Source organism: Paenibacillus cymbidii (assembly GCF_004764705.1).
Classification (GTDB): Bacteria; Bacillota; Bacilli; order Paenibacillales; family NBRC-103111; genus Paenibacillus_AN; species Paenibacillus_AN cymbidii.
The window spans coordinates 230,686-288,356 of record NZ_SHLX01000007.1; the positions used below are offsets into that span (position 1 = coordinate 230,686).

The window sequence follows — 57,671 nt, forward strand, 5'->3', positions numbered from 1 at the left end:
CGATCGCCAGGTTGCCCGAACTCGACTCCACCACGACCGAACCTTCCCTCAGCTTGCCTTCGTGCTGTGCCGCTCGCAGCATGTCGATGGCCGGCCGATCTTTGACGCTGCCTCCCGGATTGAGCATCTCCAGCTTGGCGTACACCGCGAACGGCGCATCCCGAAACAGTCTCGCCAGCTTGACGGCAGGCGTTTTGCCGATCGCTCCCATAATATCGTCGCAGGCGCTCATAATCGCCCTCCTTGCCGGGTCACTGGCCGGTCACGTACAGCTTCTTGCGCTTGACGGCTGCCGTTCCCGCCAGCCCGCGATAGTGCGCTTCGTTGTCCGCATCGACTTGCCGCACGTCGATCGACGCCAGCAAACCGGCGCGGATCATATCGCCGATGGCCGGAATCGCGTCACAGGCGCCGTCTTGAATCCGGACGATCGTTTCCTCGTCGATCGTCGTTTCGCTGAGCAAATAAACGCGCATGCGATTATGCTCCACGGCGACCCGCACTTCCGTACCGGGCGGCGCAAACGTATGCACGACATGTTCGATGTCGTAGACGCTGATTTTTTCGCCGTGCTTCAGCTCCGGTCCGATCCGTTTCACCAACGCCGCGAACGTCATTCGTTCACGCCCGTCGATCGTCATCGCGCGCAAATCGCGCACCACATCGTACGTCACGAACCGCAGCGCCGGAAATTGCCGCCGGACGAAAGAAGTCAACACCAGCACGGATTCCCCTTCCGGCAATTCCATGCCGGGCAGTCCCGCTTCTGCCGGCGTTGCCCCTTCCGCGAACAAACCGTCAAGCAGCACATAACGATCGGTTGCCGCATCGCGGTACGCAATCGTGCCGATTTCGATGCTGCCGTACGTGTCGATGACGGCATCGGCGCCGATCCCGAGCCTCGCTGCCGCTTGCTTCCGCCAGGCGGGCGGCGCCGCTTCGCCAACCAGCATGACGCACATGACGCCCCAATCGAACGAATCTCCGGCCGCGGCCAGCATGCTGTCGAGCAGCGATGGCATCGTGTACAACACATCCGGCCGGAAGTCCGCAATCGCCGCCAAATGCCGCTCCACCGGTTCGTGGAACGGGATGCTTGCCGTCAATAAGCCAAGTTGTTCGAACACGGCAATTGCCGTTGCCGCCGCATGGCCGGTGCCCATGTCGCTGAGCGCCCTCCTTGCCGGATACGGCTGGAGCAGCCGGGTGAACAGCTCCGTTTTGGCCGCCAAATACGCCGCTTCGTCCGCATCGTCATACACAATCGCTTTGCGCATGCCGCCGCTTGTGCCGGATGTCCGGTATACGTAAAGCCCCCCGCCGGCCATCGTCGCCGACCGCTCATAATAAGGCATCAGCTTGTCGTGGGTAAGCAGCGGCAGTTGGCTCCAATCAGCGCCGCTTGTTGTCAGTTCCCGGTACCAGGGGTGAAGCGCCAGCACTTCCTCCAGTTTCGCGCTTACGGATTCGTCCGTTGGCGCGGCGATGCCCGTTGCTTCCATTCCTTTCCCTCCTTGCGCCGTTCCAATACTAGCATCTTATGCAAAATAGTTGCTTGCGTCGCTGTTCTTGCCCACTCCCCGCAGGATGTGCGTTCATACGCTAGATTAGAAGAAAGGGATGATACGATGGGGCAAAAGGCTGGGCGCTACGCGCGGTTGGCGCATGATAAATGGACCAAAACGAACATTCTGAACCGCAATCGCACCGTCAAACCGCACATACCTGCTACGATGCGGTACAGCGGCGCCGCACTTCAGCGCATGCTTGCCCTTTACGGCATGGTGTACGTCAAACCGAACCGCGGTTCGCACGGCCGCGGCGTCATTCGCGTCGAAAAACATAAAAACCGGGCAGGCGTCGTCGCCTACTCGGTTCATATCGGATCGTCGCGCCGCACAGGCTTCGGCCTGGCAGCGCTGTTGGCCGCGCTCAGACCCCACGTTTCCAGAGAAACGTATTTGATCCAGCGGGGCATTAATTTGTTGCGGCATCGGGGCCGCAAGTTCGACATTCGTCTTGTGACGCAGCTTGACCGCAATCGCAGGTGGCGGGTTACTGGCGCGCTAGCGCGCGTCGCCCATCCCGGCAAAGCGGTGACGAACGGCTCGCAGGGGGCGACCATCCGCACTTGCGACGCGGCGCTGGCCGGCTCGCTCGGCTTCAGGGATCGCGTTCGCCTGATCTCCGGGCTGCGCCGGCTCGGCCTGAGATCGGCGCGTACGCTCCGGCGCGCCTTCCCGCATCTAAACGAGCTCGGCTTCGACATTGCCGTCGACGGATGGCGCCGCAGCTGGATTCTCGAAGTCAACACAAGACCGGAAGCCATCCCGTTCCGCAAGCTGGCGGACCGCACGATGTACCGCCGCATCCTGGCTTTTCGCAGGCTGAACGGCAATTTCACGACGCGATGAGGTAGGCCGGGAAGCCGAACCTCGAGGACCTCTTGGAAAAATAGCCCATAAAAAATGGCTTATTCATCCATTTTGCTCCCCTCCATTAAAAATAGCCAGTAAAAACACTGGCTATTCTGACCAAATTGCCCCAAAATGGCACATTTCAATGAAATAGCCAGCGATTTCACTGGCTATTTTGCCGTGGCCGGTCATTTTCAGCGAAATAGCCCCTGAAACATGGCTTATTTGGCGGACGCAGCACCGTCTCTGCTTGCGCTCATAGCCAGAACGACAGGAACGCGCCGGAAAACGAGCGCTCGAAATCATCCAACCGGACGAAATGCCGTTCCCAATTGTACGCGGCATAAGACGACGGATGGTGGACGATAAAACCTTGCAGCTCCCCGTCCGCCATCACATAACCGAGCGCCACAATGAGGTGCCCTCCGGGCGCAAGGAGAGCGCCGTCCGGCTTCCGTTTCCCGCCGTTAAAGCCCGCTGTAACCGAAACGATGCACGGCCTGTTCTGCTCCAGTTCGGCTAGCACGTCGCGAGCGCCGCTGCGCCGGATCGACTTCCCCCGGACCCGGTAGCCGGCGGCCAACTCGACCAACCCTTGATGGATCCACCCTTTATCGCAATGGGCGCCGCTTGCCGCGCCCCGGTAGACCAACTCGCCATAAGCTTCGCTTGGCGGCTCGCCGCAATGACGCCGGAAGCCGTCGATCACCATCTTCAGCGAAGCGATTCCGCAGCCGCGCACCTGCCAGTGTTCCGCGTCCTCCTTGCTGCGGAAGCCCTGCAGGTGTTCGTCGGCAAAATCGACCATCTGCGTATAAAACGGGATCGGATAAGAAACGAGGAACGTTTGCGCAGATTCGTTCGGTTGCATCGCTTGCATTCGGTTGCGGTTCCTTTCCCCGTTACGGCTGCTCCCGCAGCAGCGGCAGCGCCATCAGCGTTTCGTCGGAATAGTTTCCTTCGTATTTCAAAGCGCGTACTTCGACGCCATAGCTCCGAAAGCCAAGCGCTTCATACAGCCGATGAGCGCGATCGTTGGCGGACACGACCGCCAGATGGAGTTGCTCCACGCCGTCAAGCCGTTTCGCCCGTTCGATCAACGCAAGCAGCATCGCCTTGCCAACGCCCCGGCTTCTCGCTTCCGGCGCGACGAACATCCCGTAGACGTTTCCTTTATGAGCGGTTTTGACGCCGCTTTCCCGCACAAACGTCACGATGCCGACCAGAGCGCCTTGGCGGTCGAATGCGCCCAGCGTAAATTTGCCTTCCGCAGCCAGAACCCGGTCAGCTACGAATTCCAGCGAAAAAGTTGCTTCCCGCTCGTACGTCGATCCGAACGCCTCGGGATTCAGCTGCAATGCGCGCAAGCGCAGCTGCCGATACGCTTCAACGTCGTTTTCATTCAATACGCGAATGTTCACCGTATCCCCTCCCCCGTACCATTTCGCCAAATGGATACGAGTTCCTTCCTTCATTCCACCGCGAATCGGTCTCCCCGGCTCGTTGCACATCTGATGTGCCAGGAGCGGAGCGATTTCGATGCCTTCCAGTTCGTGAAGCACAATGCTTTTCCCGTCAATCCTCATCGTGGCCGTCCCAGACAGCACGAAAAAAGACACTTTGCTTCATGCGCGCCATTCCCCCGTCCGCCAACTAACCTCCTGCAAAATAGGCCCTATTTTCTTGCCTATTTCGCCAAAAACGGGCCGTCCATACGAAATAACCAACGAAATCACTGGCTATTTCGCTTGAAATGCCTATTGGAAGGCGATCACGGGCAAATAACCAGTGAAATCACTGGCTATTTCCTTCGAGCCGGGCGATAAGGGGCAAATAGGCCATTTTTCATGGGCTATTTTGGTTGCCGAGCAATAAATCGGGCCATTCAGAGCGTAGCTCGCCAGGATCTGCTTCCTGCAGCAGCGCGCGAGAGCGCTCGTTCACGAAGCAGCGAAGCGGAAGGGCTGCATCCGAAAACAACAAGCGATCGAAGGAGAATCCCTCCGAGTCCGCTCCCCCTTTAATGCCACCCGTACGTATTGTGCGCGCGAAGCTCGCGGTCGGACAGCTGCGGCACGTTCAGGTTGACGAGCTCGCCGCCCAACACATGCGGATTGCCTTCCGCCGCCAAATGCACGATCAACTGCCGACGCAGCGTGGCCAGCAGCGCCCGATCCCGCAAAGGTGCCAATTCGCCGCGATCGTTAACGGCATCAAATAACAACTCCTTGCCGTCCTCGGCACTGTACATATATTTGTACCCACCCGTGTGCAGCATATGCGAGTGGCCGATTTGGCCATGCCGCTCGCGCCGCACCGCCTGCGCCTCGCCGCGCACGAGCGGCAGCAGGCTCCGCCCCGTAATGTCCGGCGGAACGTGAGAGCCGGCGATGCCGCAGAACGTCGCGAACAAATCGTCGAGCCCGACCAGCGCATCGCACGTCCCCCCGGCCGCAAACGTTTCGCCTTTCGGCGGGAGGACGATCAGCGGAATGTTCGCCGACGGCTCGAGAAAGGTCGATTTGCCGGTATCGTCCATGTCCCCGAGCATTTCCCCGTGGTTGCTGGCGTACACGATCCTTGTGTCGTCCAGCGCGCCGACGCTGCGCAGCTTGCCGAGCAGCCGCCCGAGCTGGTGATCGAGATGCGTCACCATGCCGTAATACACGCCGCGCGCCTTGCGCAACGCCTTCGGCTTCATCCTCACCGAGTTCCACATTTCCCGGTGCTTGCGCAAGTCGTACGGACACGCGTCCGTATAAATCCAGTACGGCACAACCGGCGCCGGCACGTCTTCGTCGTCGTACATCGAATAGTACGGCTCGTGCACCGTATTCGGCAGATGCGGATCGATCAGCGACAGCCAGAGAAAAAACGGCTGCGTGCGGTCGCGATAGTCGAGGAACCGGATCGCATGATCGACGAGCCAGTGCGTCATCGTCCATTCCGCCAGCATTTGGTTCCAATCCGGGAACGGTTCGTTCATGCCGATACCGGACCCGCTCTTCAATTGCAGCCGCGCCTAGTCGTTGTACTGGTTTTCGCCGACAACGCCTTCGAAACCGCCGCGAAAGCTCGGCTCGGTATGCCAATGCGTTTTGCCCATAATCTGCGTCTGGTAGCCCGCCTGCGTCAGCAAGCTGCCGAGGAACAGCTCGCGCCTCCGCTCGATCCGGTAATCGATCGCATAGTCCGGCTTGCCGTACACGTGCGCCTGAATGCCGGTGACCAGCGTCGTTCGCGCCGGTATGCACACGGGACAGTCCGCGTAAGCGCGGTCAAAACGGATGCCCATCTGCGCCAGCTTGTCCAGATGCGGCGTACGCACGCACGGATGGCCGGCGCAGCCGAGCGTATCGGCGCGATGCTGGTCGGATGTAACGAACAGCACATTCGGTTTTCCCCGTACTCCCTGCCTCCCTTGCATCCCCGCTCGCCTCCCTTACCCTTTGACCGAACCGAGCACGATGCCTTTCATGAAATACCGCTGCAGGAACGGATACACGAGCATGATCGGCAGCGTGCCGAGAAAAATTTGCGCCGCCCGTACGGTCCGGTCGCTGACGAAAATCCAGACATACACCGTGCGGAATCGGAACTCCCTCGTCTCCTTGGATAGCGGGAAAGCGATCAGCACGACCAGCAGCAGCGACAGCGGCACCGCCATCAGCTCGCGCTGCAGCGTAACGCCGATCGACCGCCAAAACTCCGGCTTCTCCGACACGAACGAATACGTCTTGACCGTAAACTCGACCGGCCATAACGCCACCCGGCCCGCTTGCGCCGCCGCGCTTGAGCTGAACGAAATCGCCAGCACTTGCAGCAGCGGCATGAAGCAAAGAAAGGTCGCCACGGACAACAGCGTATAATTGGCAAGAACGAATATCGTCCACCCCACGTTTAATGGCCTGTTCATGCGACTTCTCCTTCCGGGCGGACAACGTCAGAAAATGCGATAATGGGCAAACCGGTACGCAAGTGCATACGAAACCGACATCAGCACGAGCGAAACGATCGATTTGAAAAAGCCGACAGCCGTCGACACGCCGAACTGGTAATCGATCAAACCGAGCCGGTACACCATCGTATCGAGGATATCGCCCGTTTCGTACACGGACGGGCTGTACAGGTTGAACACCTGATCGAAGCCGGCGTTCAGCACGTTGCCGAGGCTCAGCGTCGCCATCAGCACGATGATCGGCAGAATGCCGGGCAGCGTAATGTAGATCGTTTGCTTCCACCGGCCGGCGCCGTCCATGATCGCCGCTTCGTACAGCGACGGGCTGATCCCGGTGAACGCCGCCAAATAAATGATCGTGCCCCAGCCGAATTCCTTCCAGCTGTGCGTCGCGACGAGCACATACGGAAACCAGTCCGCATTGCCGACAAAAAAGATCGATTCGACGCCGAACCAGCCGAGCGCCTGGTTGACCAGCCCGCTGGACGGGGACAACACGTCAAGGAAGATGCCGGACAATATAACCCACGACAGGAAATGGGGCAAATAAACGATCGTTTGCACCGTACGCTTGAACGCCGCCCGGCCCACTTCGTTAAGCGGCAAGGCGAACACGATCGGCACAACCAGCCCGACGACGATTTTCATCAGCGTGACGAAGACGGTATTCCACAGCACCTGCTGGAAGCCGGGAAGTTTGAACGCATACGTAAAATTGTCGAAGCCGACCCACGGCGAGACGAACAGCCCTTTGGTCAAATCGAGCTTCTGAAACGCGATCGCCATCCCCGCCATCGGACCGTAGCTGAACAGCAGCACGATCGCCAGGCCCGGCACGTTCATCAGATGCGAGCCATATCGATTTCCAGCAGGTTGGCGTAATATTGCACCCGCGAATCGATGGAGCGCTGCAGTTCCTCCTCCACGCTGCGTTTGCCGCTCTTGATAAAATGCAGGCTGATGTAGGTCAGCGGCGTAATGACAAGCAGAAACGCCAGCACCAGCTTGTAAAAAACCGAAAATTTCCAGTTGAACCACCGCGGCATGCGTTTCCCCCTCCCCTTTCGGGAACCGGTCATGTAGCTTCAATCTACCTCACCCGTTGCGGAAATCCAAGCTCCCTTCGGAAAACGACATAACGATGATCGCATTCGGCGGCAAAATAGTTAACAGAAGATAAGCTGGGTTAACAAAACGATAGTGCTGCCCGCCCGCCATTTCGTTAAGCTAGGGAATGGATTCGCAGCACGGTGCACAGCGCCGATCGGGAGGAACTCATTCATGTTATCGCAAGCGTTCGAGCGGGCCGTCGCCGCCGGGGATTTGTTGCCGCGGGAACGGTTTCGGCCGTTCCCGGACGCGGCCGACCGCGAGGGCTGGTCGGCCGTCGACCCGGAGGCGGCGCGCATGTGGCTCGCCGAAGCGGAAGCCTATGCCGGCTTCGCCTGGCCCGCCTTGACGATGCAGCTGTATGCCACGTATGCCAAACAAGGCGTCATCATGGATTATTTGCACGCCTATTGGGAAAGGCGGAGCGCGCTCGGCACGCTGCTGTTCGCGGAATGCATCGAGCGGCAAGGGCGCTATCTGGAGCAAATCGTCAACGGGATCGGGGTTATTTGCGAAGAAACGACGTGGGTCGTCCCGCACCACAACGGCCGGATGAAACGCAGCGGCGCCAGCGTGCCGGACGAAGGCGATCACGAAGTCGAGCTGTTCAGTTCCGAAACAGCCGCGCTGCTTGCGGTGACGGCTTATCTGCTGCGCGAGCCGCTGCTCGCCGTCGGCGGGGAACGGGTGCTCGCGCGCATCGGCACGGAAGTACGCCGGCGCCTGCTGGAGCCGTTTATGGAATTCGACGATTATTGGTGGATGGGCTTCGCGGACGACAAGCCGCTGAACAATTGGAACCCGTGGTGCAACGGCAACGTGCTGCTCGCCTTCCTGCTGCTGGAGACGGACGAGCCTCGCCGGGTGGCGGGCATCCGCAAGGCGCTGCGCAGCCTGGACGAATATATTCGCCGGTTCCCGGCGGACGGCTGCTGCGACGAAGGGCCGATGTACTGGGGCGGCGCGGGCGGCGCTTTGATGCGGGCGCTGGAGCTGATGCAGCGGGCGACGAACGGCCGGTTGAACGTGTTCGCCGAGCCGCTCATCGGCGAGATCGGCCGCTATTATTACCGGGTTCACATCCACGACAGCCACTTCGTTTCGTTTGCGGACGGAGACGCCAAGCTGACGGTCATGAGCATGGCCTACTTGTACGGCAAGCGGATCGGCGACGAGGCGCTGATGAAGCTGGGGGCGACGGCGCCGTTTTGCCGGCCGGACCGCTACCAGTGGTTCATCCCGTCGACGCTGCTTCTCGACTGGTTCGCGCGGGAGGAAATCAATCGGCTCGGCGCATCGGCGCCGTACGTACGCGATGCCTGGATGGCGGACCGCCACGTCATGACGGCGCGCGAGCGCGAAGGCAGCGCACGCGGTTTGTATCTCGCCGCCAAAGGCGGTACGAATGCGGAGTCGCACAACCATAACGACATCGGCAATTTTATCGTTTACGCCGACGGGCTGCCGGTGCTGATCGATCTTGGCACCGAAAACTACACGGCCAAGACGTTCGGCCCGCAGCGGTACGAGCTGTGGTATGTGCAATCGGCCTACCACAATGTGCCGACCGTAGGCGGCGCGATGCAGATGGCTGGCGAGCAGTTCCGCGCGGAGGAAGTCGCCTGCGCGCTTGACGCCGCCCATGCGGAGCTGCGGCTGGAGATGGCGGCGGCTTATCCGGCCGAAGCGGGCATCGTGTCGTGGCGGCGCAAGCTGCGGCTCGAACGCGGCAAAGGCAACGACGAAGGCGACTCCGGCGACGGGAGCGGCGCGTCGATCGTCGTCGACGACACGTTTGCGCTGGAGCGGCCGGCGGTGGTGGACTACACGCTGATGACTCCCTGGCAGCCGCTGTCGGACGGCATCGGCAGCTTCGTCCTTGCGCCGGAAGTCGGCCGGCCGGTGCGTTTAGGCTTCAACGCGGATGCGCTGGCGCTGAGTTGGGAAGCGATTCCGCTGGCCGACGCCCGGCTGCGGCGCAACTGGGGCGATACGGTGTATCGCGTCATCTTGCGGGAGAAGACGGCGGTGCTGCAGGGCCGCCGGGTGCTGTTGATCGAGATGGCGTAAGCGAAGGCGGCCAACCCAAATAGCTCATGAAAAATGGCTTATTTGCCCGATTTCGCCCGCCTTGTCGGAAATATCCAGTGAAAACACTGGCTATCTCAACCCTGAAGCCTCAAAATCGACCTTTTTAAAGAAATAGCCAGTGATTTCACTGGCTATTTCTTATGGACCGCCCGTTTTTAGCGAAATAGGCAATAAAATATGGCCAATTGCTCAGGGGGCTTGATCGGAGCGGCACAAAAGCGAATTTGTTCGTTGGCGGATGGGGGAATGGCGCGCATGAAGCAAAGTGTCTGGACCATGACAGTCGGGCCTCCCTCATAAGGCCAGCCCCCCTCGCACCGGCCCGCCCCACTGGCGGCTTGGCAGTTCTCATTATCTGTGGCTTCAGCGAATATTGACCAGAGCTTCCGCCTGTTACCCGAAACGTCGGCCGCCAACGGTCACATCCGCGGCAATTCGTCCCGGTCTTGCTACCGTCAGTTGATAAGTGCTTCATTCGCGCGGAGAAACCTTCGGCGCCCAAGTCGGTCTCCCCAAGCGGAAGCAGCTCGGTATGCAATCTCGCCAACGCCACCACCCGTTCCTCCAACTGGTCCAAAAGTCGCGCGCCCCCATAACGGTTCGAAGTGGTCGGAGACGATCACGTCAGGCTGCAGCTTCCGGTAATAGGCGGCGCTTTTCTTGATTTTATACTTTCTGTCCCGACAAGTGAACACAAACGGTCCCGGCTTCTACAGCCAGGACCGTTTCGGCTATCGGCACCGTTCGACACCGCTCATTCCACCTTTGCGCCGTACGCGCGCAGGAAAACGACCGCCTGGGAGGCATCCATCCGGGTGCCCTTGACGTCAAACGACTTGAAGTCAACGCCGTCGAGAATTGCGCCGCGCAGATCGGCCCCTTGCAGCTCGGATTTGGCCAGAACGGCGCGTGTGAAGTCGCAGTCCCGCAGATCGGACTTGCCCAGGTTGCTTTCATACAGATCCGCTTCGACAAAACGGATGTGCCGCAAATCCTGCTTCACCAACCGCGCATGCCGGAGGTTCGTGTATGACCAGTCGCCTTTGAGCAGCGTGATGCCGTCCAGCTTCGCCCGGGAGAAATCCGAGCCCGTCATCTTGCAGTCGACGAAACGGGCGACGAACAGGTTGGCCTCGGCGAACCGGCAGTTTTCAAACGCCGATTCCGTGTGTACCGATGCGTTCAGCGTAGCGCCGCGGAAATCGCATTTAACGAACCGGCAGCCTGTGGTGCCGATCTCTTCCAGGGAGGCGTAGGCGAACCTGCATTGTTCAAACTGGCAGCGAATAAATTCGCTTTCCCGGAGGTCCCGCCCGCTGAAATCGACCGCGTCAAAATGTTGTTCGATATGCCGCTCCATCCGTATGCCTCCGATCGATTATTTGACGACAACGCCGAGCAAGCCGACGAACGAGGCCGCTTGCTGCGCGGATACGATGCAGCCTTTCACATTTTCGATGTCGACCTTAATACCCGCAAACTCGCAATCGCTCAGGTCGATTCCTGCCAGCTTCGTTCCCGCCATATTCGCCTGGTCGATACGGCAGGCGGAGAAGGTCGTTTTGCCAAGGCCGGCATGAAAATAGTCGGCGCCGACCAGCGAGCTGCGCTCGAACGTTGCTTGCCGAAAATCGGCAAACCGGAACGAAGCGTAATCGCCGACACAATCGATGAACCGAACGTTGCGGAATTTGCTCCCGGTGAAGTCCGTCCCGATCAGCTTGCAGTTGCGGAACACCGTGCGGTGAAGGAACGATTCGGTCAGCACCGTATTGGACAGATCGCAGCTATCAAAAAAGACATCCGTCAGCTCCATGCCGGTGAACGAACATGACGTGAACGTTACATGCCGAAAAATAAATTGCTCGAACGATACTTTGTGCGCTTCCTGCTCTTCGATCGTAATGCCGCTGACGCTGCCGAGCTGAAAGTCATCCTTCGCGCGGAACCGGACTCCTTCCAGCGCCACATTCGGCAGCTCGGCCGGCCATTGCGGCGGTTCTAGTTTCGTTTCCTTCTTGGCGGCTTTCATGCCTCCTCCTTCGTTTCGCGCGCGATCCGCGAATTGGCGATGGTTGCCTCCATTTATTATAGCGGCCCGGCGGCAAATTCCTATCGGATCGGCTCAGGACGCGGCGGCTTACCCGATATCGAGCCTCGGGGCACTGGCAACGCACTGCGGATTCGCAATCGCCTGCCGGATTTTGCGCACCATCGACCAGGCGGTTTCGTAGTTGATGTCGAGTTGATCGGCGATTCGTGCCGTTCGAACTTCCGTTTCCTGGACGAGCAAATAAATCGCCGCAAACCATGTGGTGATGTCGGTGTGCGTCTTTTCGAATATCGTGCCGACGGTAAGCGTCGTCTGCCGGCCGCAGCGCTTGCATTCGTACAGCGGGTAAGTGCGCGTGGTAATGACATAATAAGCCGTATGGCGGCACTTGGCGCAGCGGAACCCTTCCGGCCATTTCAACCGGAACAGATACTCCAGGCAAGACCTTTCGGTCAAAAAATGCTGCTGATACTGGGTCCATGTTATCAAAGGTTGATTCGTCAAAACCGTCACCGCCAGAACATATGTTTGTTCCAGTGTACCACGGATCGTTTCGCGATGCCAAGGCGGGCCGCAAATGCGCCAGTGCTGTTTTTTATACCCCATGCCTGAAAATCGATGAAATCGCCATGCCCTCGTTGTGGTAAAATAGGAGCGCTGCCTGCATCCATCCGACCACCGAGGTGAACGACATGAGGCAATTTCCGCCTGCGAACGGGCGCATCTTCAGAAGAATTATCGTCTCGGCCACGTTGCTCGTCGTGTCGGTTATTTTGACGCTGTCGTTCGTGCTTTACGTCAATTTCGAAAAAATCGGCGTTCGCCTCGTCTCGGACGCCAAGCTGTCGACATTGTCGCAGATCAGCTACAGCGCCGACTACATGAACGACACCGTCAAAAGCTTTGCCGCCTCCATCTACCTGGACCCGGCCAACCTCCCGCTGATGTACGGCACAAGCGAAAATTTCGACAGCGTCGTCGCGCAGATGAAAACGATCACGACAATCGCGGGCGGCTCGCCGTACATCAACTCCGTATACGTTTACAACGGCACGCTGGAACGGTTTTATTCGACCCGCGGCACGATGATGAGCGACGAGCGCGATTTTACCGACCGCGGCCTCGTGAACGTCATCCATAGCGGCGCGCTGACCGCGGACAAACATTTCCGCCCGTTTCTGCGCAAGCTGCCGATGAACGCCTATACGCCCGACAGCAACTATACGTTCAACGCGTTTACCTATTTTTTGTACGATTTTTTTGACGATAACCAGAAAATCAAGGGCGCCATCATCATCAACGTCAAAGTCGACTATTTAGCGCAAATGGTCAGCGCGCTTTCGGCCAAAACGTCGGTCGCGCCGAATGAAACGTACATCATGAACGAAGAAGGCAAGCTGTTCACCCAAACGAACGCCTCCTACGACTGGAGCGACCCGACCGAAGAAACGTTTCTGCGGCAAGCGATCGCGGCGCAAACGAATGCCGGCTACTACGTTTCGGACAGGGACGGCGACAAGGTGCTCGTCACTTACGCCGTATCGGACGAAACGAACTGGCGGTTCGTCAACGTCACGCCGTACCGCGACGTCATCAGCGACATCGAACGGATGAAGCGGCAAACGGTGTGGGTGTGCGCGATTATTTTGGCCGCGGGCTTCCTGCTCGCTTCCATTATGGCCAGCTACCTGTACGCGCCGATCCGCGTCTTTACCCGCCGCATCGCCAAGCTGGCCGGCGTGAACGAACATGAGACGGGACCGGACGAACTGCGCTTTCTGACCGGCGTCTTCGAAGGCAGCGTGGAGAAGGCGCAAGCCGGCGAGGCGCTCAAGCGCGAGAACCAGGCGATTCAGCGCCAGGAAGCGCTGCGGGCGCTGCTGACCGACGCGACGGTGACGGCCGAACAGATGGCCCGCGTGTTCGCCAAGTACGACATCCCGCTGTCGCCGGAGCTGCCGCATATTTTGTTCCTCGTGCAGATCGACGATGCGGCCGCGTTCAGCCGGCGTTTCAGCACTTCCGACCAGCAGCTGCTGCGCTTCGCGATCGGCAACGTGGCGTGCGAGGCGGCGATGAAAGTGCTGCTGCAGCAGGCGGTTGTCATGAACGAGCAGGAAATCGTCGTCGTCGTGCAGCCGTCAGGGCCGGCGGACAAGCAGTTCGGCAAACTGACGGAGGCGCTGCGGCAAGTCCAGTGTTGGTCGGCGAACCATCTGCAGCTGAGCTTGTCCGCGGCGATGAGTTACGTCTCCGGCAGCCTGACCGAGCTGGCGCAATCGTACCAGGAGGCGCTCAACGTATCGCGCTACCGGCTGCTGTACGGCCACGGTTCGATCCTGTCTCCCGAAGCGCTGAGCACAGTCGAACACGACGGCTTCGTGCCGCCGCAGTCGCTTGAGCAGCAGCTCGACGACCAGTTGACGCTGGGCAAAAGCGAGGAAGCGATCGACACGTACCGGCGAATTATCGCCTATGTGTCCGGCTACTCTTACGACGTCATCACCACATACACGCTGCATCTCGCCTATGTGGTGTACCGCAAAGCGAATGAACTCGGCCTGGCCGATTCGCACGGCACAACGCTCGATTACGCGCGGTTTACACAGCTGATTTTTGCCGCGGAAACGCTCGAGCAGATGAACGGCCCGTTCATCGAGCTGATTACGCGCATCGGCGAAAGCGCGAGCCAAACCAAATACGTGCGCAAACACGCGCTCGCCGAAAAAGTGGCCGGCATCGTGATGGCCAACTATGCCGACAAAACGTTGTGCCAGGAAAGCATCGCCGGTACGATTAACATTTCCAAAGATTATTTGGGCAAACTGTTCCGGGAAGCGTACGGCAAGTCGATTGCCGAACATATTTCGGAAACCCGGCTGAACAAGGCAGCCGCCATGCTGGCCAGCGAAGACGGCAGCTTGACCGACCTGCTCGAACGGATCGGCTGGGAGAACAAAAACTATTTCTACACCCAGTTCAAAGCCAAGTTCGGCGTTACCACCAGCGAATACCGGGCGATGCACAAAGGCTCCCCGCCCTCCAAAAACCAGTAAAACCGTTTGGAAACCGGCGAAAACCCGGATCTTAAACAACGTTGCTCCCATTTAAACTTGTCGGGGGCAGCTTTTTTTTGCCATGATAAAGGAGCCCCGCCGGACCGGACCGGCACGATTGACACAGCCGGAACCGGATCAGGTTGGGCCGGGCGAAACAGCGAAAGGTGGAACGTCAGATGAAATCAGTACCCCGCGGCGGACAGACGCCAGCGCGAACCGGTCCGACCTTGTTCACCGGAGCGGTTGCCGCGTTTGCCGGCATCGTCCGCGAATCGCGCAAAAACAAATGGCTGCTGTTCATGGCAGCGCCCGGCTTGCTCGCGCTTCTCGTCATCTCGTATTTGCCCATGTTCGGCCTGGTCATCGCGTTCAAAAAGTTTCGCAGCGATAAAGGCATCTGGGGCAGCGATTGGGTCGGCTTCGACAATTTCAAATTTTTGTTCGCCAACAACGATGCCTGGCACATCACGTTCAACACGTTGTACCTCAACGCGTTGTTCATCGCGACCGGCACGATTGCGGCGCTGGTCGTCGCCATTCTGATGAACGAAGTGCGCAGCAAGCTGGCGGTCAAAATTTATCAATCGACGCTGTTCTTCCCTTACTTCCTCTCCTGGGTCATCGTCGGCTACTTTGTGTTCGCGCTGCTCAATTACGACAATGGCTTCATCAACAGCACCTTAAACGCATTCGGCGCCGAATCGGTGCAATGGTTCGGTTTGCCGAAGGACTGGCCGGCCATTCTGGTGCTCGTTTCGCTCTGGAAAACAACCGGCTATACGAGCCTGATCTACTTTGCCGGCATTATCGGCATCAATCCCGAATATTACGAAGCCGCCCGCATCGACGGCGCAAGCAAGTGGCAGCAAATGACGCGCATCACGCTTCCGCTCGTCAGCCATCTGATCGTCATCATGGTGCTGCTGGCGATCGGCCGCATTTTTTATGCCGACTTCGGCCTGTTCTACAACGTCACGCAAAACAATCCGATCCTGTACAGCACGACCGATGTAATCGATACTTACGTCTTCCGCGCCCTGCGCAAGCTGGGGGACATCGGCATGGCGTCGGCGGCGGGCTTTTACCAATCGGTTGTCGGCTTCTTCCTGATCGTAGTCTGCAACTGGCTGGTGCGCAAGTTCGACAAAGACCGGGCGTTGTTCTAAATGAAAGGAAGTGCCGCTGTTGACCACCATGCCGGATAAAATCGCCCGCGCCTTCATCCATCTGCTGTTTATTGTGCTGTCGTTATTGTGTCTGATTCCGATCATACTCGTCATTTCGGCTTCCTTGACCGAAGAAACGAACATCGCCATTCACGGTTATACGCTGTGGCCGTCGAAGTTTTCGTCCTTCGCCTACGAATATTTGCTGCACGACCCGACGCAGATCGTCCGCGCTTACGGCGTCACGATTTTCGTCACCGTCGTCGGCACGGCGCTCAGCCTGCTGATCTCGTCGCTCCTTGCCTACGTGCTGTCGCGCAAGGATTTCAAATTCCGCGGCGCCTTTTCGTTCTACGTGTTTTTTACAATGCTGTTTAACGGCGGCCTTGTGCCGACCTATCTCGTCATGACCAAGATGCTGCATCTGGGCAACAGCGTCTGGGCGCTGATCGTTCCGTATTTGGTGATGCCGTTTTTCGTGCTGCTGCTGCGCACCTATTTTACCGAAATTCCCGATTCCCTGATTGAATGCGCCAAGATCGAAGGCGCCGGGGAAATTCGCATCTTCCGCTCGGTCATCTTGCCGCTGTCGCTTCCGGCGCTGGCCACAGTGGGGCTGTTCATCATCCTGATGTACTGGAACGACTGGTTCCTCGCCCTGCTGTACGTATCCGGCAAATCGAGCCTGTACCCGCTGCAATATTTGTTGTACGCCGTCATGGAGAACCTCAACATGATCAAGGCGATGCCGATGGCGGCCAACGTCGTCATGCCCGGCGAAACGGCGCGAATGGCCATGGCCGTGCTGGCGACCGGACCGATCATGTTTGCGTTCCTGTTCGTGCAGCGCTTCTTCGTCAAAGGCTTGACGCTTGGTTCCATCAAAGGGTAAGACCGCTTACTTCCGGTGACAATTCGGTACCGCGGACCGATTGCACATATACAGAGCAGGAACACGATGATCGATCAAACGGGGAGGAAATGCAAGTGAACAAACGGATCGCTTCAACGCGCGTCGCAATCGCTTCAGTCGTGGCGCTTTCGCTTCTGTTGTCGGCTTGTTCCAAAAATGAATCCAAAGGCAATTCCGCTTCATCTTCGCCATCACCGTCGGCTTCGGCCGCGGGCAGCGCCAAACCGAGCGACAGCGGCAAAAAGACCGACTTGCCGCCGGTCGAACTCAGCTGGTATTTGCCGATCAGCCCGCAGAAGGACACCGCGCTGGTCGAAGCGGAAATCAACAAGTATTTGAAGGACAAAATCAACGCCACCATCAAGCTCAACTTTATCGATTTTGGCGCTTACGAATCCAAAATGAACACGATGACCGCCACCGGCGAAGTATTCGACATGGCGTGGACCGCCAACTGGGGCTTTGACTTTACCCGCGCCGTCGCCAAAGGCTCTTTTGCCGAAATGGACGAATTGCTGCCGAAATATGCCCCCGAGCTGAACAAGAAGCTGGAAAAGTATTGGAACGCAATCAAAATCGACAACAAAATTTACGGCATCCCGTTCAACCTGACGACCGTGCCGCAAGCGCAAGGCGTGGTGCTGTTCAAGGATCTTGTCGACAAGTACAAGTTCGATACGTCCAAGGTGAAAAGCTTGCGCGATCTGGAGCCGTTCTATGACGCGGTGCTCAAAAACGAAAAAGACGTAACTGCGATCGGCACCGACAACACGCACGGCGGTTCATTCGTCAATCTATTCAGCCCGACGTGGCTGCAGGAAGGCGCGTTCAATACGGTCGGCATCATTCGTCTGGACGATCCGAATCTGAAAATTGTCAACCAGTACGATCAACCGGAAGTGAAAGAAGCGCTCAAAGTCGCCCGCGACTGGTACCAGAAGGGCTACTTCAAAAAAGACGTGCTAGCGATCAAAGATCCGGAGCAGGATTTTATCGCCGGCAAATACGCCTCCAACTTCGCCGGCGTTGCGCCCGGCTGGGATGCCGGCATGGGCTCCCGCTGGAAGCATCCGCTCGTTCAGGTGTATTGGGAGAACCGCGAACAGAAGCCGCTGGCGACGTCGACCGGCCTGCTCTCCTCGATGACGGCGATCAGCAAAACATCGAAAAACAAAGAACGCGCAATGATGTTCCTCAATCTCGTCAACACCGATCCGGTGCTTTACAACCTGCTTGGCTTCGGCATCGAAGGCAAGCATTACAAAATCATCAAAAAGGTCGGCGACCGTCCCGACCAGGTGCTTGTCGGCGACCCGGACGGCGTCGATCCGAAGGCGAACGGTTACTCGCACCAGTTGGAATGGATGTTCGGCGATCCGTGGAACGCGTACCAACGCAGCGAAGCAAGCCTCGGCGTGTCGAAGCTGCAGCAGGATTGGCTGGCCAAGGCGCAAGTTTCGCCGATCTTCGGCTGGAACTTCAACGGCGAGAAAGTCGCCGACAAACTGGCTACCGTAGCGACCGTCGTGTCGCAATACTGGATTCCGCTCAGCATCGGCGCCGTCGATCCGGACGTCGAGCTGCCAAAATTCCTCGAGAAGCTGAAAAATGCCGGCGCTGACGCCATCATCGCCGAGAAGCAGAAACAGCTTGATGCGTGGAAGGCGACGCAGAAGAAGTAAAGCTTGGTGCGGCGTAGCATCATAATATTACTTGAAATGGCGGTGCGGGGACTTTCCCTGCACCGCCATTTTTCAACCGTGCGCCGCGGCTTCTTTGGTTTCGCATCAGGATTGCGATGTGGTACAATAGCCCGTGAACAATGACTATCGCCGAGGTGATTCGGATGCTCATGCGCGGGAAGCCTAACAAAAGCAATGTATTCAAGCGCTTCCTTGTCTCTTTTTTGTTCACGCTGATCATCCCGATCGTACTGTCGAGCTTTACCTACTACGAAGCGGTTCAAATCGTCGAAACGCAGTCCCGCGAAGCCAAGCTGTACGTGTTGGAACAGGCCCGGGATACGCTTGACAAGCAATGGGCCGATATGGACGAGGCGGCGATCAAGCTGTCCTTCGACTCCCGTCTGATGGGTCTTTATCACTTGCAGGCGCCGCTCGGCAACTCCCCCGCCCTCTTCGATATCTGGAATTACTATAAAGACTTTCGTTCTTCGGCTGTTATGGGAAGCGCATTCACGAATACGTTTTTCGTTGTGTTGAAGAATAGCGACCTTGTATTCTCCAAAGAACAGACGACCGACTCTTCGAAAACGTTTTATCAAGACTCCTTTCAGTACGACGGCATGTCGTACGAGGAGTGGCACGCGCTTCTGTTCGACCGGCCGCACTTCCGCGATGTGCTATCGTCCCGGAACGCCCGTCTGAACGGAGATGAGAAGTCCGTCATCACGTACATGACCTCGCTGCCGCTTGGCACGAACCAGGAAATACAAGCCGTAGTAGTGTTCGCGATTGAAGGCAACGATATGATGAAGCTCGTCGGAATCGGCGAGGCGGAGGAAGCCGACGGTCATACGTTTGCTATCCTGGATAATACGGGGGAAGTCGTCGCCGGAAACAAGGACGTGCCCATTCCGGCACAAATCCGAGGCGCGGCCGATCGGCATGGCCATCTGCATGCGTCAATTGACGGAAAAGATCATCTCTTCGTCTACACCCGATCGGCATACAACAACTGGACTTATGTCGCCTCCTTGCCGATCGAACAAGTGATGGGCAAGGTGTATTACATCCGCACGATCGCTTGGTCCGTCGCCGCCGCGACGCTCGTCGTCGGCATTATCATTTCGTTGTGGATGGCCTATCGCCACTCCAAGCCGTGGAAAGACATTGTCACGGTGCTGAAAGCGTTCTGGAGCAGCGACCAGCCCGGAAGCAAACCGGAGCAGCCCGACAAGCCGAATGAGGTCGATTATTTGCAGACGAGCATCACCCGGTTGATCGATAACAACCAGTCGCTGCGGCAAATGCTGCAGCGACAGGCGGATACGCTCAAGAACGTGTTCATTGAGCGCCTGTTCAAGGGCGAGTTCGAGGACCGCGCACAGATGCATGCGATGTTGGCATACGCAGGTCTCGATATGCAAGGGTCCGGCTTTGTCATTGCCATACTTCGCATCTACAAGCATAACGAAGCGCTCGATACCGAGAGCCTGGAAGAATTGAACATCCTCCGGACGTTGATGGAAGGAATCATTCGCGAACACCTCCGGGAGAGCGGATATATTCACACGATGCACGAGAATGAACTGGCGATCCTGATTCGATCGAACACAACGGACAAGACGGCGTTTGTCGCTGTCCTGGACGACCTCTTCCTCAGGATTAACCGGGACGTCAAAAAGCGGTACGTGATCGTACCGATGATCGGCATCGGCGGCATCTACGATGACCTGCTCGAGGTGCACTACTCGTTCCAGGAGGCGAAGCTGGCCGTCAGCAGCGGCATAACGGCGGGCGGCGACGAGCTGGCTCCCGTGTGGCATGCCCGGATGGTCAAGGAGCAGACGAGCTATTATTACCCGACGGAAGTGGAAATCCGCCTCATGAATGTGATCAAGGCGGGAAATGCCGCGGAGCTGGCGCATATTTTGCGGCATCTGCATGACGAGAACTTCGTGACCCGGACGTTGTCCGCCGTTTCGAAGCAGTACCTTCTCGGCGAACTGCAAGCGACGGAGCGCAAGCTGACGGATGATATCGGCCGCAACGGCATCATGGAAGCGAACGATTCGAGACCCGCCCCGGACTTGCCCGGTGTCGATCCCATTCTGCAGGATATTTTCGTTCAATTCCAATCCCTTTGCCGCTCGAGCGAAAGGAACAAGAAGAGCCGGAATACGCAGCTCATGGACAAGATCGTGGCCCATATCAACGAACATTTTCAAGACGCGAATCTCAGCTTGTACGCTATCGCTTCCCACTTTAATTTGTCGGAATCGTATTTGTCGCAGTTTTTCAAGGAGCAATCCGGGGAAACGTTCAGCTCATACTTGGAGCAACTCCGCATCTCGCTTGCATGCCGGCTGATTGCGCAAGGCTCGTTATCCATCGACAATATCGCGGTGCAGGCCGGCTACAACAGCACGCCTTCATTCCGGCGCGCGTTCAAAAGGACGATGGGGGTGTCTCCATCGTCCTACAAGGAACTGTAAGGCTGCCTATTGATTCGCCTTGTTGTAGGCGTCCGTCCGCAGCTTCACCACTTCCGGCAGCCCGGCTTTATTGGCGGCGTCCATGAACTTCTTCCAATCCGCATCGTTTGCCGGATCGAGCGCCCCGGTGATGAATTTCAGCCAGTACTCGTCGCGCACGCCGTTGAGCGTCGTTTCGAGTCCGACCAGTTTCTTCCGGTCGGCGTCGCTGAATTGGAAGATCGGCTCGATCGGCCCATAATAGCCCGGTTTGCCCGGAATAATCGTGCTCATCTCCAGCTTCGCTTTGTTGAAGGTTTGGTCGAATGACTTGAATGGCGTAATGAAGCCGCCGAGCCCGATCACCCCGATATTGATGCCGTAATTCGACAGCTTGTCTCCTTGCGCCTGAACCGGCGTGCTCATCGTCGGCAGGAATGTCGGGACGCCGTCCTTCATCTCGTACGTAACCCCTTGCTTGCCATACGTGTACCAGAGCTGTCCTTCATCCGAGACGGCCCAGTTCAAATAATCCAGCAAACGGTCGACCTTCTCCTGGCTGGTCCCTTTTTTGATTGCCGGTCCCCAGAACGAATAATACGCTTCCTTCTTGTAAATCGTTTTCTTCGGGTCGCTGGACGGATGTTCGTAATTGTCGACCCACGCCCATTTGACTTCCGGAGCGGAAGCCTTCTGCAGGCCGTCCATATACGAAGGATCGTTGATCGTCTGGGCGATGAGGTGATTGCCTTGGGCGATCAGTTTGTTCGTCTGGTCGGCTGTGGCCGTGGCGAAATCTTTGATCAACAAACCGTTTTTGTACATTTTGTTAAGAAAAACGAGAATGTCGCGACTTTGATCGGTAGCAAGCGGATAGGCATAGAACTGTTTGGTGACCGGATCTGCGTACGAATTCCAGTTCAGCAGCAAGTCAGGGAAGCCGAACATTTGGAAAAACGTGCTGATCGCCCATAACGGAGTCGACGTGTTGCCTGGCGATACGAACGGAACCAATCCGGTTTTGTCCTTGAGCGTCTTGAGCGTGTCGATCATTTCATCCGGCGTTTTCGGGAATTTCAGCCCGTATTTGTCGAACAAATCCTTGCGATATTGCCATGCCGTCTGAACCGGAATCGACCGCTTGTTTGGCAAGAAGTACAGCTTGCCGTCGGAGAAGCGCGTCGACTTGAATACCGTATTCCATTCCTCTTCGCTCCAGATTTTCAAATAGTTCGGCAGCTTTTGCTTGATTTCGTCCAATTCGAAAGGGCGCAGGTAGCCGGCCGACATCCACTCGACCGATTTCCACTGATCGCGGGAATAAGGGATGAACTCGGGGCCGTCTCCGGTGGAGAACAGCAAAGTCGTTTTGGTCGGCCAGTCGTTGCGGCTGTAATCCTCCGCTTTGAACACCAGATTGAATTTCTCTTTCAGCATTTTGGCTTCCAAATCATCTTTCACGCTCGTGGCGTCCAGTATCGCTCTGGACACCGTAATCGTCAATTCCTTGTCGTATTTGGAAGCTGGCTTCGCGCTTGCGCTTGCGGCAGGTGCCGCAGATGGCGAAGTCGACGGCTTGTCGCTGCTTTTGGTGCAGCCGAATACGAGAGTAAGCGGCAAGACGGTCGTCATGGCAAGCGTTATTCGTTTGTTCCACATGCTGAATCCCCCTTGGTTTGTATGCTTTCACCCTTTTAACGAACCGATCATGACGCCCTTGACAAAATATTTCTGAATGAACGGATACAACATCATCATCGGGCCGATCGACACGAACAACGTGGCGTATTTAATCGATGTGACGTCCGTGGTGGCCATTTCGCTGGCCGACGCCTCGCCGGCCTTGATCGACTGCATGAGCAGTTCCGAGCGGATAATGATCTGGCGCAGGACCATCTGCAGCGGGTATTTGTTCGTATCCTTCAAGTACAGCAGCGAGGAAAACCAGGCGTTCCAATAGTTCACCGCGTAAAAGAGACCGATCGTGACCAGCGCCGCCATCGACAATGGCAATGTAATGCGCAGAAAAATGACAAGGTCGTTGGCTCCGTCCAGGTAAGCGGATTCATTCAGTTCTTCGGGAATCGCCTGGAAGTAGGAGCGCATGATGATCAAATAATAAGTGGACACCGCCGTCGGCAAAACGATGGCCCAAAGCGAATTGTACAACCCCAGATTTTTGATGAGCAGGAAGTTGGCGATTATCCCGCCGTTGAAATACATCGTGATGAGCACGAACACCATGTAGAAGCGCCGCAACGTCAATCGTTTCCGCGAGAGAGCGTAAGCGAGCGAAGTCGTGAGCAGCATGCTGATCGCCGTGCCAAGCGTCGTATAAACAACCGAGTTCAGGAAGGAGCGCGGAACCGTGCCGGCATTCCAGATCAGACGGTATGCCTTCAGTGTAACATCAACCGGCACAATCGACACCTTGCCGAGGTTGTAGGCGGTCGGACTGCTGAGCGATGCGGACAATACATAAAGCACCGGGTAGATTGTTGCGATCAGCACCAGAACCATCGCCACATGCACGACAATATCCAGCAGCTTCGACGATAGCGATCGATCGAGGATCATGGATTCACCTCCTTGACTTGGCGTTGAATTCCCCTAGAACAGGCTGTTGTCGGTCGTCTTCCTGACGATCCAGTTGGCGCTGAGCAACAGCCCGATATTGATCAGCGAGTTAAAAAATCCGACCGCCGTCGCGAAACTGTATTCGCCGAACTCAAGACCGCGCCGATACACGAAAGTGCTGATGACATCCGATACCTCGTACGTGATGGGAGACTGCATGAGCAGCACCTTGTCTGCACCGAGCGACATCATTTTGCCGATCTGGAGCAGCAGCATAATCATGATGGTAGGCTGAATCGCGGGCAAAGTGATGTGCCAGATCATCTTCACGCGATTGGCTCCGTCGAGCGAGGCGGACTCGTACATATCCGGGTTAACGTTCGTCAGAGCGGCCAAATAAATAATGGCGCCCCAGCCAAGCTGCGTCCAAATGTCGGATGCGACGTAGAGCGGCCGAAACCAAGCCGACTGCCCCATAAAGTTGATGGGCTCCATATGAAACCATTTCACCAGCAGCATATTAATCGGACCGTCTTGTGGCGAGAGGAACATGAACAACATCCCGACGATCGCCGGCAGCGAGATGAAATGCGGCAAATAGCTTACCGTCTGCACGAATCGTTTGTAGAACCGGCTTCGTACCTCGTTCAGGAGGATGGCAAACAAGATCTGCAGCGGAAAAACAAACAATAGCTCCAGAACGCTTAGCAGCAACGTATTGCGAATCACTCGCCAAAAGTACATGTGCTGAAAAAATGCAGCGAACTGATCGAAACCGACCCAGGGGCTGCTCCATACCCCCTTCATCGGCTGAAAATCTTGAAACGCGATCAGGACACCGTACATCGGAACATAATTGAAAATCAGGTAGAACAGAACCCCCGGCAACGCCAATAAATGGAGATACTTGGAGCGCGCCCATCCTTTTTTGACCGCTGCAGTCCAGCCGTTCCGTCCTTTCGCCGGATCATTGACAAGGGGCGCTGCATGGTTCAATGGCTTCCTCTCCTTTCTTGATTCGTTTCTGTCGCGCCTTCGCCAAAGCCTCCATGCCGCTGCGGCAATGATGGCAGCGTTTTCGTCGCGCTTCCCCCCCCATCTTACAAAGCCCCCTCCAGGCGCACAAGATACACCTCTTCCGAGGGGAATACGATTCTTTAGAATACCGGTCGTTTCGTCGCCAATCTAAAAAAACGTATGGTAACCGATGCAAATGAATCTCGCCAATTCATCGTAAAGCTCGGAAACTGCGGCTGCACGCAAAAAGAGGCAATGCCCCGAATTAGGAGCATTGCCTCTGTTTCGCTACCTTATTCACTTCGCTGTCACAGCGCTATTCCGCCATCAGCGCCTCTTCCAGTTCGCCAAGATCCGCCGCCGGCGAGTGGCAGGCGTAGTTTTCGCACACATACGCAGTGGCCCTGCCGCCGAGCGCCGGCTTGCCTTCGGCCAGCGGCAGCAGCTTGCGCACCGCTTGCCCGGCGTCGCCCGGCGGATGCAGGATCGTGACCGCATGTGGCGCGAACCGGCCGTAACAGGCGCGAATCATCTCGCGCGTCTCCTCTTTGGCCGAATCGCCGGCGATCACGATTTCCCTGCCCGGGCTCTGCGCAAAATCGAGCGCGGCCAGCATCAGCGCATGGCCGGCCGGGTACCGCTGCAGCGCGCCTGCGAACGCGCGCAGCTGCTCGTCGGCGCGCTGCGACAGCGCCGCGTCGTACGTCAGCTTCGCCAGCTTGAGTAGGTTGAGCGCTGCTGCGGAATTGCCCGACGGCATCGCCCCGTCGTAACTTTCCTTCGGCCGTGTGAACAGCTGCTCGGCGTCGCAGCCGTAGAAGAACAGGCCGCCTTTTTCGTCGTCCCAGAACAGCCGCAGCATGTCGGCGTTCAGCCGGATCGCTTCCTCCATGTAGCGCAGCTCGAACGTGGCCTCGTACAGCTCGATCAGCCCCCAGACGAGGAACGCGTAGTCGTCGACATACCCGAGGTATGCCGCATCGCCGTCGCGATAACGCGCCAGCAGCCTTCCGTCCTCACGGCGCAGCTTCGCGAGAATAAAGTCGGCCGCCCGCGCCGCCGCCGCGGCATAGGCCGGCTGATCCAGCGCCTTCGCCGCTTTGGCCAGCGCCGCAATCATCAGCCCGTTCCACGACGTAAGAACCTTGTCGTCCTTGTGCGGATGCACGCGCTGTTCGCGATGCCGGAGCAGCTTCTCCCTCGCTGCCTCCACTCGCCGTTCCAGTTGCTCCAAGGGCATCCGCTTGCGCGCGGCAAACTGCTCGGGCGACGCGCCGATCAGATTCGGGATGCTGGCGCCTTCAAAATTGCCTTCCGGCGTAATATCGAACAGCTCGTTGACGAGTTCGCCGTCCTCTTCGCCAAGCACGTGCCGAACCTCTTCCGGCGTCCAGACGTAAAACTTGCCTTCCACGCCTTCCGAGTCGGCGTCCTCCGCCGAATAAAAACCGCCTTCCGGGTGCGTCATGTCGCGTTGCACATAAGCGAAAATCTGCTCCGCCACCTCCGCGTACCCTTCCTTGCCGGTCACTTGGTACGCTTCGATGTAAGCCATCGCCAGCAGCGCATTGTCGTACAGCATCTTCTCGAAGTGCGGCACCAGCCAGCGCTCGTCCGTGGAATAGCGGGCGAAGCCGTAGCCGATATGGTCGTATAGACCGCCGCGGTACATCGCGTCGAGCGTTTGTTCGACCATGGCAAGCGCCTTGGCGTTGGCCGTGCGGCGGTGATACCGCAGCAGCAGCGACAAATTGTGCGGCGTCGGGAACTTCGGCTTCGCGCCGAACCCGCCACTCTCGGCATCGAACGTGCGCTCGTATTGCTCAAACGCGCGTTCCAGCGCGTTGTCGTCGAGCTCGCCTTCCATGTTGGACAACATGCGCGCCTGCGTTTCCGCGACGACTTGTTCGCCGATGTCCAGGATGCGCTCGCGCTCCTCCTCGTCCTGCCATTTCCCGGCGATTTGGCCGAGGATGTCCATCAGCCCGTATCGCCCGTACTTGCGCTGCTTCGGGAAATACGTCCCGGCAAAAAACGGCTTCTTCTCCGGCGTCAGCAGCACCGTCAACGGCCACCCGCCCTGCCCGGTCATCGCCTGACAGACCGCCATGTACAAATTATCGACATCCGGCCGCTCCTCGCGGTCGACTTTAATCGCAACGAAATGTTCGTTTAACTGCGCAGCGACTTCTGCGTCTTCGAAGCTTTCTCGCTCCATTACGTGGCACCAATGGCATGTGGACTAAAATCGCACTAGGAATACCCAATAGATAGGAAGACAGGTTTATTCTCCTGCTTAGCTTTGTCAAAAGCTTCTTCGCACCAAGGGAACCAGTCGACCGGGTTATGCGCATGCTGCAACAAGTACGGAGACTTTTCGTTGGCTAATCTATTGGGTTTGCTTTGCGTTGTCATGGGGCATCACCTCCTTGAGTTATGGATATCTTTGTCTTTGCGTTGAGCTTATCATACTCCAAAACAAAAAGAAAAACCCACAACACTCATGTTAAATGAATGTCGGGTTTTTATACCTGGGCTTTCAGTGTCATTTATAAATAAAAATTTTGATTCTCCAGTTTGCTCAGGAACCTCCAAATATTCGAACTAATGTTGGTGTAATATATTCAAACGTGCGTTCGATTCACTCAATTTTCAACCCTTTCTAGACGAGTTCTGAATCAAAATACTATTTTTTCATTAAATAGGTATTCGTCGTTTCATTCTCGGGGCGACGTATATTGAAGGAATTTGCCGTTGTGCGCAATTTTATTAATAACGGTGCCCGTACCTGCTTTGTTCTTAACGGCCACGCTTTGCAAAAAGGCTACACAAGCATGTTTCGAGGTTGGGGCCGTGATTTTCGTCGCGATCCTTACGCCGAATGGAATGCCTACGATCGTCCATGCGGTCTGATATGCTATGCCGAGCTCCTCCGATAGGTACGCGGCCGAAACGCCCCGCTTATCGTGAGCGATCAGAAAGATGGCCCAAAACCACTTCACGAGGTCAGTGCGCGTCTTCTCGAAAATCGTGCCTGCGATGACGGTGGTTTGATGGCCACAACGGACGCATTCAAATAATGGCAGCTGCGTGTTGTAATCTCATAAGCCTTGTCATGTTGGCACTTTGGGCATCGAAAAACTTCAGGCCACTTCATTTTCATGAGATGATTATGACATGCCTCTTCCGTTTGGAATGCTTTTTGAAACTGAATTAGATTCATCGGTTCTTTTTTAGCCACCAAAACCACTCCCGAACATACGTTTGATTCATTTTTACCAAACTTACATTCGCATCGAAAGAGCATCCTGAGTTAAATGGATAATCAAAAAATAATTTATTCCCAACATAATACTTAAATCGGTCGTCGTTTTTAAACAAAATGAAAAAATCGGAGCACTCGTTAACGCTCCGATTTTTTCTTAATATTTTTATCGAAAGTCGCAAAACGTGAAACCGCCTTTTGCCAGACTATATCGATCCATTCATTTTTTGTATTGTTGTTTCATCCACTTATAGTTTCCCATTATTTAGGGAATGCAACTGCAGTTCCGCTAGATCAATAACGAAGTTACCGGAAATCAATATGTCCAGTCCAATCAAACCATTGATTCCTGGATATTCTCCGATTTTTCCAAAATCAATATAGAAGTCAGAACTGGAGAATGAATTGAATGTAACTTGTTCAATTTTTCTGCGTATTGAGGCTTCTCTCCCACCAATACCGAACATGAACCGCAATTGATCCTCTGGTTCGTAAGAATCAAAAAGAGGCTCAACCGCATCAATGGATAGAATCGATTCAGCCGCGCCTGTGTCTACAACTACATCTGGTATTGTTATGATGTGCCCTCGATGAATAATCATTATTGACGAGAATAACAGTCCATTCTTGTATTCAAGATTCATCAACAGGGATTCTCCTAAGCATCGGCTTGGATCTAACTTCGACGATAATATTTTCATTAGACGTATGGTAAACAAAACGTTCATCTTTAGCGGCAAATAATTCTTTCATGGCTTCTTGCGAATCCGGAATCGGCTTGATGACCGCCACTTCCTCTATATGAAGCTTGCTGTCCTCGTAATGCGATTTCAACTCTTCCAGCAATACGAATTGATTCGGGAACAACTCGCGCACTTCCGTCCAGAGCATATAATCACCTACTTTGGTTGTAATAATTTGATTATACCAAATGATATTGTCATACGCGGCTACTTTTCTTATGTGCAAAAAAATAATGATTTATGCGAACATCTCACCAATGGCAGGTTGATAAAAGTCACTTTTCCTATTTTATTTAGCCGAAGCTAGGAATAACCGATGGACAAAAATACCGGCTTGCTCTCCCTAGACGCTTTGGAAAACGCTTCTTCTCCCCATTCATACCAGTTAACAGGATTATAAGCATGTTGGAGCAGATAGAGGGATTTCTCATTGATTAGCCGGTTGGCTTTCCGGTCTCGGTCAGTAAGGAATTCCTTCATCAGGAAGCACCCTTTCATTGTTGTTTCAGGAAATATACTGCTATCTCCATTATAACAATTCGTGCTGCCCGAAATCCAAAAAAGAAATGCTCCCGATGAAAGGGCAAAAACGCAGACTCAACATATCCATGGATTTGTTCAGATAGAGGCTAATCGTTCGGCGCGTGCGACGGAGTACATGCCCAAACTACCAATCTCGCTCTATTAATGGCTCGTCCCACTGTGCTACGTTGCAAGTAACGATCGGCCTTGTAGAGAGGAGCTCGATCATGCAGTCCCCCGTATCCGTTCGGAGGTTTACAGTCGGGCATTCACGGCAAGAGTGTCCATAAAGGAAGGTGAAAGCATTGGCCACACTTCCGGAAACTATCTTATACACGCACGTTATACGATGGATTGTATCTAGAAATCGTCCAAGCCAAATAAGTGGCGATAACAGACCATAGAACATAAGGAATTAACAATAGGGCTGCCAGAGTAGAGTAAGGCAAAGTCGCAAAGAAGATCAATAACGCGATGTAAACGATACTCGTATTCTTCAAACCAACCTTATACTCAACGATGGCAAGGGACAGAGCAATCAGGACATATAACACCGCCCAAATCATACCGATTACTTTACCCGAAGGTGTCCAGGAAGGCTTTTTTAATGTACGATACCATTGTCGATCAATCGGAAATAATAACCCTGAAAGGGAAAATGATAAAACAACAATAATAAACACTACAATGGCCAAAGACATGATTACCGCCTCCGCTTGTCCCGTATATACTTATTATTATTATTGTTAAAGAACCGATTTATAACTATTCTTTCTTTGAAATTATCAATATCGACCAATAGGATCGACAGTGGTCGTTGATGACGCTTGGCGTGAAGCATCTCCGCCTTCAGCTTCTGGTCAAAAAACCTTCGGTTATATAACGATGTTAACGGATCTGTCGTGGCATACTTCTTTAATTTATTTTCCAATACCTACATCTCTGTCTCAGAAATGATTTGATATCCTGTACACATTCCATTCAACTATGCAGAACTATTCATGACGTATCATGTGACAGAGGCAAATGTCGCTTTCAGTATCATAATAAGACTCAACAAATCCATAGATTTGAGCCATTTCAACTCCAAACAAGCTGCGCTCCTACCAGGCTCTATCCGCATCAATGGTGTGCCTGCGCCCAATCCCTCGTTCTCCCAATTCGTTTACTTGGGGATAAACCGCCAGCAGGCGTTTACGACATGAATAAGGCTGTAAACAAAGAAGAGCACAGGCAACTTGCACCCGCACTTCCCTTTATACTCCGGAGCGGCGAATTGGGATAGCGACAAATGCAAAGAAAGCCCCGTCTCCCTTGCATGGCGCAGGAGTACCGGAGCTTTCTTGATGGGTTAATGCCCTAACCAAACCTCTGTTCCTGTCTCATACAATGCGTACCGATGCGCGATGGACGCCTCCATAATGTCGGCAAAATTTTCATGAGTAGCAGGGACATCCGGCCAGTAAGGTGCGATGCCGTCTTTTTGCGGAATACGGCCCAGCAGCTTGTTGAAGATTCGAACCGTATCCTGGCGAGTAATCGGTTGATCCGGTCGGAACGAGCCATCCGGAAACCCGCTAATCCAGCCTGTCCCCGCTGCATTCTCTATCGCTGCGGCACCCCAATGGCTTTTCGTGTCCGTAAAGGTTGCCGCGGCTTGCCCGTTTGTCTGCCAACCGGGCAGCCGCACAAGAATTTGCGCCAATTCGGCTCTGGTCAGTTTGCGCTCCGGCTGGAACGAACCTTCGGTACCGCCTTTCATCCAACCATTTGCGAATGCGGTGCGAATATCTTTAGCCGCCCAATGCCCGGACGACACATCGGCAAAGCCGGCATATTCGGTTGCTTTGCCGTCGTCTTGTGCCATCGTTCGGCTCAGAATCGCCGCCACTTCCGCCCGTGATATACCCGATTCGGGGAGGAAATTGCCGTCCGGATAGCCTAGCATGTAAGGCTTATGTTCTCCGGTTGATTTCAGAACGGGATCGATCTCGAAGTCGTATTTCACAATCGTGCGTCCGACGTGAATATTGCCATCCCGGATGAAGCTGTCTTCGCCGAATGTCGCCTCGTGCGAATCGTTCCGGCTGTCGTACGGCTCGTAACCTTCCTTCTCGGCCAAGATGTAGTAATCCCCATCGGGGAAAACCATCCAGCCGTATTGCCCGCCATCTCTGCTGAACTGAGGGTCTTTGTTCTGATTCGGAGCGAAGTCCGGCAGAACAGGCAACACGATCAGTTCATGCGGCGTTCGCCCCTTCGACCGATTCAATTCCGTATCCATCCAATGCAGCGTAACTTTGACGCCGTCCACAGGCTTGCCCGTCACGGAATCGGTAATGATCCCGTACGGATCGATCAATTCCGCCACGATCGTTACGTTGCCATCCGCCGCCACTGTCAATGTCGCCATCGTGCCGACAAGCGTTTCCCCCGAAGGAGCCTTGACCTGAAGCAGCATTTTGTATTGTCCGGCCGGTACGTTCGGCAGTTCGAAGGCTTCTCCATTCTTCACGGTGAATTCGGGAACATCAATCGGCTTGCCGTCCAGAGCAAACAATTTCGCCTTCAGATCCAACGAACCGCCGATCCGTTGCGTAACAGCGGTGTCGGCCGGCTGCGCCGCGCCGTTGACCCCGTCGCTGACCGTAACGTTCAGACTCTTCGGCTTCATCGGCGTCGGCGTCGGCACAGGCGTAGCGACTGTATTTGCGCCCGGCCCGGGGCTTGCGCCAGTGTTGGAGTCGTTGTCCGTATTGACAGACGCTGTCGTAAAGGTCACTTCGTTTCCGTAAACGCTGCCTCTCGAGTTGATCGCATAGGCCCGCACGTAATAGGTGGTGCCAGGCGACAGATCGGACAAACTAAGCTTGTAGATGCCGATGCCGATTGCGGCATCGGTCTTCGTATGGACGCCGGGGCCGCCAAGCGCCGGGTTCGGCGAGGTCGAGTAGACTACGCCTCGTTCCGTCGCGGTAGGCGTGCCATCCGCTGTCATGTTCCCGCCGATGACCGCCGTCGTTGTCCCGACGTTCTCTGCGGCTGTCGTCTGAATGATCGGCAACAGGACAGGCGCATATCGAAGCACGGTAAGCTTGCCGCCCTGCGCCCCGTCCTTGATCGCGACATATGGCATGCCGTTCGCGAAGCGCAGCTTCAATTCCTGCGCGGCGCCGGCAGTGAATGCCGTACTGCCGATCGCCAGCCATTCGCCGTCCTGCAATCGTTTGACCGTCACTTTGTCTCCATCGGCGCTGTCGGTATAAGCGAGGTATGGAGCATAACTATAGTCCCCGGTCTTCACCTCGATAATGTCCAACGTGTGCACCGGATAATCCGTGAAGGGAGTAACCGGTCCGTTCTGCCAGGCGCCATAATAAAATTCCTTGTATTGAACGCCCTGCGAATCTTCGAAAATCGCGTACTTCTGATATTGGCCGGCAGCATGCGCCAAATACGAAGAAGCGGATGTCAGCTGAGGCTGGGCATTAAACGCGGATTGATATACTTCCTTAAGCCATGCGTAAGGCGCATGCGGCGCTGCGGCATCTTCATAGGTGAGCATCACGCTGCCGTAGAGCGCCGTTAACGTCACCGCACGAATCTGATTCACGGAAAATCCGGGCGTCCCGACGACCGTCCAAGCGCTCCCGTCATAGCTCATGACCGTTACACGCCCCTGTTGGCCGCCATCCGCGTAGGCGACGAACAGCATGTTGTTGTTCGAATCCGCCGCCAGCGAAATCTCCGCCGCCGCATTGCCGGAGAAACCGGCAGTACCGACGGGAATCCATTGGTTCGCACCCGAATCGAACACCCTTACGGTCACTGCTCCGCTCATCTCTCCGTCCGAATAGGCGACATAGAGCTTGTCGGCCATGTCATCGTAAGCGAGCGACACCGAATTCCCCGCTCCGCCGGATAAGCCGGCACCGCCGACACTTGTCCAGTCCGTTCCGTTGAACTTCATGATATGAATCAAGCTGCCCGTACTTTCTTTGAAAGCGACATAGGGAGTGCCCGCGTTGTCGAAAACGAAAGAGACGGATGTCACTTCTCCCGCGGTAAAGCCTGCCGGGCCAACCAACTGCCACAGATAAGGGACGACATGTACGATCGCGACCGCTTTCCTTTCGTCGTCGTTGCGCAATTCGCCATCGCTGGTGAGCGTTCCCGTAAATGTATACATGCCCGGCGTATCCGGCACAAATGCGGGAGAACCGGAATCCCATTCCAACGAAACCGTTCTCCGCTTGCCGTTGGCCAGATCAACGTCTATATTGCGTGGAAGCTTGTCGGTCATTTGCTGCAAAGTCGCCCCTACCGGCACCGTTGTCTCGGCAATTTCGTCCACGGCGACGATATTCGACGCTTTGACTACTATCGTGACCGCAAAGTACAAATGGCCGTTCCAAGAAGGGTGAATGACGTCTGTACTGCCATTCGGCAGCACGATATTGCCTTCGAAGCTGAGTTGCCCTCCGTCCTCCATAATCGAATCATAGTTTTCCTTGTCTTCCCAGGTAACGGGAGAATTCTTTTTGCTCCCGTCGGTGAACACAAATTCGACCTCGTCAGGCCATTCGATATCGGCGGCTGGCGTCCCGTTTTCCAGTGTTATTTTTGATAAGCCCGACGCTCTGGTGATCCATTTCTGCCCGTTCATAGCCGCCAGCGTGGCCGTTGTTACCGTCGTCGGATCGCCGTAGCTGAAAAGTTCGTCCTCCGTTTTCGCATAAGGTCGAAAGTAATATTCCGTATTGTCGGCCAGTCCAGTAGCATAACCGTAAATGTAACCGTCGGAATCGATGGTCCCCGGAACATTGGCCGGACTTGCCGGAGGCGTGGCCCCAGCGGAAGACAGCCAGATCTGGAATCCTGTTTCCACCACTCGATTGTTCGTGTCGTAGCTGAGAATTTCCGCCTTTAACTCCGCACTGTCATTGGCAGCCAAGGCGGTCACATTCTGCAGCATGACACTGCCGCCCCCGTTGGCGCTTGCCCTTCCGGCCCAACCCACACCGGACAAGCTCATCGCCAGGAGCATCAATGATAAAAACCCGCAATACCATCTTTTTTCTTTCATCAGCATAACCGTCACCTCGGAGCAATCATTATTCTTTACTTTCATTACATTCTAGACGGCCATTCTAGACATTTTCTGGACACCGCAGGCAAAAAAAGAACCCAAAGCCGCCTTCACTCAGCTCTGAGTTCTTATTTGCTTTATCCATTCATTTCGTCAGTCAGCGTATGTACATCCAGTCACACCGCGCTCGGCGAAAACTCGCCGGACGACATCAAGGGCGCCGCAGGCTTTGGGGAATCCTACATAACCGGCGCAGTGCCGGACAATTTCCAAAATTTCGTCGGGTGTCAGCCCTACATTAAGCGCTGCGTGCAGGTGGAACGGAAGCTGCTCTGTCGCTCCTTGCGAAATCAACGACGTGAGCGTAATCATTTCTCGTTGCTTAAGATCGAACACGGGACTTGAATACAAATCGCCGAACCCGAAAGCGACAAGCAGCTGTCCGAACTCGGGAAAATATCGCCGGATCTCCTCGATTTTGTCGGCGCCCTCCTCTCCAACCATACGGATCAACGTTTGTTTGCCGCGCGCATAACGCTCCTTTGTCGTTTGTTGCCCATCGACCAGTTCGCTCATCGCCGTCGCTCCCCTCTCCTTTTATCCCCGCTTCATCGTCGGTGGAATTTCGTTCGGATCGACGATGATGTCGATAACCGCCGTTCGTTGTTCGCGCAAAGCCGCGGCGACCGCCTGACGCAGTTCGTACTCCGTTGTACATCGATAAGAGGCGGCGCCCATCGACTGCCCGAATCTTGCCGCATCGAGCGGCGGCGAATATACCGTTCCGACGGCCCGGCCCAAATGACGCGCCATCCCTTTGTCCACCATGTCCAGACTTCCGTTATTAAACACGATGAACAGCACAGGCGCTCCGTAGTTGGCGGCAGTCGACACTTCGGTGCCATTCATGAACATACAGCCATCGCCGGTCAAACAGACGACAACCCGGTCCGGTTTGGCGATTTGAGCGCCAATCGAATACCCGATCGCCCGCCCCATGGAGGCAAATACCTCTTCAAAAAAGAAGGTACCCGGCTCCTCGATCTCATAATGTTTAATCGCATAAAACGAATGACTGCCTGCATCGCCAAACATAATCGCTTCTCCGGGCAATGCTTCGCGAAGTGTATGCATGACTTGCCGCCCGGACATATAACCGTTGCCTGTCGGCTTGCTCTCATTCTCTTGGGTGGCTGCACTCAGATGAATCGACTGTATTCTGCCGTGCGCTCCCTGGTCGCGTTTCAGAATGGCCTGCAGATTCGCTTTCAGGTTGCCAAGCACCGGAATGGTCGGAACGTCGATCGCCTTGCCGATGAAACGCAGGTCGTGATCGAAATGGATCAGCGTCCGCGGGTAAACGGCCGGAGTCAGGCCCGGCACCTCCAGGTCGCTAAGCTGACTGCCCAATACGAGCATCACGTCGATACGATCCTGCATGTACACTTCCGTTTCCGGACAACCGCCAAGGCCGAACGGTCCGAGCGACAACGGATGCCGGGAGCGGAACGTCCCCTTGCCTCCAGGGGTCGTCATTACGGGGATGTTCCAGCGTTCCGCAAACGCTTCCAATTCGCGATAAGCTTGCGCAGTATGTACGCCGATGCCTGCCAGAATGATCGGCCGTCTGGCCGAATCGAGTATTTCCACCACTTCGTCCAAATTCGAAGCTTTCAGCTGAGCTTGCGGCTGCATTTCCAGCCGGAAAGCCGGAACTTCCTCGAACAGTACGTCGAGCGGAATCGACAGATGGACGGGGCCGGGAACGCCGGTACAAGCTTGTTCGATCGCATGCCTCAGATACACTTCCAGCAAATCCGACCGCTCCACCCGCGCGCTGAATTTGGTTACCGATTCGAACATGCGAACGAGGTCGGTGCCGAACATCGTGCTGTCTTGACCGAGCACCTTGCCAATTTCTTTGATCGGCGGCTGGCCTGTCAAGAATAGCACCGGCGTATGCGTCGCCTTGGCCTGACCGGCCGCCGTAAGCATGTTTGTTCCGCCCGGACCTGCTGTGCCGAGCGCAACGCCCAGCGTTCTTTTGGCCGTTGCATATCCGGCTGCCGCGAATCCCGCTCCGCATTCATGCTTGCACAGCACGAACGTAATGCCGTTTCGATCCATCTCCAGAATCAGCGGCGTCACCGGCTTGCCCGGAATGCCAAATACATGCGTGATTTGCCATTGCTTCAAATGTTGAACCAACGTCTTCGCTACGGTCTGCATGAAATTCGATCAGCGCCCTTCGCTCGTCAATAAATTTTCTTAACCAAATCGAGCATGTTCAAGTACTTCATCTCGATTTCTTCCGGCGGAATCGGCCTGCTGAAGTAATAGCCTTGCACCTCGTTGCACTTCTGGTATTGCAGGAAACGGAGCTGCTCCTTCGTTTCCACTCCTTCGGCCACGACCTCCAGCCCCAGGTTATGGGCCATGGCGATAATTGTGCCGACAATGTCGGCATCGTTCGTGTCGGACAAAATATCCCTTACGAACGATTGATCGACTTTAAGCCGATCGATGGAGAACCGTTTCAAATAGTTGAGCGAACTATAACCGGTGCCAAAATCGTCAATGCTGATCTGCACGCCGAGCTCGTGCAGCTGCTGAAGCGTTTGGATCGTATATTCCACATCCATGGTCATGGTCTCTGTTATTTCGAGATCGAGCAAGCTCGGATCCAGGTTCGTTTCCTGCAAAATTTCCCGCACCGATGTCACAAGCGCATCACTGGTAAATTGCTGCGATGATAAATTGACCGAAACCCGAATCGGAGGCAGCCCTTTCTCCCGCCACAGATTTTGCTGCAGGCACGCCGTGCGCAGCACCCATTGGTCAAGCTGAATGATGAGTCCGGTTTCTTCGGCCAAGGCAATGAATTCGGACGGCGGCACGATCCCCCGCTCGGGATGGAGCCAGCGAATCAGCGCCTCGACGCCTTTGATTTGTCCTGTCTTGATATCGATCTGAGGCTGATAATACAGCCGGAATTCGTTGTTCTCGAGTGCGAGTCGCAGCGACGATTCCATCATAATTTTTTCATGCGATTTGGTATTCATCTCCGCCGCGTAAATGGCAAACCGGTTTTTGCCGCGCCGCTTCGCATTGTACATGGCTGTGTCCGCATGGATCATCAGCATTTCGATGTCCTGCGCATCGTCAGGATAGAGCGAGATTCCGATGCTCGCCGTGATATGGAATTGATAGCCATCCATGCTGTACGGCTGCTGGAACAGCATAAGCATGCGGTCAACACGCTGAATCACTTGACCGGGGTCTGTGACGCGGGGAAGAAGAAACATAAATTCATCACCCCCCATCCTGGCGGCGAGATCACCGGGTTCCAGACATCCGACCAGTCGATTCGCCACCTGTTTCAGTAGCAAATCGCCATTAGAGTGGCCTAGCGTATCGTTGACGATTTTAAATCGATCCAGGTCTAGATAAATAAATGCGATCGGATCGTTCATTTCCTCCTCTTTGGCTTTTTGCAGGAGCGCAATCGCCCTTTCTTTGTAATACCGCCGATTCGGCAAACCGGTCAATTCATCATGATTGGCCAAATAATTATATTTCTCTTGCGCCTCGTAACGTTCCGTAATGTCCCGGAATTGCCCAAAAGCGCCGGTCAATTGCTTGTGCTCGTCATAAAGCGGGAACGCGTCGAACAGGCACACCAGGTTGCTTTCCTCGATTTCGATCTGGATATCCTCATATTTCTGCTCATTGCGCAGAACTTCGCTGATAAAAGCGCCCATGGGCTGCAACGTTTGTACCGATTGATGGATGATGCGCTCCTTGGGCACTCCGGTAATGATCTGGGCGGAATGGCTGAATCCGATTACCTCGCCCTTCCGGTCCGTCAATACAATGCCGTTGCGCGCATTATCCATCAAGATTTGATTTAAAAAATCGAGTGAGCGGTTTTGCTTCCGCAGCATCAGTTCCCGTTCGATGGAATCGACGGTTGTGGAGAGCATCGTCACCATCAGCGGATTCTGGAACTGAATGCCTGTCATGATAACGACGCTTCCCAGCAGCTGGTTCAAGTCCCAGTTATGGAAAGCAACCGCGTAACAGGCTGTCTGGTGCAAATATTCGTGATAATGATCCGTACCGATACATTGAATCGGCCGGTCATGATATTTAAGCGATAAATTGACTACATTGGTCCCCATAATCTCTTCCGTGAACTGGATCCCCGGGCGAATGCCAAGCTGGTTGACCATATTCCGGATCGTTTCGTCACCCATCATGTGCAAAATGTACCCGCTTTCATTAGTAACCGAAAGAAGCAGCGGGGTACCTTTCAGCGAGTTCAGCACCTTGTCTCCAAAAAATTGCACCACCGATAAAATTTCCTCGTATTCTTTGCGCTTACGTTCCAGCTCTTCGGATGTCATAACCACTTGCGGAAAGGGAATATCCTTCGGGTCCATCCCTATTTCCTTGCAAAATTGCCGCGACTCCGCTACTAACTCTTGAATTCCGCCAACTCCGCTCACAATAATCCCTCCCGCGACGACAGCCTGGATGGTGAAAAGGACTAATTCTACATGTCGATAATAATTCCTCCTTGGAGTGCGATCAATTATGAAAAAACGCGATCATTTTTCGAATAATCGGAATAATCACTTTTATTCGAAGGCCATTGCCGCCCCAGGCGAACTGGGCCGGTAGGGACGATAAGGATCCATTTTTTCGAGCAGTCCGGGTATTCCGAGAATATCTCCTTTACCGTTGCAAACATTCTCGCACCAGTTCGTCCATCGCCCGATCGATTGCTTCCTTGTTAAGCCTACCAACACCAGGCATCGGGTACACGAATACCTTTGATCGGAACAAAAGGTCAAGGTGCTCGTTTAGTCCGTACCGGGTTTTTATCTGCTCCCGGAATCCATGTTTGAGGATCTGATCAAGCACTTTCTTATACACGAAAATCAACATCTCTGGTTGGTACGTGAACACGGCACGCATGATGCGGTCCACTCCCTGCCGATAATCCTCCTTCGTTGGCTCGATTCCATACTCCTTCGGCTTTTTCACGATGTCCATTAGCCCGATTCGATGGCGCATCAGGGCTTCATCCTCGAATTCATCGGGGAGCGTCGAAAGCAGTCCGGCTTTCGTTAATCCGCTCCAAAACATTTGTCCTTGATGACCCTGAAAGTAATGCCCGATTGCAACACTGGTCGGCGCCGGAACTTTCGCCACAATGAGGATATTTAGACTTCCGGATTCAGGGAGTATATCTGCCAGCGTGTCAAATGACTCTCCATTCCCATTAATAGTGGTGCGAAAATGCCCCAAGCCAATCGCCTCCCGCCTAAATTGAGTTCATCTTAGTTTACAGAGGGGCGGGCAGAAAAATGCGCTGTCGGGGATTCCGCTGACACGCTGAATGCCCATTCGTCATCAACCTGACTGTTCGACTACCTCCACTTCAGGGCAAACGTTTCGTTGCGTTTGGCATTGTTCTCGCCGCATCCTTCCAAATAATACACTGTCCCTAGCTTGCTGACGTCTTTTTCGATTTTGCGGCAAAAATCAGTTTGTTTGAGTGGCGTGCCGAAGTGGTCATGAGACGTATCGTAGCGATAGCGAATGACGGCACCGTCAAAATCGAGATTGTAAAAAATCGGATCCCCTTCAATCGTATAAGCGGTTATTTGTACCGTTTGACTGCTTCTATTTTGGACTTGTTGCAGGAAATCGGTCCAGACATTCCCGTTCTTGATGCCGTTCAGAGCAAACACAACGTCCCCGTTTTTCTCCGCCTGCTCCGGTCCGTATCGTATGGACTGCACGAGCTCGCGCAATCGTTTGGTTGCCGCTTCGGTCAGTGTATAGCCCGTGCCGGTGTCTGACGTGTACATGAACATGCCAAACGTCTCCTTCGCGTCCAGCCACAAATGAATCGATTGCCGTTTCCCTCCATTGTCGATAACGGCGTCGTAGTCGGGATTGCGGACATCCAGTATCCCCTTCATGCGTTTCGCGCTCTGAACCGCATCGGCAAACGCGTCGATATCCACTTTGGCATCAAACACACCATAAGCTTTCGGGTTCACACTGCCAAAATCGAAGCCGCGGCTGATTATCACCTGCGGTGTTCCCGGAATAACGCTTGCAGCAGGAGAAGCCGTGCTAACAGCAAATCGCGCCGCTTCTTTCGGCTTGCCGGACTGGCAGTTGGCCAGTATCACAAGAAATGCCAGCGCGAGCAGCGGAAAAAAACGTTTCATTCCCCATCACCTCTCCCATAGGACGTAAATGATTTCCCGATTGTTGCTTGATTTCAACTCGACGCATTCCGCAAGAAACGTAAGACTTTGCAGACAAGAATGTGGTGAATGGCCGCGGCGCTCGAAACAACCACAAGGCTGCCCCATTGGTCGGGACAGCCTTGTGGCAAGATTATTCCTCAACATAATATTGCGGAACACCTGAATGAACATTTCGGAGCCGGCCCGTTAGTGGATTGCCCGTCCTCCCCTTTGCTCCTATCGAAAAAGTTGTATTTCTGGCATGTTTTTACGTTACTGTAATCGCCAGCGAGATCATCCCGTTAGAAGTTGTGTCCCTGATGCGCTGACTGTCGATCGAATGACTACTGCTTGTCTGCCAGTTCCTCCGCCGCCTGAGGATCAACTGCCAGTTGCTCCATTATTAGTTGCTCCATTGCCGGTTGTTCCGCTGCCGATTGCTCGACTGCCGGCTGCTCCTCCGCCGACTGCTCCACTTCCGGTTGTTCGACTACCGATTGCTCGACTGACGGTTGCTCCACTGCCTGCTCGACTGCCGGTTGCTCGACTGCCGGCTGCTCCACCGCCGACTGCTCGACTACCGGTTGTTCGACTGCCGGTTGCTCGACTGCCGGCTGCTCCACCGCCGACTGCTCCACTTCCGGTTGTTCGACTACCGATTGCTCGACTGACGGTTGCTCCACCGCCGACTGATCTACTACCGGCTGCTCCACTGCCGGTTGCTCCACCGCCGACTGATCTACTACCGGCTGCTCTACTGCCGGTTGCTCGACTGCCGGCTGCTCGACTGCCGGTTGCTCGATTACCGGTTGTTCGACTGCCGGTTGTTCCACCTCCGACCGCTCCACTGCCGGTTGTTCCACTGCCGGTTGCTCCACTGCCGGCTGCTCGACGGCCGGTTGATCGACTGCCGATTGCTCCACCGACGGTTGTTCGACAGCCGATTGTTCGACTGCTGGTTGCTCCACTTTCGGCTGCTCGAGTGCCGGTTGCTCGACTGCCGACTGCTCGACTGCCGATTGCTCCACGACTGGCTGCTCGACTGCTGATTGCTCTACCGCCGATTGCTCCACTGCTGGCTGCTCCACCGCCGATTGCTCGACTACCGGCTGCTCGACGGCCGGTTGCTCGAAGGCCGGTTGTTCGACTGCCGGTTGCTCTACTGCCGGTTGCTCGACTGCCGGTTGTTCCGCTACCGGTAGCTCGACTGCTAGCTGCTCCACCGCCGCTTGCTCGACTACCGGTTGCTCGACTGCCGGTTGTTCCGCTGCCGATTGCTCCACTGCCGGCTGCTCCACTGCCGATTGTTCGACTGACGGTACCTCTACCGCCGGTTGCTCCACTGCCAGTTGCTCGACTGCCGACTGCTCCACTGCTGGTTGCTCGATTGCGGATTGCTCCACGACCGATTGCTCGACTACCGGTTGTTCCACTGCTGGCTGCTCCAATGCCGGTTCCTCGACTACCGGCTGTTCCACCGCCGATTGCTCCACTGCGGATTGTTCCACCGCCGGCTGCTCCACTTCCGACTGTTCCACTGCCGGTTCCTCGACTACCGGCTTTTCCACCGTCGATTTCTCCACTGCGGATTGTTCCACTGCCAACTGCTCCATTACCGGTTGCTCTATTGCTGGTTGTTCGACTGCGGATTGCTCCACCACCGACAGCTCCACTGCCTGTTGATCAACTGCAGGTTGCTCGGCAGCAGATTGTTCGACTGCTGACTGCTCGACCGCCGGTTGTTCCACTGCCGACTGCTCCACTACAGGTTCCTCGACAGCGGATTGCTCCACGACCGATTGCTCGAATACCGGTTGTTCCGCTGCCGACTGCTCCACTGCCGGTTGCTCGACCGCCGATTGCTCCACTACCGGTTGCTCGATTGCCGATTGCTCCACTGCCGACTGCTCGACTGCCGATTGCTCCATTACCGGCTGCTCGACTGCCGACTGCTCCACCGCCGACTGTTCCACTGCCGGTTGCTCCACTGCTGGTTCCTCAACCGCTGGCTGCTCCGCCGCTAATTCCTCGACCGCCGGCTGCTCCGCCGCTGATTCCTCGACTGCCGATTGCTCCACTGCTGGTTCCTCGACCGCCGGCTGCTCCGCCGCTGATTCCTCAACCGCCGGCTGCTCCGCCGCTGATTCCTCAACCGCCGGCTGCTCCGCCGCTGATTCCTCGATCGCCGGTTGCTCCGCCGCTGATTCCTCGATCGCCGGTTGCTCCGCCTCTGACTCCTCAACCGCCGATTGCTCCACGATCGGTTTCTCAACCGCTGATTGCTCTGCTGTTGATTCCTCGACTGTCGATTGTTCCACTGCAGACTGCTCGACTGCCAATTGCTCCACTGCCGGTTGCTCCACCGCCGATTGCTCCACTGCCGGTTGTTCAACTGCCGGCTGCTCGACGGCCAATTGCTCCACTGCCGACTGCTCCACTGCCGGTTCCTCGACTGCCGGTTGTTCCACCGCCGATTGCTCCACTACCGGCTGCTCGACTGCCGGTTGTTCGACTGCCGGCTGCTCCACTGCCGACTGCTCGAGTGCCGGTTGCTCGACTGCCGGTTGTTCCGCTACCGGTAGCTCGACTGCCGGCTGCTCCACCGCCGACTGCTCCACCGCCGATTGATCGACTGCCGGCTGCTCCACCGCCGGCTGCTCCACCGCCGATTGATCGACTGCCGGCTGCTCCACCGCCGATTGTTCGACTGACGGTTCCTCCACGGCCGGTTGCTCCGCTGCCGGCTGCTCGACGGCCGACAGCTCCACTGCCGGTTGCTCGACTGCGGTTTGCTCCACGACCGATTGCTCGACTACCGGTTGTTCCACTGCCGGTTGCTCCACCGCCGATTGCTCCACTGCTGGTTGCTCCACCGTCGACTGTTCCACTGCCGACTGCTCGACTGCGGGTTCCTCTACTGCCGATTGCTCGACTACCGGCTGTTCCACCGCCGATTGCTCAACTGCGGATTGTTCCACCGCCGGCTGCTCTACTGCCGGTTGTTCGACTGCCGACTGATCTACTGCCGACTGCACAACTGCCGATTGCTCGACTGCGGGTTCCTCCACTGCCGATTGCTCGACTACGGGCTGCTCGACTGCCGGTTGTTCGACTGCCGGTTGTTCCACCGCCGGCTGCTCCACTGCCGGTTGCTCCACCGTCGATTGTTCCACTGCTGGTTGCTCTACTGCCGATTGCTCCACCGCCGATTGCTCCACTATCGGTTGCTCCACCGCCGATTGCTCCACTGCTGGTTGCTCCACCGTCGACTGTTCGACTGCCGACTGCTCGACTGCCGACTGCTCGACTGCCGACTGCTCGACTGCCGACTGCTCGACTGCCGATTGCTCCACTACCGGCTGTTCGACTGCCGACTGCTCCACCGCCGACTGTTCCACTGCCGGTTGCTCCACTGCTGGTTCCTCAACCGCCGGCTGCTCCGCCGCTAATTCCTCGACCGCCGGTTGCCCCGCCGCTGATTCCTCTACCGCAGGCTGCTCCGCCGCTGATTCCTCGATCGCCGGTTGCTCCGCCGCCGACTCCTCGACTGCCGGCTGCTCTGCCGCTGACTCCTCAACCGCCGATTGCTCCACGATCGGTTTCTCAACCGCTGATTGCTCTGCTGCTGATTCCTCGACCGCCGATTGCTCTGCTGTTGGTTCCTCGACTGTCGATTGTTCCACTGCAGACTGCTCGACGGCCGATTGCTCCACTGCTGGCTGCTCGACTGCCGGTTGCTCCACCGCCGATTGCTCCACTGCCGGTTGTTCAACTGCCGGCTGCTCGACGGCCGATTGCTCCACTGCCGACTGCTCCACTGCCGGTTGTTCCATCGCCGATTGCTCCACTACCGGCTGCTCGACTGCCGGCTGCTCCACCGCCGGCTGCTCCACTGCCGGTTGCTCCACCGTCGACTGCTCCACTGCCGACTGCTCCACCGCCAGCTGCTCCACTACTGGTTGCTCTACTGCCGATTGCTCCACCGCCGATTGCTCTACTATCGGTTGCTCCACCGCCGATTGCTCCACTGCTGGTTGCTCCACCGTCGACTGCTCCACTGCCGGCTGCTCGTCTGCCGATTGCTCGACTACCGGTTGCTCCACTACCGACTGCTCCACTGCCGGTTGTTCGACTTCCGGTTGTTCCACTGCCGGCTGCTCGACCGCCGGTTGTTCCGCTGCCGATTGCTCGACTACCGGTTGCTCCACTGCCGACTGCTCCACTACCGGCTGCTCCACTGCCGGTTGCTCCACTGCCGACTGTTCCACAACCGGCTGCTCGACTGCCGACTGCTCCACCGATAGTTCCTCGACTGCTGATTGCTCCACTACCGGCTGCTCGGCTGCCGGTTGCTCTGCCCCAGATTGCTCCACTACCGGTTGCTCCACTGTCGGTTGTTCCACTGCCGATTGCCCCACTACCGTCTGCTCAGCTGCCGATTGCTCTACCGCAGATTGCTCCACTGCTGACTGCTCGGCTGTCGGTTCCTCGTCTGCCGATTGCTCGACTACCGACTGCTCCACTGCCGGTTCCTCGACTGCCGGTTGTTCCACCGCAGATTGCTCCATTGCCGATTGCTCCACTACCGATTGCTCCACCACCGGCTGCTCCACTGCCGGTTCCTCGACTACCGGCTGCTCCACCGCCAATTGCTCAACCGCCGATTGCTCGACTGCTTGCGATTCGACCGCCTGGTACTCCGTCCCCAGTGCCACCGGTTCTTGCTTCATCTGCAAGCGTGATGAAGGTGCCGCCATATATGAATCTGCACCGCCGCTTTGCAACCATCGACCTACCGCCTGATTGCCGATCGATCGGTGCAGACCATGCAATTGCGACATCTTGTCCGCACCAATAGTTTGCCTCTGTATATGCGTATTTCCAGAATGGTTCGTTCTGTTGCCGGATCGGCGTTTACTATATTCGCGCAATGTTTCCCTCCAATCGACATCACCATTTCAACCATGTCTATTCAGTGAATGTCCAATCGAACCGTCATAATCCGATCAGTCAATAATGATCCGCTCGTAGTGGATGTTACTTCCCCGTACCCGACGGTGCCGTCCACTTTCAAGGAGATGATACGTTCCTAGCTTTGAATATTATATCAACTGCCCTTTCGCGGAATTCTTAATGAAATCTTAAACGTTTTGGTATCTTTGCCCGGAAAAAACTCATTTCTGATGGAACATGCTATGGAGCTAATGGCACGCATTGAAGTGGTTCTGCGAGGAGGAGTTACTAATGGAAACACCATACATTTCCGATATAGATTGTAATGCGAAATTTGAACCCGGGAGGAGAACCGCATGTTACACTTCCTTATCCTTCACAAGCGAAGCCTGACCATCTCTCTTCTATTCGTCATGCAACTGTGTTTCATGAATTTCGTTCACGCGGCGGATGAGTTTGACAAACGAATCATTCCAGATCCTCAACTCGAACAGCTCATCCGAGATACGATCAATAAACCGCAAGGCGCACTAACACCGATGGACCTCGAACAAGTCAGGCAACTAAAAGGCGAAAAGAAAGCAATCAAAAGTATCGAAGGACTTCAATATGCGACGCAGCTAGCAGAAATTTCGCTGCCGTTCAATCAAATCACCGATATCAGCCCGATTAAAAATTTGAATCAGCTCAAAACGATTAATTTTGACTCAAACTGGATTGAGGATATCGCACCCATTGCGGCATTGTCCCAATTAACATCCGTTTCATTTACTGCCAATCATCCGCTCTCCGATCTAACCCCTTTAACAAATTTGCACCAAATCGAGTTTCTGAATCTTAGCATTACAAGCATTAAAGATTTAAGCCCGTTGTCCCATCTGCCCAATCTCAAGCAATTGGAACTGATGCAAAATAATTTCTCCAACCTGCAACCGTTGGCCGCGCTGCAATCATTGGAGGTTCTTGCCATCGGCAGCAATCCGAATATCACCGATCTTTCGCCTTTGCACGGTCTCATTCACCTAAAAACGTTATGGATTACCGAAGACGGAATTTCCGATCTGTCCGGCTTGGCAGAATTGGAAAATCTGCAAGAATTGTACGCGTATTCAAATCAGATCGAAGATATATCCGCCCTCGCAACAATGCATCGGCTGGAGATTGTCAATCTGGATCGCAACCATATTCAGGACATATCGCCGTTGTACAAGCTAACCAAATTGAAACAGATCAGTCTTTACGAAAACCGGATTCCTGATTTGGCGCTGATGAAATTGTCGAAACAGTTCCCTCGCGATCAAGCCATAATGATTCTTAATCAAAAACAAGCAAATTTTACGCCTCCCTCCTTGCCACTCGCCGATCAGCAGCGGTTTACGGATGTCAAACCGGACGACTGGTTTTACAACGACGTCGCATGGGCGGTCAAAATCGGTATGGTCAACGGATACGACGACGGCACGTTTGCACCAAGCGCAAAAATTACGGAAGCCGAATTTTTGAAAATGCTCATTTCCTTATACGCTGGCGATTTGTCAAAACAAGGGGATTTGCATTGGTATGACGAGTACTACCGATTTGCGTCTGCACATAAATGGGATGTTTCGGGGCTCCCTGAGGTCGAACAGAATCGGGTTGGCTACTCCGGCACGCTTGCTTCCGAAAAGCCGCTCATTCGTTTGGAAGCGGCCATGATTTTGTTGAATGCCATCGGCAAGGAGGTTGACTCCCCCGATGAATTAATTTGGGAAATGTACAACCGCAACTTCTCGAATGGCAAATTCGCCTTGACCGTTTCCGGTTTTGCTTCAATCGACTTCCTGACAAGAGCGGAAGCCGTATCTCTGCTTCGAAACTTCAAAGAGAACAATGCCAACAAGGAATTGCTGGCCGTTACGCAAACGATGGAAGCCAATCGAATCTTGTCCATTACTAACATCAAGACTGCCGTTCGGGAGCTCGCTTCTGCATACGGGTACGAAGTGAAGCAGTCGTCTTTAAGCAGGGAAGTCAGCAATGATGGGAGTATTCATCAATTACTATCCGTTGTTTCGAACGCCGGGCCTGAATTCTATTTGCATATTTTCGTTTTCGCTCAATCCAACCAGATCACGAACGTTTCGTTGTCGATGTCGAACGGGGCGCGACCATTCTCAAAAGAGCTGCTTGACGGGCTATTCCTCGATCAACCGTACAAAAACATGATATTGCAAACATTTGATAAGATGCCGCTGGCAGACGATCGTCAACAGGACATGACACTCCCCTACAATCGTTCGAATATTCGTTATACGTCGGACAATTTCGTGATCTCGCTGGATGAGTCCGACAAACAGCCTTACGGATCCGCCGAATAAGGGGGATGCATTGAAATCATGAAGCAAAATCCAAACTAACGAAGCACTTAGAAACGAAAACAAGCGATGGATCGGTTCCATCGCCGCGCTATTGTACCCGTCATCACAATAGGAACTCACAAAGTTATTCACCCAGTAAAGGAGCTATTGCAAGGTTTGTTCAAACAGCTGCGCAATGTCTGTCAATTCATTTCGATAATCGGTGGCCAGCGCAAGCTGCTTCAGTTGAAGATAGATCTTGGCATACGACACGTTCCAAACATTGACGTTCCAATCGAAAAAGTCTTTTTTCACATAAGGATACATTTGCTGATTCATGTTGTAAAACTTGTCATCCTTGAGCCATGTGTTCATCGGATTCGAAGCTCCCCATACCCCTGCGTTGGCCCATTCGGTCGTTGTTTCGTTTTTGTCGATCACAATATATTTCAGGAGCGCCCATGCCAAATCCGGGTTTTGGGTCGTTTCCGAGACGGCCATTCCTCGATAAATACTGTTCACTGCCCGAGTCCCGGCAGCAAAATGAGGGAAAGGCACAACGCCGATCTGCTCCCGTTCCTTTGAGTCCGGCACCCCGTATGAGATAAACATAGCCGCGGCCCCGGTCGCCAGCAAATGCGCCGACTCCTCAATAAAGTCCGTATTGATCAACCATTTCCTGGCCAAATCCATATACCAGCCAATTGCGTCCACGCTCCCGGTATCGTCCAAATATCCGTGGAACGCTTTGCCATCCGGCGTGAAGGAGCCTCCATTGCTTAACACAAGCGCGGACAGAAGTTCGACCTGCAGCGGAAACAATACGGCGTAGGGGTTCGTCCCGTTTGTTTTATCGTGGATCGTTCTGCAAAGCTCGGCGAATTGTTCCCAGGTCATATCGTCCGTCGGCTCGGATAATCCCCATTTTTGAAAAAACGATTTGCTGTATAGCAGCTTCGGAGTCACGATAAAAGCGGGAAGCGCTACTAATTTGCCCTGGTCGGTTGAATAATCAAGCAGCGCGCGTTCAAAATATGCATTGGCATTCGCCCCGTTTACTTTTGCAAGCATGCCGATGTCTTTCAGTTGACCTTTGGCATTCAAATCCTTAAAAATAGCCGCATCTCCTTGAAATACATCTGGCATCCGGCCGCTATCCGCAAATTCCTGCAGTTGTTTGTAGTACACGTCTGTATTGAACTGAAGATTGATTTTGGTATTCGGGTGTTCACTCTCAAACTGCTTTATCCCATTCTCCCATCTTTCTTTTACCCTCTCTCCTCCCCACATGACATGCAGCGTAATTTCTCCGGAAAGATTGCTTTTCGGCTCTTTTGCCTCTTTTGTTTTGTCGCATCCGCTTAGGATCGACGCCAATATCAACAGGAAGCTGAACAACGCGCAGAAAGTTTTTTTCAACAAGCTCCCTCCCTTTGCCCGTTCGTCAGTCTGTTGGGGCTTGCTTGTTCAGGGCATTCGCGATTTTGGACAGCGACCCCACGCTTGAAAATACGTTTACTGCTTCGGTCGGAACAAACAGGGTTGTCGCCTGGCCTTTTGCGATATCCCCCAGAGCCTCCAGCGATTTATAACTGAGAAACTGCGGGTCCATCTCCGCGCTTTTGATTTTATTGATTCTGATTTTCTCAGCCTCCGCTATGGTTTCAATTTTGTGCCGGTCTGCCCCCGCGATTATTTTGATCGCCGCGCCTTTTCCCATCGCATCCAATTCCTGAGATACTTGATTGCCTTCCGCTACTCGAATATTGGACTCTTTCTGCCCCTCTGCCTGCAAGATCATCGATTGTTTGGCGCCTTCTGCCCGTAAAATTTCGGCTTGTTTCTCCCCGTCTGCACGCAGGACAGCGGATTGCCGTTCCCCCTCCGCCTGCAAAATATTCGCTCTCTTCTCCCGCTCGGCTTTCATCTGCTTCTCCATCGCATGATGAATTTCGAGCGGTGGATGGATATCGATGATCTCTACTCGTTCGATGCTTACCCCCCACTTGCCGATCGCAGCTTCCAAAGAATGCCTAAGGTATAAGCTGATTTTTTCACGGCCGGCCAGCGTTTCATCCAACTCCATATTCCCGACCACCTGCCGAATATTCGCGGCCGTAATATTTTGAATGCCTTTTACAAAATCGTTGATACTGTAGGTGGCCGCCATCGCATCGTGAACCAGATAGAAAAAAACCGTGTCGATCTTTATTTGAACATTATCTTTCGTAATTACCATTTGGGCTGGAACATCCGCTTGGTGAATCCGTAAATCATGCAATTTCCTTACTCGATCGATAAACGGAATGATCAGATGGAATCCGGGATTCAATACGCGAAGGTATTTGCCCAATCTTTCGATCACCGCGACTTTTTGCTGCGGGATGATCCGAACGGAACTTATGATAGCGAACACAATAAATGCACCAAGCGCCAGCAGCGCAATCATCCCCAAGATCCACAAAAACGTTGCCATCATTTCTGCCTCCTTGTCATTTCACATGGTTCGCAATATTCAAGACAAATTTGCTCAATGTCTCTTTACTCATAAAAGGCGCCAAATTCGCCATGAAATTCGGATCGAGTTGCCTTGCATCCATCCCTGAAATCAAGGCTAGAATGCGTTCTTTACTTAGAAAGGGGGCTAAACTGATGATGCGGCTTGCCGAGATGCTGCCAGTCCCGACCTTGCTCGCCAGCTTATCGAACGCTTCCCTGCTTAAATAGGGGGCCAACTCCCCGACAACATCCCAGTTCAGGCTGGTTTCATCAAGCTGCAGCACCATCCGCTCCACTTGATTTGAAGTTAAGAATGACGCGAAGCCCATCAGGATCGGGAAGGTTAGTTTATCCGGTATGGCTCGGTCCAGAAGCTGATTAAAACAGCTGTTGCCAATATAGGGAGCAAGATTAAGAATCCCCTTCCACTTCCATTCCTCATCCGGGACCTGCAGCACCAGATCTCCCAGAGCCTCCGCTCCGAGGAACGGAGCCAGGCTTTCCAACATGTCCAGGTGAATGTAGGTTTGGCTGACGCCCTCCGTTACTTCATGAAGCGTGCTGGCCTTGACCAATGGAGCCAATTCGATCAGATCTTCGATGTAAATCTGTCCGAGATTGATCATCTCGGCAACTTGGCCCGGTTTATTCTCCGCAATTCGCTCCACCATCTGGCTGATAGATGGTTGCGTCGGCCTTGCCGTTTGCCCGCCCCCGCCGCTCAGAAGTGCGTCAGTCGTCGAATCAAAATATTGAGCCAGGACCACGATTGTTCCGATATCCGGCAGCGATTCTCCGCGCTCCCACTTCGATACGGCTTGATGGCTTACATTTAATTGATCGGCCAGCTCCATTTGGGTCATATCCCTGTCTTTTCGCAGCTTCGAGATATAACCCCCAATTTTTTTGACATCAAGCAACTTCATCCCTCCCTTGTTGAAACCGCATACAGTGCGCGCTGTTGGGATTAGAATAGCATGAATAGCTGCAATATCCTATCAAGCAGCAGTTGAACACAGCAACCGATTCATTCTACCGGCGGTTGAATCCGAGGACGAAGAAAAACCGTCCCTACGGACGGTTCATCGGCAAATTGTTTTCATAAGGTTGAAATTGCACGGCAGGACATCACTCTCCACTATAACGGGATCAAAGCAGAAAAGCAGGACACGAAGTTGCAACTTCGGCTATAATATACGATTAAGGCAGCCACCAAGTACGTAAGAAGGAATACGAAAGGAGGACTGCAATGAAACAAGAAAAAGCATCCGTATTATTGCACCAGGCACCTTTATTCCACGATTTGAATGCACAGGAGCTGGAACGTGTCGAGGAAATCACCATCCCCCGTATTGTTTCCAAAAAGGCGATCATTTTTACGGAAGGCAGCGAAAAAGAAACGGTCTACTTCATCCTGGACGGATTAGTCAAAACGTACAAAACGGATGAAAACGGACACGAGCAAATCGTTTCCTTTCTGAAGACCGGCGATATGTTCCCGCATACGGGGTTCTTCAATCAACATCCTTATCCGGCAACGGCCGAAGCGATAGTCGATACGAACCTTCTGGCCATTCCCGTCCGATTGTTCGAACGATTGATGATAAACACCCCAACGATCGCGATCAAGATGCTGCGCGTCATGGGGGACAAAATCCGGGAGCTGCAGGAAAAACTTCAAGTTCTGTCCGGGCAAGACGTCAAACATCGGGTACTGTCTTTCCTGCTGCAGCTTGCCGAACAACACGGACATATGAACGGGAACAAAATTACCATTAACCTGCCGATGACCCATCAGGAATTTGCCAATGCCGTCGGTACGACACGAGAGACAATCAATCGGCTGCTGAATCAACTGGGCAAGGAAGCGCTGCTTGAAGTCGATCGGAACCGAATTGTCATCATCGACCTCGATGCGTTGAAGCAACAACGGGAGCTGAAGTAGTCATATAAGGATTGGAGAGCCCGGGCGCCATGCAGCTTTGGGGCTCTCGTGGCGCATCCTATTGCTCCTGTACGATGCTGTCCAGTTGTTCTTTATCTTCGGGGGACAAGATATTTTCAGCCATTGGAAACAGCACCTGTTCCTCTTTGTTGAAATGCTGGGTCAGAATCGAGTAGGCCTGAACGGCGTACCCGGCAATCGTTGCCGCATCTTCATTTTCGCTTCCCGACTCGCGCTCGCCGGCGGCATCCAGGAACCGCTGCAAATTTTGTTCGGCCTGCTCATGTTCGTATGTCATGACGGCAATCGGACCAACAACGCTTCCGATATATTTGGCCATCAGCGGGAATAATCCGTCGTCTTCTTTGCGGGAATGTTTTTTCAATTGTTCGGTAAATTCGGCGACTTGACCATACAATGCGGCAAAACTATCGTTGCGTGCCGTTCCCGGATCTGACAGGAAGGTTTCGGCCGTCGCATGAAAAGCGTTCATGGCGATTCGCAAAGGGATATGCTCCTGCTTCAACTGCTGCAACGGTGGGCAAAGCTGGAAATCCGGCCTGCTTTGTTCGCCGCCGTGCATTCCGCTGCAACCGAACGTCGTTGTATTCATATCCAATCTCCTCCTTTATACGACCTGTTCTTCGATCCGCGGGAACAAAATGTTGTTCTCCAAATGAATGTGCTGAAAAAGATCCGACTCCAGTTCGCCCAATTTATGAAAGGTGATCATGTACGTGCGGCATGCATCCGACGGCAAAGCGTACTCGTTCGTGATCGCTCTCATCTCCTTCAGGCAGTCTCCGACCGAACTATGATCCGTCTCCAGTTCATGCAACCCCATTACGGCCTGTTCATGCAGCTCGGTCGTCGGATGGAGCGCATATTGTTTCAGCAAAGGAAAGAGCACCTCTTCCTCTGTCACCAGGTGCTGCTCCAATTCCGACTTCATTTGGTGGAACAGGTGGTATAGATCGGCAAGCTCGCTGTGGGCGTCACCGTGAACGCGAGCAATTTTCGTAACGAATTCGCTCAGCAACGGCAGCTCTTTGCGCAGAAAACGATGATGTTGATCGACGACATGGTCGATTAAATCGGCGGTCGGCTCGGCTCGCCAATCCGTTCCACGATTTTCATTCTTGTTCTGCATTTCGGCATAGCTTTCGTTCAAACGGTGCAAAATCTCGCGCTCATTCAAGTTTTTTTGACGAATGACTTCCAGCAGGCTGCGGTCTCCTCCACAGCAGAAATCGATCCGGACTTCCTTGAACAAATTGCTGGCTCCCGGAAAATCCGAAACAATGGCACCAACCTTTTCTTCACCGCTAAAATGCTGCTTCATTTCGGCTTCATCTCCCTAACATGTCATTTCTCCTCCAGTATAGGTCCGATGTCGCCTTCTCACTGTGACGCAGCACACACTTGGCACTACTGTCCTGCATACAATTTCTCCTCCTGGGAAATGCTGTTGTCATATGTGATCCCTGACGGAGATGAGATCATCATGCGCAAATGGTCTTCCAGCAAACGATTTTTGCCTGCTTCCCCCTCTTCTCCGGCGGAAGCGTCCGATACGAAGGGAACGGGCATTTCCTCTTGTCTGGAAGACAATTTGCGGATGTTGACACAGGCGTTCGACTTTTGCTCAGACTTGACCATTCATCGCTGGCACTACGGACCGGAGCCGGAGCAAGCGGCGTTCACCGTTTATTTACATACGCTGACCAAGTCCGTTCCACCCGACTACCTGAAAGAAACGTGGCAGCATCTGATGGCGCAGGAACTCGGACCGATGGGAATCATTACGCTCGAAATGCTGAAGCAATGTTTTGCCGGCAGCCCCGGCGTCGCTTCTCCTCACGCTGAACTGCTGGACGATATCGGCCAAGCGATTGACAGGGTACTGGACGGGAAAATGCTCCTCTTTTTCAACGGCTGGCAGCAGGCTGTCGCTTATATGGCCCTGGAGGTCGAGCATCGGCAAGCTTCCGAACCGATCACAGAGCCTACGGTGCAAGGTCCGCACGTAAGTTTTATCGAAGTGCTGGAAAGCAATATCGGGGTTATTCGCAGTTTGCTCAAATCGCCGCGGTTGAAGGTGGAATGTTTCGAAGCCGGCGCGGAAAGCAGGCGGATGGTTTCCTATAGTTACCTGGAAGGCGCGGTGAAGCCGGAAATTGTGCAAGCGTTCAAGCAGCGTATGAGCGGGATCGGCACGGAAGAAATTTTGGAGGTTTCGTATCTGGAAGAGTGGGTCAGCGACAACAGGTTTTCTCCTTTCCCGCAAGTAAGGTATACCGAACGCCCAGATACGGCGGTCGCTGCGCTGCTCGACGGCAAAATCATCGCCATGGTGAACGGAAGCCCGTCGGTGCTCATCTGCCCCGGCGTGTTTACGGAATTTTTCATGACCAGCGAAGATTTTTATTATCGCACGATCTATTCTTCCTTGATTCGGTTGCTGCGATTGGCTGCCTTCGTGATGGCGATCCTGCTGCCCAGCACCTATATCGCACTGTCCACCTTCCATTCCGAACTGATTCCGACCGTGCTGCTGCTGGCCATCCTCAATTCGCGGGAAGGCATCCCGTTCCCGGCGGTGCTGGAAGCGCTCATCATGGAGTTTTTTTTCGAACTGCTGCGGGAAGCGGGCATTCGGCTGCCACGGCCGATCGGATCGGCCGTCAGCATCGTCGGAGCGCTCGTCATCGGCCAGGCGGCGATTCAATCGCAGATCGCTTCGCCTGTTATGGTCATTGTCGTTGCGTTGACAGGCATCGCCTCTTTCGCCCTTCCCCAATACAATATGGCGATTGCGATCCGGATACTGCGTTTCCCGCTTATGTTTCTGGCCGCCACCTTCGGAGGGCTCGGCATTATGGCCGGCTTTATTCTGATTTACTTGCACCTGTGCACGCTGCGTTCGTTAGGCCAGCCCTACCTGACTTCGCTCTCGCCGTTCGATATGCAGAAGCTGCGCGATGCGCTTATCGTGCTGCCCCGTCGTTTGCTTGCGCGCTCGCCTCGGGATCGGCACACGGAAAACGCGGAGAGGAAGAAAGCGCCATGAAGCCGCCGGTTTCCGCGCTCGCCGTTGCGCTTGTGTTCACTCTCCTTGCCGGCTGCTGGGACAACAGCGAACTCGACGAGTACGGTTACGTGCAGGCGGTGGCGATCGACCGAAGAACCGACGGTCTCATCCAGGTGACGACCCATTTCTACAACCCTGCCAATAAGAACAACCAGGTCGGCGGAAACACGGAACCCGTGCAAAAAGGCATCAATATTGCGACGAGCGGCGAAACCATCATGGAAGCGATCCGGGATATTCCAACCGCGCTGGGACGCAAGGCCAAGTGGGACCATATGCGCGTCATCCTGCTGGGAGAAGAGCTGGCCCGTACCGAAAATGTTCGCGAGGTGCTCGATTTTTTCTCGCGGGACCATGAGCCGCGCGGCACGGTACTGCCGCTGATTGCCGAGCAGGCGGCCGGCCCTTTCCTGGACGTCCGGCCTTTCGTCGAACAAACGATCGGCCAGCAGTATAAAAAGATGGAAAACAACGGCGCCCGTTATTCCGCCGATTCGTCCGACATTCCGCTGTACGATTTTGCCATCAAGCTGAAAGGGCCGTCCAAAACCGCCGAGCTTCCCTATTTGCATCGAGGCGTCGCGCCGCAAGAAGCGACTGTCTCCGGCGTGGCGATCATCCGGAACGGCAAATTGGCCGATATTCTGGACGAAAGCGATACGGAAGCGTTCCTGATGCTGACGGGCCGCTATACCAGCGGCGTCATCGAGTTCCCTTGCCTGGAGAACGGCAAGGAACACACGAACGCCAAGGAATCGTTCGAAGTCGTCACGCTGAACGGCAGTACGGTTCCGACGGTAGCAGGCGACAAGATATCGGTTCGCGTCAAGATTCGGATCGAGGGCACAGTTGGCGAGCTGCGCTGCTCTCATTTGAAGACGAAGGACGATGTAGCCCGATTCGAGCGGATGATCGACGATACGGTGGAACGTCAGCTGCGGCAAACGATTGAGCGGTTCAAGCGCAATGAGCTGGATGCGATCGGCATCGCAAGCCGAATATACCGCATGCATCCGAAGCTTTGGAAACGCCTCGAGCCCGAATGGAAGCAACGATTCGCTCAAATCGATTTCCAGGTTGGCGTCACGACCCGCGTCCTGAGCACCAGCATGAATGTGGGAACGCCGTTCGGAACGAAGGAGAAATAATCGTGTACGGAAAACTGGTTCTCTTCCTGCTGCTGGCCGCTGCCATGCTGATCCATGACATTCCGAAGCTGAAACGGATTCGCTCCCGCGAACGGGCGATTTATTGGGCCATGCTGGCGCCGCTTGTATACCTTGGCGTTCTCTTCGTATGGAGCAAGTCGTGGCCCAACCTGGACACGCTGTTCAATCTGTTCCTGCCCCCGGCCCGGCTGATCGTACACTGGCTCGACCCGGCAAGCAGCTGAATCGTTGGGAGGGAAATCATGACCAGTCAAGACCGCATCAGCTCCGCTCAAATGACTTTGCTGTTTCTGTTCTTCATGACCGGCTCTTCGATCGTCATCGTCCCTGCCCCGCTCACGAACATTGCCGGCAACGGGGCCTGGATCTCGCTCTTGATGGCCATGGCTGGAGGCATTCCCTTGCTGGCGGGCATTCTGTATATCCACAACCGATTCCCGAACCTTTCGTTAATCGAGCAAAGCCGCCTGCTGCTGGGCAACGCCTTGACCGCTGCGCTGTTCATCCCGTTCCTTTGCGTTATGTTCTGGAATGTGGCGGGAATCGTCATCGAGATCGGCCTGTTCTTCAAAAGCACGATGCTGAAGGAAACGCCGACTTATGCGGTCAATACGCTGCTGTTCCTGACGATCGCGCTGACGGTGATGGCGGGCATCGAAGTCATGGCCCGGATGGCGGTTGTGCTGCTGGGGTTGATGTTCGGCTTCATCGTGCTGATCTGGATCCTGGTCGGACCGCTCTATCACCCCGAATATTTGCTTCCCGTCCTGCCGGAAGGGATCGGACCGGTGCTGCATGCCGCTTATGTCGTCTACGGGTTCCCTTTCTCCGAGCTGACGGTGTTCGCCGTCATCCTGCACCTGGTGCGCCGCCAGGACAACAACGGGCTCGGGAAACGGCTGTATGCCGCGCTTGCGCTCAATGCCGCGATGCTGATCGCTTCGGTCGTCAGCAGCGTCATGGTGCTCGGCCCGCTGTCCGGCGACCTGAAATATTCGTTGTACCAGTTGGCCAGGCTGATCTTCATTCAGGAGATTATCGAGCGAATCGAGTCGGTGATCGGCTTTTCGCTTATTATCGGCTTTTATTTCAAAGCATCCATCCTGCTGATGATTTTGCTGCAAACGTTGAAAGGGCTGCTGCGGCTGGAAAACGAACGGCTAATCGTGTTTCCCGCTGCCTTTGCTTGCCTGCTGCTGTCTCTGACCACCTACACAAAGGAAGCGGAAATGGAGGAAATCGTCAATATTACGTGGCCGCTGCTTAACACACT

The 57,671-nt window shown here is 54.8% G+C and carries 44 protein-coding genes and 2 pseudogenes (2 of these 46 only partly in view); 13 read left to right on the plus strand and 33 right to left on the minus strand.

Annotated elements, in window-relative coordinates; translation table 11 throughout:
• Together sbnA and EXY20_RS12110 are read right to left on the minus strand one after the other, a co-directional pair.
• A protein-coding gene (gene sbnA, locus EXY20_RS12105) for a 2,3-diaminopropionate biosynthesis protein SbnA (RefSeq protein ID WP_135551252.1) crosses the window boundary here: on the minus strand, positions 1 to 232 show its beginning. The gene continues 788 nt to the left of window position 1, outside the view; 232 of the gene's 1,020 nt are visible here — the first part of the coding sequence; its start codon is at positions 230 to 232; the stop codon falls past the left edge of the window.
• 19 nt (positions 233 to 251) lie between these two features.
• Positions 252 to 1,502: a phenylacetate--CoA ligase family protein gene (locus EXY20_RS12110; RefSeq protein WP_135551254.1), complete on the minus strand. Its 1,251-nt coding sequence runs from the start codon at positions 1,500 to 1,502 to the stop codon at positions 252 to 254.
• A gap of 126 nt (positions 1,503 to 1,628) precedes the next feature.
• Here EXY20_RS12110 and EXY20_RS12115 point away from each other — a divergent pair, with 126 nt between their 5' ends.
• Positions 1,629 to 2,414, plus strand: a complete 786-nt coding sequence (locus EXY20_RS12115) for a YheC/YheD family protein (RefSeq protein ID WP_135551256.1) — start codon at positions 1,629 to 1,631, stop codon at positions 2,412 to 2,414.
• Positions 2,415 to 2,673: 259 nt separating this feature from the next.
• Here the strand turns inward: EXY20_RS12115 and EXY20_RS12120 are convergent, their stop codons facing one another.
• The 6 genes and pseudogenes from EXY20_RS12120 to EXY20_RS12150 all read right to left on the minus strand — a co-directional run bounded on the left by EXY20_RS12120 (position 2,674) and on the right by EXY20_RS12150 (position 7,421).
• Positions 2,674 to 3,297, minus strand: a complete 624-nt coding sequence (locus EXY20_RS12120) for a C39 family peptidase (protein ID WP_135551258.1) — start codon at positions 3,295 to 3,297, stop codon at positions 2,674 to 2,676.
• Between the two features lie 22 nt (positions 3,298 to 3,319).
• Complete coding sequence (locus EXY20_RS12125) at positions 3,320 to 4,003, minus strand: GNAT family N-acetyltransferase (RefSeq protein WP_235885684.1); 684 nt, start codon at positions 4,001 to 4,003, stop codon at positions 3,320 to 3,322.
• Positions 4,004 to 4,437: 434 nt separating this feature from the next.
• Positions 4,438 to 5,844 (minus strand): annotated as a pseudogene (locus EXY20_RS12130) (sulfatase-like hydrolase/transferase).
• 15 nt (positions 5,845 to 5,859) lie between these two features.
• The gene (locus EXY20_RS12140; protein ID WP_135551264.1) at positions 5,860 to 6,333 is read right to left on the minus strand and encodes an ABC transporter permease family protein; all 474 of its coding nucleotides are present in this window, start codon (positions 6,331 to 6,333) and stop codon (positions 5,860 to 5,862) included.
• A gap of 27 nt (positions 6,334 to 6,360) precedes the next feature.
• Positions 6,361 to 7,218, minus strand: coding sequence for an ABC transporter permease (locus EXY20_RS12145; RefSeq protein WP_135551266.1), 858 nt, complete (start codon positions 7,216 to 7,218; stop codon positions 6,361 to 6,363).
• The gene (locus tag EXY20_RS12150; protein ID WP_135551268.1) at positions 7,218 to 7,421 is read right to left on the minus strand and encodes a hypothetical protein; all 204 of its coding nucleotides are present in this window, start codon (positions 7,419 to 7,421) and stop codon (positions 7,218 to 7,220) included. The genes EXY20_RS12145 and EXY20_RS12150 overlap by 1 nt, the downstream gene beginning before the upstream one ends.
• Positions 7,422 to 7,656: 235 nt before the next feature.
• Here EXY20_RS12150 and EXY20_RS12155 point away from each other — a divergent pair, with 235 nt between their 5' ends.
• On the plus strand, positions 7,657 to 9,555 hold the full coding sequence (locus EXY20_RS12155; protein WP_135551270.1) for a heparinase II/III domain-containing protein: 1,899 nt from the start codon (positions 7,657 to 7,659) through the stop codon (positions 9,553 to 9,555).
• A gap of 775 nt (positions 9,556 to 10,330) precedes the next feature.
• Here the strand turns inward: EXY20_RS12155 and EXY20_RS12160 are convergent.
• The 3 genes from EXY20_RS12160 to EXY20_RS12170 all read right to left on the minus strand — a co-directional run bounded on the left by EXY20_RS12160 (position 10,331) and on the right by EXY20_RS12170 (position 12,133).
• A complete protein-coding gene (locus EXY20_RS12160) occupies positions 10,331 to 10,936 on the minus strand; it encodes a pentapeptide repeat-containing protein (protein ID WP_135551272.1) in 606 nt (201 codons plus the stop codon).
• An 18-nt stretch (positions 10,937 to 10,954) separates the two neighbouring features.
• Complete coding sequence (locus tag EXY20_RS12165) at positions 10,955 to 11,608, minus strand: pentapeptide repeat-containing protein (RefSeq protein WP_135551274.1); 654 nt, start codon at positions 11,606 to 11,608, stop codon at positions 10,955 to 10,957.
• 108 nt (positions 11,609 to 11,716) lie between these two features.
• Positions 11,717 to 12,133 (minus strand): transposase, encoded by a 417-nt coding sequence (locus EXY20_RS12170; protein ID WP_167859183.1) that lies wholly within the window; start codon positions 12,131 to 12,133, stop codon positions 11,717 to 11,719.
• A gap of 188 nt (positions 12,134 to 12,321) precedes the next feature.
• Between EXY20_RS12170 and EXY20_RS12175 the strand changes: the two genes are divergently transcribed.
• The 5 genes from EXY20_RS12175 to EXY20_RS12195 all read left to right on the plus strand — a co-directional run bounded on the left by EXY20_RS12175 (position 12,322) and on the right by EXY20_RS12195 (position 20,944).
• Positions 12,322 to 14,685 (plus strand): AraC family transcriptional regulator, encoded by a 2,364-nt coding sequence (locus EXY20_RS12175; protein ID WP_135551278.1) that lies wholly within the window; start codon positions 12,322 to 12,324, stop codon positions 14,683 to 14,685.
• Between the two features lie 302 nt (positions 14,686 to 14,987).
• A complete protein-coding gene (locus EXY20_RS12180) occupies positions 14,988 to 15,854 on the plus strand; it encodes an ABC transporter permease (protein ID WP_407944912.1) in 867 nt (288 codons plus the stop codon).
• 28 nt (positions 15,855 to 15,882) lie between these two features.
• On the plus strand, positions 15,883 to 16,746 hold the full coding sequence (locus tag EXY20_RS12185; RefSeq protein WP_135551384.1) for a carbohydrate ABC transporter permease: 864 nt from the start codon (positions 15,883 to 15,885) through the stop codon (positions 16,744 to 16,746).
• A gap of 95 nt (positions 16,747 to 16,841) precedes the next feature.
• Entirely contained in the window at positions 16,842 to 18,449 is a 1,608-nt protein-coding gene (locus tag EXY20_RS12190) for a DUF3502 domain-containing protein (RefSeq protein WP_167859184.1), read from the plus strand.
• Positions 18,450 to 18,619: 170 nt separating this feature from the next.
• Positions 18,620 to 20,944, plus strand: a complete 2,325-nt coding sequence (locus EXY20_RS12195; protein ID WP_167859185.1) for a helix-turn-helix domain-containing protein — start codon at positions 18,620 to 18,622, stop codon at positions 20,942 to 20,944.
• A 6-nt stretch (positions 20,945 to 20,950) separates the two neighbouring features.
• On the opposite strand, the gene EXY20_RS12200 is transcribed toward EXY20_RS12195, so the two are convergent.
• The 17 genes and pseudogenes from EXY20_RS12200 to EXY20_RS38875 all read right to left on the minus strand — a co-directional run bounded on the left by EXY20_RS12200 (position 20,951) and on the right by EXY20_RS38875 (position 45,120).
• Entirely contained in the window at positions 20,951 to 22,582 is a 1,632-nt protein-coding gene (locus tag EXY20_RS12200; protein WP_135551286.1) for an extracellular solute-binding protein, read from the minus strand.
• Positions 22,583 to 22,609: 27 nt separating this feature from the next.
• Positions 22,610 to 23,500 (minus strand): carbohydrate ABC transporter permease, encoded by an 891-nt coding sequence (locus tag EXY20_RS12205; RefSeq protein WP_135551288.1) that lies wholly within the window; start codon positions 23,498 to 23,500, stop codon positions 22,610 to 22,612.
• Between the two features lie 33 nt (positions 23,501 to 23,533).
• On the minus strand, positions 23,534 to 24,496 hold the full coding sequence (locus EXY20_RS12210) for an ABC transporter permease (RefSeq protein WP_235885685.1): 963 nt from the start codon (positions 24,494 to 24,496) through the stop codon (positions 23,534 to 23,536).
• 337 nt (positions 24,497 to 24,833) lie between these two features.
• Positions 24,834 to 26,932, minus strand: a pseudogene (locus tag EXY20_RS12215) (thioredoxin domain-containing protein).
• A gap of 583 nt (positions 26,933 to 27,515) precedes the next feature.
• Positions 27,516 to 27,824 carry a transposase gene (locus tag EXY20_RS40630; protein WP_135551290.1) on the minus strand — a complete coding sequence of 103 codons (309 nt, stop codon included), beginning with the start codon at positions 27,822 to 27,824 and terminating at the stop codon, positions 27,516 to 27,518.
• Positions 27,825 to 28,030: 206 nt separating this feature from the next.
• Entirely contained in the window at positions 28,031 to 28,426 is a 396-nt protein-coding gene (locus EXY20_RS12225) for a pepsin/retropepsin-like aspartic protease family protein (RefSeq protein ID WP_135551292.1), read from the minus strand.
• Entirely contained in the window at positions 28,416 to 28,673 is a 258-nt protein-coding gene (locus EXY20_RS12230) for a hypothetical protein (RefSeq protein ID WP_135551294.1), read from the minus strand. The genes EXY20_RS12225 and EXY20_RS12230 overlap by 11 nt, the downstream gene beginning before the upstream one ends.
• 155 nt (positions 28,674 to 28,828) lie before the next feature.
• Positions 28,829 to 29,023, minus strand: a complete 195-nt coding sequence (locus tag EXY20_RS12235; RefSeq protein WP_167859187.1) for a DUF255 domain-containing protein — start codon at positions 29,021 to 29,023, stop codon at positions 28,829 to 28,831.
• A gap of 353 nt (positions 29,024 to 29,376) precedes the next feature.
• On the minus strand, positions 29,377 to 29,748 hold the full coding sequence (locus EXY20_RS12240) for a TspO/MBR family protein (RefSeq protein WP_135551298.1): 372 nt from the start codon (positions 29,746 to 29,748) through the stop codon (positions 29,377 to 29,379).
• Between the two features lie 2 nt (positions 29,749 to 29,750).
• Complete coding sequence (locus EXY20_RS40635; RefSeq protein ID WP_135551300.1) at positions 29,751 to 29,978, minus strand: GGDEF domain-containing protein; 228 nt, start codon at positions 29,976 to 29,978, stop codon at positions 29,751 to 29,753.
• A 420-nt stretch (positions 29,979 to 30,398) separates the two neighbouring features.
• Positions 30,399 to 34,133, minus strand: coding sequence for an S-layer homology domain-containing protein (locus EXY20_RS12250; RefSeq protein WP_167859188.1), 3,735 nt, complete (start codon positions 34,131 to 34,133; stop codon positions 30,399 to 30,401).
• A 156-nt stretch (positions 34,134 to 34,289) separates the two neighbouring features.
• Positions 34,290 to 34,712, minus strand: coding sequence for a carboxymuconolactone decarboxylase family protein (locus EXY20_RS12255; RefSeq protein WP_235885695.1), 423 nt, complete (start codon positions 34,710 to 34,712; stop codon positions 34,290 to 34,292).
• A gap of 21 nt (positions 34,713 to 34,733) precedes the next feature.
• A complete protein-coding gene (locus tag EXY20_RS12260; protein ID WP_135551304.1) occupies positions 34,734 to 36,365 on the minus strand; it encodes a thiamine pyrophosphate-binding protein in 1,632 nt (543 codons plus the stop codon).
• 26 nt (positions 36,366 to 36,391) lie between these two features.
• Positions 36,392 to 38,644: an EAL domain-containing protein gene (locus EXY20_RS12265; protein ID WP_235885697.1), complete on the minus strand. Its 2,253-nt coding sequence runs from the start codon at positions 38,642 to 38,644 to the stop codon at positions 36,392 to 36,394.
• A 229-nt stretch (positions 38,645 to 38,873) separates the two neighbouring features.
• On the minus strand, positions 38,874 to 39,449 hold the full coding sequence (locus EXY20_RS12270) for a uracil-DNA glycosylase family protein (protein WP_167859189.1): 576 nt from the start codon (positions 39,447 to 39,449) through the stop codon (positions 38,874 to 38,876).
• A gap of 122 nt (positions 39,450 to 39,571) precedes the next feature.
• Positions 39,572 to 40,384 (minus strand): DUF4362 domain-containing protein, encoded by an 813-nt coding sequence (locus EXY20_RS12275; protein WP_135551308.1) that lies wholly within the window; start codon positions 40,382 to 40,384, stop codon positions 39,572 to 39,574.
• Positions 40,385 to 40,749: 365 nt separating this feature from the next.
• Positions 40,750 to 45,120 (minus strand): hypothetical protein, encoded by a 4,371-nt coding sequence (locus EXY20_RS38875; RefSeq protein ID WP_167859190.1) that lies wholly within the window; start codon positions 45,118 to 45,120, stop codon positions 40,750 to 40,752.
• A gap of 594 nt (positions 45,121 to 45,714) precedes the next feature.
• Between EXY20_RS38875 and EXY20_RS12290 the strand changes: the two genes are divergently transcribed.
• On the plus strand, positions 45,715 to 47,715 hold the full coding sequence (locus tag EXY20_RS12290) for a leucine-rich repeat domain-containing protein (RefSeq protein WP_135551310.1): 2,001 nt from the start codon (positions 45,715 to 45,717) through the stop codon (positions 47,713 to 47,715).
• 144 nt (positions 47,716 to 47,859) lie between these two features.
• Here EXY20_RS12290 and EXY20_RS12295 read toward each other — a convergent pair whose 3' ends face one another.
• Genes EXY20_RS12295 through EXY20_RS12305 form a run of 3 tightly spaced genes read right to left on the minus strand, consistent with a single transcriptional unit; the run spans position 47,860 to position 51,113 of the window.
• A complete protein-coding gene (locus EXY20_RS12295; protein ID WP_135551313.1) occupies positions 47,860 to 49,113 on the minus strand; it encodes an ABC transporter substrate-binding protein in 1,254 nt (417 codons plus the stop codon).
• Positions 49,114 to 49,138: 25 nt separating this feature from the next.
• Positions 49,139 to 50,170 (minus strand): SPFH domain-containing protein, encoded by a 1,032-nt coding sequence (locus EXY20_RS12300; RefSeq protein ID WP_235885704.1) that lies wholly within the window; start codon positions 50,168 to 50,170, stop codon positions 49,139 to 49,141.
• A 16-nt stretch (positions 50,171 to 50,186) separates the two neighbouring features.
• Positions 50,187 to 51,113, minus strand: coding sequence for a helix-turn-helix domain-containing protein (locus EXY20_RS12305; RefSeq protein ID WP_167859191.1), 927 nt, complete (start codon positions 51,111 to 51,113; stop codon positions 50,187 to 50,189).
• Between the two features lie 329 nt (positions 51,114 to 51,442).
• Between EXY20_RS12305 and EXY20_RS12310 the strand changes: the two genes are divergently transcribed.
• Positions 51,443 to 52,138: a Crp/Fnr family transcriptional regulator gene (locus EXY20_RS12310; RefSeq protein WP_135551317.1), complete on the plus strand. Its 696-nt coding sequence runs from the start codon at positions 51,443 to 51,445 to the stop codon at positions 52,136 to 52,138.
• A 58-nt stretch (positions 52,139 to 52,196) separates the two neighbouring features.
• On the opposite strand, the gene EXY20_RS12315 is transcribed toward EXY20_RS12310, so the two are convergent.
• Both EXY20_RS12315 and ric read right to left on the minus strand, forming a co-directional pair.
• On the minus strand, positions 52,197 to 52,751 hold the full coding sequence (locus tag EXY20_RS12315) for a hemerythrin domain-containing protein (RefSeq protein ID WP_235885711.1): 555 nt from the start codon (positions 52,749 to 52,751) through the stop codon (positions 52,197 to 52,199).
• Between the two features lie 15 nt (positions 52,752 to 52,766).
• On the minus strand, positions 52,767 to 53,480 hold the full coding sequence (ric, locus tag EXY20_RS12320) for an iron-sulfur cluster repair di-iron protein (RefSeq protein ID WP_135551319.1): 714 nt from the start codon (positions 53,478 to 53,480) through the stop codon (positions 52,767 to 52,769).
• Positions 53,481 to 53,642: 162 nt separating this feature from the next.
• Here ric and EXY20_RS12325 point away from each other — a divergent pair, with 162 nt between their 5' ends.
• The 4 genes in view from EXY20_RS12325 to EXY20_RS12340 are tightly spaced (at most 18 nt apart) and all read left to right on the plus strand, a layout consistent with a single transcriptional unit that may run on beyond the window.
• Entirely contained in the window at positions 53,643 to 55,208 is a 1,566-nt protein-coding gene (locus EXY20_RS12325; RefSeq protein ID WP_135551322.1) for a spore germination protein, read from the plus strand.
• Positions 55,205 to 56,377 (plus strand): Ger(x)C family spore germination protein, encoded by a 1,173-nt coding sequence (locus EXY20_RS12330; protein WP_135551325.1) that lies wholly within the window; start codon positions 55,205 to 55,207, stop codon positions 56,375 to 56,377. The genes EXY20_RS12325 and EXY20_RS12330 overlap by 4 nt, the downstream gene beginning before the upstream one ends.
• Positions 56,378 to 56,379: 2 nt before the next feature.
• Entirely contained in the window at positions 56,380 to 56,622 is a 243-nt protein-coding gene (locus EXY20_RS12335) for a hypothetical protein (RefSeq protein WP_135551327.1), read from the plus strand.
• Between the two features lie 18 nt (positions 56,623 to 56,640).
• On the plus strand, positions 56,641 to 57,671 hold the 5' portion of the coding sequence (locus tag EXY20_RS12340; protein WP_135551329.1) for a GerAB/ArcD/ProY family transporter. 79 nt of this gene lie beyond the right edge of the window; the window shows 1,031 of its 1,110 coding nt (coding positions 1-1,031); its start codon is at positions 56,641 to 56,643; its stop codon lies off the right edge, out of view.

Excerpts from the sequence above, each read along its gene's own strand:
- EXY20_RS12250 (WP_167859188.1), bottom strand. The coding sequence starts at position 34,133 with ATGAAAGAAAAAAGATGGTATTGCGGGTTTTTATCATTGATGCTCCTG.
- EXY20_RS12235 (WP_167859187.1), bottom strand. The coding sequence starts at position 29,023 with ATGAAAGGGTGCTTCCTGATGAAGGAATTCCTTACTGACCGAGACCGG.
- EXY20_RS12330 (WP_135551325.1), top strand. The coding sequence starts at position 55,205 with ATGAAGCCGCCGGTTTCCGCGCTCGCCGTTGCGCTTGTGTTCACTCTC.
- EXY20_RS12290 (WP_135551310.1), top strand. The coding sequence starts at position 45,715 with ATGTTACACTTCCTTATCCTTCACAAGCGAAGCCTGACCATCTCTCTT.
- EXY20_RS12155 (WP_135551270.1), top strand. The coding sequence starts at position 7,657 with ATGTTATCGCAAGCGTTCGAGCGGGCCGTCGCCGCCGGGGATTTGTTG.
- EXY20_RS12120 (WP_135551258.1), bottom strand. The coding sequence starts at position 3,297 with ATGCAAGCGATGCAACCGAACGAATCTGCGCAAACGTTCCTCGTTTCT.
- EXY20_RS12180 (WP_407944912.1), top strand. The coding sequence starts at position 14,988 with ATGGCAGCGCCCGGCTTGCTCGCGCTTCTCGTCATCTCGTATTTGCCC.
- EXY20_RS12200 (WP_135551286.1), bottom strand. The coding sequence starts at position 22,582 with ATGTGGAACAAACGAATAACGCTTGCCATGACGACCGTCTTGCCGCTT.
- EXY20_RS12315 (WP_235885711.1), bottom strand. The coding sequence starts at position 52,751 with ATGAATACAACGACGTTCGGTTGCAGCGGAATGCACGGCGGCGAACAA.
- EXY20_RS12115 (WP_135551256.1), top strand. The coding sequence starts at position 1,629 with ATGGGGCAAAAGGCTGGGCGCTACGCGCGGTTGGCGCATGATAAATGG.
- EXY20_RS12185 (WP_135551384.1), top strand. The coding sequence starts at position 15,883 with ATGCCGGATAAAATCGCCCGCGCCTTCATCCATCTGCTGTTTATTGTG.
- EXY20_RS12310 (WP_135551317.1), top strand. The coding sequence starts at position 51,443 with ATGAAACAAGAAAAAGCATCCGTATTATTGCACCAGGCACCTTTATTC.
- EXY20_RS12275 (WP_135551308.1), bottom strand. The coding sequence starts at position 40,384 with ATGAAACGTTTTTTTCCGCTGCTCGCGCTGGCATTTCTTGTGATACTG.
- EXY20_RS12140 (WP_135551264.1), bottom strand. The coding sequence starts at position 6,333 with ATGAACAGGCCATTAAACGTGGGGTGGACGATATTCGTTCTTGCCAAT.
- EXY20_RS12225 (WP_135551292.1), bottom strand. The coding sequence starts at position 28,426 with ATGAATCTTGAATACAAGAATGGACTGTTATTCTCGTCAATAATGATT.
- EXY20_RS12150 (WP_135551268.1), bottom strand. The coding sequence starts at position 7,421 with ATGCCGCGGTGGTTCAACTGGAAATTTTCGGTTTTTTACAAGCTGGTG.
- EXY20_RS12125 (WP_235885684.1), bottom strand. The coding sequence starts at position 4,003 with ATGAGGATTGACGGGAAAAGCATTGTGCTTCACGAACTGGAAGGCATC.
- EXY20_RS12175 (WP_135551278.1), top strand. The coding sequence starts at position 12,322 with ATGAGGCAATTTCCGCCTGCGAACGGGCGCATCTTCAGAAGAATTATC.
- EXY20_RS40630 (WP_135551290.1), bottom strand. The coding sequence starts at position 27,824 with ATGCTCTTTCGATGCGAATGTAAGTTTGGTAAAAATGAATCAAACGTA.
- ric (WP_135551319.1), bottom strand. The coding sequence starts at position 53,480 with ATGAAGCAGCATTTTAGCGGTGAAGAAAAGGTTGGTGCCATTGTTTCG.
- EXY20_RS12145 (WP_135551266.1), bottom strand. The coding sequence starts at position 7,218 with ATGAACGTGCCGGGCCTGGCGATCGTGCTGCTGTTCAGCTACGGTCCG.
- EXY20_RS12205 (WP_135551288.1), bottom strand. The coding sequence starts at position 23,500 with ATGATCCTCGATCGATCGCTATCGTCGAAGCTGCTGGATATTGTCGTG.
- EXY20_RS12260 (WP_135551304.1), bottom strand. The coding sequence starts at position 36,365 with ATGCAGACCGTAGCGAAGACGTTGGTTCAACATTTGAAGCAATGGCAA.
- EXY20_RS12325 (WP_135551322.1), top strand. The coding sequence starts at position 53,643 with ATGCGCAAATGGTCTTCCAGCAAACGATTTTTGCCTGCTTCCCCCTCT.
- EXY20_RS12160 (WP_135551272.1), bottom strand. The coding sequence starts at position 10,936 with ATGGAGCGGCATATCGAACAACATTTTGACGCGGTCGATTTCAGCGGG.
- EXY20_RS12195 (WP_167859185.1), top strand. The coding sequence starts at position 18,620 with ATGCGCGGGAAGCCTAACAAAAGCAATGTATTCAAGCGCTTCCTTGTC.
- EXY20_RS12255 (WP_235885695.1), bottom strand. The coding sequence starts at position 34,712 with ATGAGCGAACTGGTCGATGGGCAACAAACGACAAAGGAGCGTTATGCG.
- EXY20_RS12165 (WP_135551274.1), bottom strand. The coding sequence starts at position 11,608 with ATGAAAGCCGCCAAGAAGGAAACGAAACTAGAACCGCCGCAATGGCCG.
- EXY20_RS12230 (WP_135551294.1), bottom strand. The coding sequence starts at position 28,673 with ATGCTCTGGACGGAAGTGCGCGAGTTGTTCCCGAATCAATTCGTATTG.
- EXY20_RS12110 (WP_135551254.1), bottom strand. The coding sequence starts at position 1,502 with ATGGAAGCAACGGGCATCGCCGCGCCAACGGACGAATCCGTAAGCGCG.
- EXY20_RS12240 (WP_135551298.1), bottom strand. The coding sequence starts at position 29,748 with ATGTCTTTGGCCATTGTAGTGTTTATTATTGTTGTTTTATCATTTTCC.
- EXY20_RS12300 (WP_235885704.1), bottom strand. The coding sequence starts at position 50,170 with ATGGCAACGTTTTTGTGGATCTTGGGGATGATTGCGCTGCTGGCGCTT.